Source organism: Sinorhizobium sp. GQ132 (assembly GCF_059758575.1).
The window spans coordinates 168979-226649 of record NZ_JCAXDX010000006.1; the positions used below are offsets into that span (position 1 = coordinate 168979).

Here is a 57671-nt window from a genome sequence, read left to right on the forward strand (position 1 = left end):
GCCAGCAAGGCGTTGCCGACGATGCGGTTGTCCTGGGTGTAGCTGTCGGCGGCCTGCAGAGCCGTTTCGACATAGGCGTCGACTTCCGTACGAATTGCCTCCACCGCCTCGGGCGCGTGCTTTGCGAGGCCCGCCAACTGTTCCTGCAACCGTTCGCGGGCCTCGTCGGCGTTGCGCTGGGAGTTCATCAGCAGACTGACGGAGAGATCGGTCAGCCAATATCTGAGATCGCCGAATGCCACATGGGCCGATGCGGCCGATGCCGCCCGATCGAAGAGCTCCCTGGTTTCGGCCATGCGCTCGGCACTGCGATAAAGCGCCTGCGTGAGAAACAGGGACGAAAGGACAAGGCTGATCAGGCCGGCCGCGGTGAGCGCGGCCACGCGGGCAGAGATCGGCAGATCGGTGATCCGGCTGTCGAGCCTTTTCGCGGGCCGGGCGGCCTGTGTCGACCCGAGCTCATGCCCAAGCGCACTCATTTGAACAAGACGATGCTGATGGCACCGCCCAGATCGCCGGCCTTGCCGCCTTCCTTCGGATAGCCGGTGACGTCGATTTCACCCTTCGGCGAACCGTGACAGGAAAGACAGGACTCCGTGTAATATTCCGGCAGCAGCATCCGGAACGCCGGGCGGCCGTTCACCTGCGTCACTTCCGTATAGAGTTCACCCTTCGGCCTCTGCGGATCCGAGAAGACCTCGTTGATGACCCGGGCCTCCCAAGCATCGGGAAGCGACTTGCGGTTGCGCACCAGAACCTCCGGCGCCGTGACCCGGACCAGCGCCTCATTGCCCGCCTTGACGGCAAATTTCTCGTTCATCAGACGCGCGAAAATGGCCGGGACGAAACCCTTGAACCCGATCCCGGGGCGGTTTATGTCGTCCTGCTCTTCATTCACGACTTCCCGCATCGCCTCGATCTGCGCCTGGAGAAGCTTGCGGTCGCGATCGCCGAGATCATTCGAGATCAACGGATGGCCGGTGCGCTCGCCATAAAGGGCGATCGCTTCGGCCGTGAACCGCTCGCCGTCGAGTTTCTTGTCTCCGATTGCCGGGTCATTGATGAGCGACTGGTAATTCGAAAGGACGTTTCGGGCGGCTCGCAATAACTCGGCAAGCCGCGTCCCGGTCGCGACGTCATCGGCCTCCTCGGCAGCAAGCGAAGGTGCGAAGAGCGCGCAACCGCACAATAACGTGACGATGCAGTTTCGCGCCAGGGCTGCAAGAGCTTCCATTTTCTTACCCCCCAGGAGGAAGCGCAAGCCGAGAGGATACCACAGGAGGGCGCGTGGAAGGAGTCACCAGTAGTCGTCGCTCTCGCGCTTTCGCGCTCAAGCCTTCATCAGACCGACGTGAATCACTGCATATCGATGCGGGCAGCCGCATAAGCGGGCAGGTCGAGGATGTCGCTTTGGTGCGCTTTCGCCTCCAGTTCCTCCGCGCCATCGCGCAACCAGGTCTCGTCGAGGAGCGTAAGGCTACGCGCGCCGGCCTCGGGAAGCATCACCCGTTGCAGATCGGGTGTGAGATTGGCAAGCAACAAGGTACTCGTTCCATTCAACGCCGCACCAAGGCCGGCAACGCATTCGGGCGCGGATGTTTCGACCGCGATCCGCATGCCGTCCGACAGCTGCGCGAGCCAGGTCAGGACATGAGACAGCGGTCTCGTCCGACCGGCTTCGACGGGCTCCCCGGCGCTGGCGATCAGCCCGAATGGTCCCGTAAGCGTCGAAAGCGTCAATAGCTCGGGCTCCGCATCGGCAACCGTCGCGGCATAGGCAAGCGTCCAGGCAGCGCCGAAGAGCGCGTTATGTCGGGGGTCCCGCGCCGCCATGGCGATCCGCTTGCCGAACGGATTGTCCTTCGTCGCGCTGCCATAGGGGTTCTGGCGCATGGCAATCGTGGAGGGACCTATGCGATAGGGCTTCGCGCCATAGATCGCGCGGACGGACCGGGTTACGTCCCGCAACGCCTCGAAGGTCTGCATCACGCTCGTGTCGTCGGCCGCATGGACGATCGGGCTGGTGCAGTGGGTGACGTAGGAAAGTCCTTCGGCGGGCACCCGCTTACGGTTGAGCTCGGTGAAATAGCTGAACATGCCGCCGCCGAGCGGCACGCCCGGAAACGCCTTCCGAGCGGCCGCATAGATGTCTTCGAGCGGCGGGCAGTCCGGCCAGACGCTACCGGGCGGCGTCGACTGCCGGTCGACCGAGGGAGAGACGGCCAGGCTTGCGAGGTCGAGGCCGCTCTGGCGCACAAGCTGCGCGATCTCGCCGAGTTCCGCATCGAGGGGTCGCTTGCATGGAACGAAACATTCGAGTGTCACCGCACAGCCCGACGCGTCGGCCACGCTTCGGAAGTGCCGAAGGTCAGTCAGACCGTGGCCGGCATCCGGGTCGAAATGGCAGACGAGGTGCCGTGCGCCGACGCGCTTCAGAAGCCCCGCATTGTCCAGCTCTTCGGCTGCAGCGTCCGGCCGCAGGCCGATGCCGATCTCGGGCAATCTTCCCGCATCGCGCCTGAGCGAAAGGCGAATTTTGCCTTGGCTGCGCTCTTCCAGCTCGGCGGTGTCCTCAGCCGCGAGAATCGAAAGCGTCACGCCCTGGTGCACCGTCTCACCCGCCTTCAGCAGATAGGGCCAGGGCAGTTCCAGCGGGCGCACGTAGGTCTTGTAGGAGCCGTCGGTCCAGTTCCGCTGGTCCTCCATCTCGAACACGTCGCCGGCGAAGCGGCACTCGGCCTTGATGCCGGGCGAAACTTCGTGGGTAATCGCCGCGATGTCCATGAACGGCTGCCAGGGCTCGATGAGGTCCGGGAAGACCGACCGTTCGACCGTGCCGTCTCCATGCTCCACCTGGACCGGCCGCCCGGCCAGACCGACGATCGGATGCAGGACGGCGAAGCCGGCGCGCGCCGTTTCGAAATCGCGATCCGGCGTGAAGCGCGCGCCGAAGACGAGGCGGTCGGGCTTCAGGTCGATAGTGGCGCTGCAATCGAGAAGAGCCCCATCCGGCGACCGGAACCTGGCGGAGTACCGAACGACTGTCCCGGCCCGGCCCTCCTCAAATGTCAGGTCGCGGATTTCCGCCTCGCAGGTGCCCCAATCCCGGTCTCGGACGAGAAAGGAGATGGCCCTGAGTACCTCCTTGCCGGCAAAGCGGATCGTGCGCAGATTGCCGCTAACGAAATCGGCGCTCAAGCGGCCCGCCTCGATCCTGCGCGCCTCCGGCTCCTTCTCGTCGGTGCCGAAGAGGAGAAAGGCACGGGAGACCGTCATCCGAGAACCTCCGCGAGTGAAACGGTCCGCCCTTCCGCCGCGCTCAGATAGGAGGCCTCGACCAGGGCGAAGGTCTCGAGATTGTCGCGGCCGGACGTATCCGGCTCGCGTCCGGCCCGCAAGGCTTCGATCCAATGCTGCTGGATCAGCGCGACGCTCTCCTGAATGTTGTGCCAGGGAGGCGACGCCCAGGAAAGGACGGGCGGTTCCACATTCGTCAGCTTGGTAGCCCCCTTCGCGTGAACGGCAAGGTGATAGCCCTGCGTTAGCCGCAAGGTGCCCTTGCTCCCGTCCACCTCCACGAGGGTCTCGGGAAAGGGCTCGATCGGCAGCCTGGTCGCGTAGCTGCAGTCGACGATCGATGTGATCCCCCCGTCATGGTCCAGGAGCATCGTCGCGACGTCCTCGCCGGCAATCGCCGGATTGACCCGGCGCGTGCGCGCGGTCACCGCCGTCGCATCACCGAAGATGTAGCGCGCGACGTCGAGCGCATGAATGCCGAGATCCTCGATGATGAAGCGTTTGCCCGTTGCGAGATAGGGCTGGCCGGAGAACACGTCGTAACCCGATCGGAAGCTTATCCGCCCCCAGAACACCTCGCCGATCGCGCCGCTGTCGATCGCCGCCTTTACCGCCCGTATCGGCGACTGCCAGCGGAAATTCTCGTGAACCATGAACGCCACGCCTGATTTCGCGCAAGCCGAGACCATTGCCTTGGCGTCCGCCATGGTGGGCGCGATCGGCTTTTGACAGATCGTCGCGACCCCGTGTCGCGCGGCCATTTCCACCAGCGCCCGGTGACTTCCCACGGTCGTGGCGATGTCGACGAAATCGAAGCCGCCATCGGCAAAAAGGTCCTCGGCCGAGGTGTAGCGCCGCTGAATGTCGAACGCGTCGCCGACCGCCTTCAGCCTCTCGGGATCACGATCGCAGATGGCCACGATGCGCGCCCCTTCGGCGTCACGCCAGCCGTGCATCTGGTTGACTGCGAAGAACCCGCAGCCGATCAGCGCGCCTTTGAGGTCTGTCATGCCCGTCACCCCTTTTTCGCAAGCTGCATCAGCGTGACCTGTTGCTGCAGCCGGCGTTGCGCCTGATCCACCACGACGGCGACGATGATCACGATCCCCTTGATGACCATCTGCCAGAAGGACGAGATGCCCATCATCACGAGACCGTCGGAAAGAATGCCGATAACGAAGGCGCCGATGATGGTGCCGCCAATCGTCCCGCGGCCGCCGGACATCGACGTGCCTCCGAGAACCGCTGCGGCAATGGCATTGAGCTCGAAGGAATTGCCCGTCGCCGGGTGCGAGGCCATGAGTTCCGACGATATGACCAGTCCGACGATCGCCGCGCAGAAGCCGGAGAACATATAGACGAACATCTTCACCCGGTCGACCCGGATGCCGGACATGCGGGCGGCACGCTCGTTGCCGCCGACGGCGAAGATATGCCGGCCGATCGGCGTATACCTGGCCACGTACGCGGCCGCGAGCGCCACGACGATGAGGATCCAGATCGAAACCGGCAGGCCGAGAAGCCGGCCGGAACCGAGGAAGGCAAAGCCCGTCGTCGCGAGTTCCGGCTTGCCGACGAGGTTGGGGAATGTCTGGCCGCCCGATGAAAGCAGGGCAAAGCCACGCGCGACATAAAGCGTGCCGAGCGTGGCGATGAAGGGTGCGACGTTGAGCTTGGTGATCAGGAGCCCGTTGACCGCGCCGATGACGATCCCGACGGCGAGCGTGATGAGGCAGACCTCGACGACGTTGAAATAGACCGTGTAGCCGAACTGCAGATCGATGCCGTTGAGGATGAGCCCGCCGGCCACCATGCCGCAGAGCCCGACGATCGAACCGACGGAAAGATCGATGCCGCCGGTGATGATGACGAAGGTCATGCCCATGGCCAGGAAAGCGTTGAGCGCCACATGCTTCGACATCAGGATCAGATTGGCGGTCGAAAGAAAGTTCGGCGCGAACATCGAGAAGAAGGCGATAACCGCAAAGAGGGCGATGAACGTCCTGAGCTTCATCAATGTGAGCAGCACCGAGCCGCTCGTCGCGTCGGTTGCGTTGGTGGTCGTCGTTGCCGTCGTCATCAGGCGTGTTCCCTTGTCGTTTTATGACCCTCGGCCGAAGCCTTCACGATCATCTCTTCCGTGGCGTCCGCGCGGTCGATGACCGTGACCAGCCGTCCGTTGCTCATGACGGCGATGCGGTCGGAGAGCGCCATGACCTCTTCGAGGTCGGAGGTGGAAAAGAGGATGGCGAGCCCCTCGCCGGCAAGCCGGCGCATGGTGCGGAAGACGTCCGCTTTGGCGCCGACATCTATGCCGCGGCTGGGTTCGTCCATCAGCAGCACCTTCGGTTTGGTCATCAGGGCCTTGCCGATGACGACCTTCTGCTGGTTGCCGCCGGACATCGAGGTCACCTCGAAGTCCGGGTTGGGTGCCTTGATGGAAAGATCGCGGATGGCCGCAGCGATCGAGGCCCGCTCCCGCGCGCCGACAATATGGAAGCCGAAGCGCACGAAGCGGTCGAGGCTCGCAAGCGTCAGATTGCTGGCGATGGAAAGCGCCTGGACGAGACCCTCGCGCTGGCGATCTTCCGGAATGAGCGCCAATCCTGCGCCGATCCTGCCCGACGTGTCGCTGGCGTCGACCTCCGTCCCGCCGACGAAGATTCGCCCCGAGGAATGCGGGTGCTGACCCATGACGCATTCGAAAAATTCGCTGCGGCCGGCCCCCATCAGCCCGTAGATACCCAACACCTCGCCCGCACGTACCGAGATCGAGACATGGTCGACCGCGAGCCCGCCGGTCCGGCGCGGCAGACAGATCTCCTCGGCGCGGAACGCCTCCTCCCCGAGGCGGTGGTCGACCGATTTGGCGAAGTCCTTCGCGTCCGAGCCGATCATCGACCGGACGATCCATCTGGTATCGATGTCCTTGACCATGGCGTGGCCGGTGATCTGTCCATCCCTGAGCACGGTGATGTAGTCGCCGATCCGCATCAGCTCTTCGAGCCGGTGAGAAATGTAGACGATCGCCACCCCTTGCACCTTCAGCTCGCGGATTACCTTGAAAAGGACATCCACCTCCGCCGCCGAAAGGGCCGACGTCGGTTCGTCGAGAATAAGGATGCGGGTATCGAGCGAGATCGCCTTGGCGATCTCCACCAGCTGCTGCTGACCGATCGGCAGGTCTTCGACGAGCGTCTCGGCATCGATCCCGGCATCGAGCCTGTCGAGGAACCCGGTGGCCCTCTCGACCTGCGCGCGATGATCGATGCCGCGAATGCCCCGGTTCAGCTCACGGGTCGCGAAGATGTTCTCGGCAACCGAGAGGTTGCCGAACAGGTTGAGTTCCTGAAAGACCATGCCGATGCCGTGGCGCTGCGCGTCGGCGGGCGAATGGAATTCCACCGCCTGGCCGTCGAGCAGGATGCGGCCGAGCGAGGGCTTCTCGACGCCGGCGATGATCCGCATCAGGGTCGACTTGCCGGCACCGTTTTCGCCGACGAGCACGTTCACGGCGCCGCGCCGGAGCGAAAGGTTCGCATGGCGCACCGCAACGATGCCCGAATAGACCTTCGTCACGTCTTCGAGGCGCAGGACGCAATTGTCGTCGTCAGCTGGGTGCATGATCATCCGCCCACCGTCAGCTGAGCCGGAACGAACAGCGGCAACTGGCCCTTGGCGGGCAGCGGATAGGCGCCGACAGCGTCGAGCTTCTTGCCGACAAGTCCGTCGCGGGACAGCTTTTCAAGCACCAGTCCGTTGACATGCGTGTTGAAGGCCTTGCCGAACTGCGCCCACTCGATCTGGTTTTTGAATTCGTTGAAGTTGACGAAGTCGAGGCTGTCGCGGATCGCCGTGCCGCGGATCGCCGGGCCGATCTGCACGCGTGCGTCCGCCTTGCCGTCGCCGTTCGCATCGACTTCCACATAGGCCGAACGCGACTTCGTCTCGGCCTTGACGATGGTGCCGGAGAGACGCGCCGCAAAAGTCCAGGGGGCACTTCCCTGCTTTTCCTTGTGGCCGTATTTGGCACCCGCCGCCTGCGGATCGCTCTCGGCGAGAGCTGTCACTTCGACGAACGGACCGGCCTTTCTGTCGAGATAGGGAAGCACTTTGGCGTCCCAGATCTCGGCGACCATGCGATTGGGATTGAAGCCGCCGGAGGCAGCCTCGGCGGCCTCTTCGGCAGTCGGCGTCTTGATGATCTTGCAGCCCGAGAGTGCCATCACGCCCGCAACCACAAGTGCGGCCGCGACCTTAAACTTCGGCATCGAAATTCACTCCATGACAGGACAGGCGCGCAGCGTATGGGCCGCGTGCCCAGCGCATCGGCCCGAAAAGCGGAGCCGGTTTTCGGTAAGCACCGTGCGCAGATTCAAAGGCTTAGCGGGTGCGGACGGTTTTCGCCCGCTCCCGCTCCAACTCCCTGGAACCGATCAATCCGCCAGCGCGAAGGTCTCGAGCTGGTCGGCGTTTTCGCTATTGATCAGCACGCAGTCCATGAGCTGCTTTTCTTCCGCCGGCGCCTTGCCGGTGGTGATGTATTCGTGAGCCTGCTGCACCGCCATCTGCGCCTGGGCGTAGGCCGGCTGCAGGACGGTGGCCTTGATGCCGCCGGACTTGATCGAGTCGCGAACGTCGTTGGAGCCGTCGAAGCCGACGACGATCACGTCCTTGCGGCCGGCCGCCTGCAACGCGGCGATCGCGCCCATTGCCATCGTGTCGTTGCCGGAGATCACCCCCTTGATGTCGGGATTGGCCTGAAGGATCGTCTCCATCTTGCTGTAGCCCTCGGTCTGGCTCCAGTTCGCCGACTGCTGCGCCACCATCTTCATCTCCGGATATTCGTCGATGACGTCGTGGTAGCCCTTCGAACGGATGCCGGCGTTGAGATCGGCTTCGCGGCCGAGCAACTCGACATAATTGCCGGACTCGCCCATCAGCTTCACGAATTCCTCGGCACCTAGCTGCGCGCCCTGATAGTTGTTGGAGACGATCTGCGAGACGGCGACCCCGGTCGCGTTGATCTCACGATCGATCAGGAAGGACGGCACGCCCGCATCCTTCGCCTTCTGGACGGCCGCGATGGACGCTTCAGAGCCGGCATTGTCGAGAATGATCGCCTTGGCGCCGCGGCCGATCGCGGTGTCGATCAGCTGCGATTGCTTGTTCGCATCGTCGTCATGCACGAGGACCAGCGTTTCGTAGCCGAGTTCCTTCGCCTTGGCCTCGGCACCCACCGCTTCGGCCTTGAAGAAGGGGTTGTCGTGCGACGGCGTGATGATGGCGATGAGATCGGCCGCATAGGCCGGAATGGCGGAGCTCGCCGCCAATACCGCCGCGAAAGCGGCGATGGTCATTCTGCGTGTCAGTTTCATCTGCTTTTCCTCCCAGGTTGAAAAAACGTCGGAGCTGTCCTCACAGGCTCCGGTATTCCGTTCGCGCGATCAGGTGATGCGGCGGATGCTGTCGGCGATCTCCTGCGGCTCGAAGACGCGTTTCCAGTCCTCGCGCATGAGCATCGGCTTGCCGAATTCGATGGCCTTGTTGCAGGCGTCGGAGAAGACGCCGGGCGTCTCTTCGAAGATCACGGCGCCGAGCACGTTCATGTGGCCGAGCAGGAAGTCGCGCGCGGCCTCTTTCGGGACGCCACGCTTGACGCACTCCTCCATCGCCTCACGCATGACGACCAGCAGCGAGGCGCAGACCGTTTCGGAGAGGCCCGGCTCCAGCAGCGCAATCTGTTCGACCGTCACCCGGTGCGAGCGCATTACCGGCGCCCAGATGACCTTTGCTATCTCCTCGCCGAGCGCATAGGCCTCTTCCGGCCCCTGCATCAGTGCGGAGACGATGTGCTGCTTGGCGGCGACTCCGCCGAAGAAGTCGCGCTTGGCCGCCGGGTCCGTCTCGTCGTTGAAGATCGGCGGGTGGCAGGGATGGGTAACGAAATAGGTAAGATCGCCGCGCTCCGGCAGATGACCAGCATAGGGTGCGGCCGCATCGAGGACGATAACCATCGTGCCGGGCTTCAGCCTATCCACAATCGCGGAAGCAACCTTGCCGATCGCCGTATCCGGCACCGCCAGAATGACCACCTCGGCACCGTCCAGCGCCTCATCGGCAGCGACGGCCTGAAGCCCGAGCTCGTCGGCCAGCCGCGCCTTGCCCGCCTCGCTCACTTCGACATGGCGCACGTCGAAACGCGAGCCTTTGAGGTTCTTGGCCAGGCGGCAGCCCATCTTCCCGCCGGCGCCGAACAGGGCAATCGATGTCATTCGCAACTCCTCAGCTATCTCGACGATCCGAATAGCCGAACTGGTATAATGAGTCAATGAGCATATCAGCAGCCGATAGCCGCGAAGTAGTCAGCGGTTGACAAGTAACGGTGTTCGGATTATCACTGACGAAATTCGAAATTCGTCACTCATCAGCAGGAGACAGGATGAGCGATCTCGCAGACAACGCCGCCGACGCAGCCCGCCAGGAAAACGTGACGCGTATTCTTGAAGCCGCGGAGCGGCTGTTCCGCCATTACGGCTATGCCAAGACAAACGTCGCCGATATCGCGCGCGAGCTCGATATGTCGCCGGCCAACATCTACCGTTTCTTCGCGTCGAAGACGGAAATTCATCAGGCGCTTTGCTCGCGCATGCTCGGGGCAAGCTACCAGCAGGCGCTGGAAATCGCGCGTCTGCCGCTCAGCGCTTCCGAGCGGCTGAGGCGCTACGGGCTGGGGCAGCACAAGCTCACCGTCGAGACAATGCTCGACGAACAGAAAGTCCATGAAATGGTCGTCGTGGCGATCGAGCGCGACTGGCACGTGATCGAGAAACATATCGGCCGTCTGGACGAGCTCCTCGCGGCTATTATCCGCGAGGGGATCGAAGCCGGAGAGTTCGCCGAACAGGACCCCGCTATCGCCGCCAGATGCTTCGGCGCCAGTCTCGTCACCCTTTGCCATCCGCAGATCGTCGCCCAGTGTCTCGCCAAGGAAAACCGCGCGACACCGGAGGAGCTCATCGAGTTCGCGATCCGGGCGCTGAAAAAATAAGGCTTGCCGCTCCAAGACGGAGCGGTTTCGGGGCGAAGCCATGCACAAAAACGCCGCGCCGCCGCAGAGCGGCCAAGGAGAGTAAGAGCGATGTTTTCAGGAAGCGCCCTCAACCGACCGTTCGCCGCCCGTCTCCTCACCGCGATTCTGCTGGGTGCCGTTCTCTCCGGCTGCTCGGAGGAGAAAGTCGAGACGAAGGAGACCATACGCCCGGTCAAGGTCGTGGAGATTGCTCCGGCCGGCGAACCGCGGGAGCTTCACTATTCCGGCTCGGTCAAAGCGCGCACGGAGATGAATCTCGGTTTCCGCGTCGGCGGCAAGATCACCGAACGGCTCGTCAATATCGGCGACCGGGTCAAGCCGGGTGACATTCTCGCCCGTATCGACGCCACCGACTATCGGCTTGCGGTCACGAGCGCAGAGGCAGACCTGCTTGCCGCCGAAAAGCAGGTGCGGACGACAGCGCTTGCGAAACTCCGGGCCGAACAGCTCTTCAGCAAATCGTTTTCCTCCCAGGCTCAACTCGATCAGGCAACCCTTCTTTACGATCAGGCGGTCTCGACGCGAGACGCCGCGGCTTCGTCGCTGAGCCAGGCGAAGAACCAGGTAAACTATACGGACCTCAAAGCCGACCAGAACGGCATCGTCACGATCGTAAACGCCGATATCGGCCAGGTCGTCGGCACCGGAACGCCCGTCGTGACCGTCGCTGTCGACGGCGAGAAGGAAGTCGAAATCGCAGTGCCGGAGACGGATATTGCCGAATTCAAGCCCGGCAAACCGGTCGGGGTGCGCTTCTGGTCGAACGACATGCTTGTGCTCGACGGCCATGTGCGCGAAGTCTCCGGCAGTGCCGATCCGCGCTCGCGCACCTTTGCCGTACGCGTCAGCCTGCCGAACGACGGGCGCGTGCTTCTCGGCATGACGGCGACGGTCGAGGCGGCTGCGGAAAGCTCGGCGCCGCTCGTTTCCATCCCCCTGAGCGCGCTGTCGAAGAAGGACGGCCAGAATATCGTCTGGATCGTTGACCGTGACTTCTCGACCGTTCATGCGCGCCCGATCAAGCTCGCCGATTTCGCTGACAACGGTGTGCGGGTCGCCGAAGGCCTCGGCGCCGGCGACCTCGTCGTTGCCGCAGGCACACAGTTCATGGCCGAGGATCTGAAGGTGAGACTGCAGGCGGGCGAACAGCAATCGGCCGAGCAGCAGTCCGCCCGGGCCGAAACGCCCGAAATTCTCCGTTAGAGCTCGCAGCAAAGTAGCGCTCTGACCCTTTGAACTATGCACTTCCCACGGAAAACCGGTTTCCACTTTTCCAGGAAGTGCTTCAACCTCCACCGGTAGAACGGGACGACGGCCATGCACGCCTCCACCGAGGACAAGAAACCGTTCAATTTTTCGCGCTGGGCAATCGGGCATCCGAGCATCGCGCGCTTCCTGCTGGCGCTGATCATCATCACCGGCGGGCTTGGGCTCCTGCGCATGGGGCAACGCGAGGATCCGGAATTCACGTTCCGGGTCATGGTGGTACAAGCCGTATGGCCGGGAGCTTCCATCCAGGAAATGGAAGACCAGGTGGTCAACAAGATCGAGCGCAAGCTGCAGGAAACGCCGCATCTCGATTTCGTCCGTTCCTATACGCGCGCCGGCAGCGCCATCATCACGGTCCAGATCGAGGGCGATACCGACGCAGACGAGGTCGCCGACGCCTTCTACCAGGTGCGCAAGAAGGTGGGCGACATCGCCAACGAGCTGCCCGAGGGCGTGCTCGGCCCCTATTTCAACGATGAGTTCGGCGACACCTTTATCACCCTGCATTCGATCAGCGGCGACGGCTTCAGCTATCCCGAACTGAAGCGCTTCGCGATTGAGGGGCGCGACATGCTGCTGACGACGCCAGGCGTCGAGAAGGTCGTGATCCTCGGGGACCAGCCCGAGAAAATCTATATAGACCTTTCCTCCAAGGTTCTCGCAGAGCGCGGCCTGACGTTCAACGACCTGCGCAATGCGATCGCCGGTCAGAACAATGTCGATCATGCCGGCTCTGTCGACACCGGTACGCGCTCGGTGCGCATCTCGGTCGAAGGAGACGTCACCAAGGTCGAGGACATCCGTGAACTGCGGCTGAGGGCGGGAAACCGGACCATCCGGCTCGGCGACATCGCGGCCGTGACCTCCGGGCTGGAAGATCCCTATGCACGGAAATTCCGATTCAACGGCCACGACAGCGTCCAGATTGGCGTCGTCATGGCAAAGGGCTTCAACGTCACGGACGTAGGCAAGGCAGTGGAAGCGACCTACGATCGCTTTGAGTCCGCCCTGCCCTATGGCGTATCGGTCGATCAGGTCTCCAATCAGCCGGAAGTCGTCACCGAAGCGATATCCGAGTTCAGCCACGCGCTCATCGAAGCGCTGATCATCGTCCTCGTCGTCTCTTTCCTGTCGATCGGCTGGCGCTCCGGTCTCGTGATCGCGATTGCCATTCCGCTCGTACTCGCGGCCACCTTTGCGATCATGTACGAGCTGGGCATCGACCTCCAGCGCATCTCGCTCGGGGCGCTGATCATCGCTCTCGGCCTGCTTGTCGACGACGCGATGATCGTGGTCGAGATGATGGAGCGAAAACTCGAAGAGGGGCTGGAAAAGATCGACGCGGCGAGCTTCGCCTATTCCTCGACCGCTTTTCCCATGCTGACCGGCACTCTGATCACCACCGCCGGCTTTATCCCCGTCGGCTTCGCGGAATCGACCGCCGGCGAATATGTGCGCTCGCTCTTCTACGTCGTCGGCATCGCGCTGGTGGTCTCCTGGTTCGTGGCTGTCTATTTCACGCCCTGGCTCGGCTACATGATCCTGAAGCAGCGCCACCACGCCGGCACCCATCACGACGTCTTCGATACGCGCTTCTATCGCCGCCTGAGGGCGACCGTCGGCTGGGCAGTGCGCCATCGCGTCCTCGTGCTCCTGACGACGCTTGCCATCTTCGTGACGAGCCTTTGGGCATTTCAGTTCATTCCGAAGAATTTCTTCCCGCAGTCCTCGCGCCCGGAAATACTGGTCGATCTCTGGCTGCCGGAGGGAACGAGCATCAAGGAGGTCGAAAGGCAGGCGAAGGCGCTCGAGGAGCGGATGATGGAGGATGAGGACAAGCGCTTCATCGCCACCTACATCGGCGAAGGCGCGCCGCGCTTCTTCCTGCCGCTCGACCAGCAGCTTCGCAATCCGAACTTCGCGCAACTCCTCGTCATGGCAAAGGACGAGGCGGCCCGCGAGCGGCTGATCGTCAAGCTGCGCACGATACTCGCCGAGGATTTCCCCTCCATCCGCACCAAGGTCGACCGGTTGTTCCTGGGACCACCGACCGGATGGCCGGTGCAGATGCGGGTGATAGGCCCCGACCGCGAGGAAGTGCGTCGCATCGCCGACCAGGTGAAGACGAAATTTCAGGAAAACCCGCTGCTCGGCGCCATTCATGACGACTGGCTCGAACCTGTGCCGGCGATGAAGCTGGTGATCGACCAGGACCGCGCCCGCGCCCTCGGCATCACGTCGCAGCGCATCCGCCAGATGTTGCAGGCGGCAATGTCCGGCGTCCCGCTCGACAGCTTCCGCGACGGCGAGGAAACGGTCTCCATCGTGGCGCGGGAACCCGGCGGCAATCGCCACCTGCTCTCTGCGGTCCAGTCGGTCTATGTACCCACCGATTTCGGCGGCTTCGTCCCGGTCTCGCAGATTGCCAAGGTCGTTCCCGTCATGGAACAGGGTATCGAGTGGCGGCGCGACCGGCTGCCCACGATCACCGTGCGCGGAACGCTGCCTGACGGCGTGCAGCCGAACGACGTGGCGATGCAGCTCTTCGACGAGCTCAAGGGACTGAGGGAGGGTCTTGCGCCCGGCTACAAGGTGGAGATCCAGGGCGGCGCCGAAGACAGCGCCGAGAGCCAGGCCTCGATCGCCGCCAAGGCGCCGATCATGCTGGTGGTGATCGTCATCCTCCTGATGGTGCAGCTCCAGCATTTCGGCAAGGCGATGCTGGTGCTCGCAACCGGTCCGCTCGGCATCATCGGTGCGGCGACGGCCCTGCTCATCAGCGGAGCACCCTTCGGCTTCGTCGCCATCCTGGGGGTCATCGCGCTGCTCGGCATCATCATCCGCAACTCAATCATTCTGGTGGACCAGATCGACCAGGACATAGCGGCCGGGATGGAACGTTCCGAGGCGATCGTCGGCGCGGCGGTGCGCCGCTTCCGACCGATCATGCTGACGGCGCTCACCGCGGTGCTGGCATTGATCCCGATCTCCCGCGGCGTCTTCTGGGGACCGCTGGCTTATGCGATGATGGGCGGGATACTGGTTGCCACCGTTCTGACGATCCTGGTTCTGCCGGCCGGTTATGCGCTCTTCTTCGGCAAGGAGCCGAAATCGCGCAAAACGGACCCGGAGCCTGCGGACGCGCAGGACGTTTCGGACGAACAGGAGCGCTACCCGGCGCCGCTTGCGGCAGAGTAAGTGGAGATCGGCCACTCTTGCCCAATTCTGTCGAAATCGGAATAATGTGATAATGTCAGCGGGGTTTCGATCCCCATGATCGGACACAGGATCAGAGGCAGGAGCAGGAATGAGCACGATCATGTTCCCGCAAAGGGACTTGCGCGAAGAGACCGCAGCCCTTCGCGCGCAGATCCTCGACAGGCTGTCGAAACTGCCCTGGGACGGGCTTTCCTTCGCGCATCCCGTTCCGGGCCTCTCGCTCTATCGCATCGTCGAGCCGGCGGGCCCCTTTTCGAGCGTTTACGAGCCAAGCCTCTCTTTCATCATCAAGGGAAGCAAGAATGTCCGCGTCGGCAACGAGACGCTCGTCTACGATGAAGGCTGCTTCTTCCTGACCGCCATCGGCCTTCCCGTAACTGCACAGATCTGCGCGGCAAGCGAAGGGGAGCCCTATGTCGCAGCGGCCTTGCGTCTGGACATGGAAAAAGTGCGGCGCATCATTGCCGATCACGACATACACCCGACGGACATTCCCGAACGCGACCTTGGTGTGGCTGTCGGCACCGCAACGCGCGAGCTCTTCGATGCCCTGTTCCGGCTGATTTCGCTTGCGGGCTCACCGGCCGACATTCCGTTCCTGGCCGGCCATATCCAGAACGAGATCCTCTATCGGCTTCTCACCGGCGAGCAGGGCGCACGGCTCCGGCGCTTCGCGCTCGCGGGCACGAACAGCAACCGCGTCGCCAAGGCGGTCCTATGGTTGAAGGAAAACTACACCAAACCGCTTCGCGTGGAAGAACTGGCCGAGATCGCCAATATGGGCGTCTCCACGCTGCACCACCACTTCCGTGCCATGACCGCAATGAGCCCGCTGCAGTTCCAGAAGCATCTGCGACTCCATCACGCACGGGAACTGATGCTTTCCAAGTCGCTCGATGCGGCGACGGCGGCGCTGCAGGTCGGCTACGAGAGCCCGACCCAGTTCAATCGGGAGTATCGCCGGGCGTTCGGCCATCCGCCGCTGCGCGACATCAGGGCGATTCTGAATTCCAACGATTCGATCAGGCGGAACTCCGCGGGGTGATTGCTGCCCCACCCGGTGCGCTGATCACGATCCCGTCAACCTGGCAGGAATGGGCAATAATTCGGCAGGATTGAATCTACCAGCCCGGCGAATGGTCTTCTAAGCTCCAGGTCTCGTTCATGGTCTTAGGTCAGGGTGCCTGACTCGTGAGCGTGAGTAATTCCAAGAGCTTGAGCGGAATGTGGGCGGAAGACCTTTCCACATCCGCTCCAGCGGCAGTCCGGCATGTGGCAGCGGCATCCCGCTTCACGCGCCGAAACGCGAGGAGAACACCATGGTGACTGTTAAGATCAACGGCGTCGAACACAAGATCGAGGCCGAGGCGGATATGCCGCTTCTGTGGGCAATCCGGGACCTTGTCGGGTTGACTGGCACGAAATTCGGCTGCGGCATGGCGCAATGCGGCGCCTGCACGGTCTATATCGACGGCTCGCCCACTCGGTCCTGTCAAACCTTCATCGGCGACATCGAAGGAGCCGAGGTGACGACGATCGAGGGACTGAACGGAAAGGTTGCCGAGACGGTACAGGCGGTTTGGGCCGATCTCGACGTTCCGCAATGCGGCTACTGTCAGTCCGGCCAGATCATGTCCGCTACGGACCTTCTGGCCAACAATCCCAAACCGACGGATGCCGACATCGACGCCGCCATGTCCGGCAATCTCTGTCGGTGCGCCACCTACCATCGTGTCCGCGCGGGCATTCACGAAGCCGCGAAGCGTCTGGAGGCCTGACATGATACCGAAACTGATGCAATCGATCGCCCGTCCTGCCGCCCGGATGGAAACGTCGCGGCGACAATTCCTGCTCGGCGCGCTCGCAGCCGGGACCGGCATTGCCGTCGGATACAGGGTTCTCGCCGCCTCCCCGGCATTTGCGGGCGAGGCGGAAACGGAGAGCGGCTCCCACGCATTTTCTCCCTACCTGATGATCGGAGCGGACGGAAAGGTCACCGTGCTCTCGTCCCAGTTCGAAATGGGTCAGGGTTCCTATAACGGCGTCGCCACGCTGGTGGCGGAAGAACTCGACGCCGACTGGTCCACGATCGACGTCAAGGGTGCGGCCGGAAACATACCGGCCTATGGCAATATCGCCTTTGGCGGGACCATGCAGGGCACGGGCGGCTCGACCTCCATGTCCACCTCCTGGGAACGCTATCGCAAGGCAGGTGCCGCCGCCCGGGCGATGCTGGTTGCTGCAGCCGCGGCCGAGTGGGGCGTCGACGCGGCCGAGATAACCGTCGAGAACGGCACCCTTGCCCATCCTTCCGGCAAGAGCGGCGGTTTCGGCGCATTTGCGGCAAAAGCGGCCACGATCCCGGTGCCGACCGACGTAGAGCTCAAGGAACCGGGCGACTGGAAGCTCATCGGCAACGCCAAGCTGAAGCGCTTCGACAGCGCCCGGAAGGCAAACGGAACCGAGCAATACACGATCGACGTGAAGCTCCCGGGAATGCTGACCGCGGTGATGATCCATCCGCCCCTCTTCGGCGCCAAGGTCAAGTCCTTCGACGCTACGGCCGCCCGCGCCATCAAGGGTGTGGTCGACGTGGTGGAAACGCCGCGCGGCGTGGCGGTGGTTGGCGAGCATATGTGGGCCGCGATCAAGGGCCGGGAAGCGATTACCGTCGAGTGGGACGAAACGGACGCCGAAAAGCGGGGCACGCCCGAGCTCATGTCCACCTATCGCGACCTTGCCGGCAAGACACCGGCCGCATTCGCGCGCAAGGACGGGGATGCCGACGCTGCATTCGCATCGGCCGCAAAGGTCATCGAAGCCACGTTCGAGTTCCCCTATCTCGCGCATGCCGCCCTGGAACCCCTGAATGCGGTCGCACGCAGGAACGAAGACGGCACGATCGAGGTATGGGGCGGGCATCAGCTCCCCGACGTCTACCAGAAACTCGCCAGCGAGATTGCCGGCGTACCGGTCGAAAAGGTCCGGCTCAACGTCATGAAGACCGGCGGCAGCTTCGGCCGGCGTGCGGTATTCGACGGCGACGTCGTGGCCGAAGCCGTCCATGTGGCGAAGGCTCTCGGTTTTCGTGCACCGGTCAAGGTGCAATGGACCCGCGAAGACGATACGCGCGCCGGGCGGTATCGGCCGGCCTATGTGCATCGACTGAAGGCCGGCATCGACGCAAGCGGGAAACTCGTTGCCTGGAGCGATCACATTGTCGGTCAGTCGATCATGGCGAAAACGGCCTGGGACGGGATGGTCCAGAACGGGGTCGACCCGACATCCGTCGAAGGAGCAAACAATCTGCCCTATGCCATCCAGAACCAGACCGTCGGGCTCACGACCACCGACGTTCGCGTTCCGGTCCTCTGGTGGCGCTCCGTCGGCTCGACGCACACGGCATTCGCAGCCGAAGCTTTCCTGGACGAGGTCGCCGAGGCTGCCGGGCAGGATCCCCTGGAGTTCCGCCTGTCAATGCTGGAGCCCGGCTCGCGCCACGCGACCGTTCTCAAGCTGGCGGCGGAAAAGGCCGAATGGCAGAAACCTCTGCCCGAAGGCCGCTTCCGCGGGGTCGCGGTCGCCGAGAGCTTCGGTTCGGTGGTGGCTCAGATTGCCGAAGTTTCCATTGATGGCGAGGGCATCAAGGTCGAGCGCGTCGTTGCGGCCGTCGACTGCGGCCTGGCGATCAATCCGGATCAGGTCCGCGCTCAGGTCGAGGGCGGGATCGGCTTCGGGCTGAGCGCCATCCTGGGCGAGGAAATCACGCTCACGGAAGGTCAGGTCGATCAGGGCAATTACGATATGTACACACCGCTCAGGATCGATGCGATGCCGAAGGTCGAGGTCCATATCCTCGCCTCTGCCAACCCGCCGTCGGGGATCGGCGAACCGGGCGTTCCGCCGATCGGGCCTGCGGTTGCCAACGCAGCCTTCAAGGCGCTCGGCAAGCGGATCCGCGTCCTGCCCTTTGCAAAGTCGCTCAACGCCTGAGCGCTCATGCCGGCCGCCAGCGCGGCCGGCATCTTCCCGCCTAATCCGCGCCGCCCAAGCTACGCCGAAGAATTTGCGGAAAGCATCATTTTCTCGGAACCATCCGCACCGTAGGCTGTTAGGCGCCGTCGCTTCCTCGAGGCGACACGTTCAGAAGAGCGGTCGGCTCTCGTTCCTCCGCCGGAGCCGACCCGGGCGGCGTCCCTCCCCCTCTCCCCCTCCCCGGGGGCGCCGCCGAGCGCTGCGGAACGTGCCTCCTCCGCAGCGCCGCCGCCTAAAAGTCACCGCCGATGCTCATTGCGCGATCGCGATCGAAGAAATCGCCACGCAGGATGCGGCTCCTGTGGGAAGAGCATCGCATGGCCCTGACCGTTACCGAGCTGGTAGGTCTGGATACCTGAAAGCGTGTCGACTGCCGTGCTGCCCTTGGGCGGCACCCAGCGCAAGCAGCAGGCGGGAACTCGGCCGGCTCGAACCTTGAAAGATGGCGACGAAACGTACCTTATAGGGAAATAAGGGTTGCGCATCAGGACGCAACGACACGCATAGGATGATGTGTTTTACTCGCCGTTATGCTGTAAGCGATTTGATAATCGGCGATTTTCCGCTCCGGCGCATTACGCCCGCTCCGAGTGGTGCCGCAAACGGCGCAGGCTCCTCTTCGAGGCGTTGCGAGGCGTCGGGTGATTCGTGAATCGGACCGGACCCCGCTTCCAGGCGCGCAGGGCTAACCGAAGAACAGGGACGCGATCATGATGGCGGAAACCAATCCGAGGGCGGCGATGAACACGATCAGGTCGATCATGGGGTGATGGCGCAGACCGCGTCGCATGGCGAACTCCTCCACCCGTTGCGGGTCAAGCAGAACGTCCATGCGGCGGATTTGTTCATCCTGCGGTCATTCGATCACGCGCAGCCGGATGCTTCCCGATCAATGTCCGCCCTTACGGCGAGCATCGTGGCTGTGATGGCGGTCGTGCTCGCCTCCGCCTCCGGAAACCTTGCTGCGCGTCCGGCGCTCGGAATCGGCCGGCGGCTTCTCTATTTCGAGCGGGGCCTTCGCATTTTCGTGGGAGGCGCCCGGACCGCCCTGGCGGATACTTGCGGGTGTCTTCTTGGAAGTGGACATGCGCTCTGCCTCATCTGTCCTGCTGATAGCCCTGATGGGTCGTGTTGACCTTGGTGTTGCCCTGCTGCCCCTTCTTCTCCGGATTTTCTGCGAGGTCGGGCTTCTTCGCCCCGGCGGATACGTTTCCAGACTCTCCGGCTCCCTTGTGGCTGCGGTTGTCCGACGGGACGGGTGGTGGTCGGCTGCTCATTCGAGACCTCCTCACTGTGCCGTGGCGTCTTTAGCGCCAGCGTCTTGCGGGTATGCGGCCCTAACCTGTCAGGACGGGCGTTGTTCCTGGTCGTCGAAAGGCAGGACCGTGCCGGCAGTTGCGGCATGCAGGTATGTTCCGAGGACAAGGCCGAGACCCATGGCGACATAGGCCATCATCAGGTCCGACTTCGGCAAAGCGAGTTCCCAGCCGGGCGTGAGGCGCTTGGGGACGAGGCCGTAATCGACGAGGGCTGCAAGGGCGGTGGTGCCAGCCGCGGCGGCAACGACCCGAGAGGGCGAAGGCCGCGCGCTGCGCCCGATCATTGCCGAGAACGGGAGCGCCCACCAGAAAGAGGCGAGCATGTGCGTTGTAAAGCCGGTGCCGGTGTGGGCGAGATCGGGACGCGATACCGACCCCGAGCGCGGGCCGTGTATCCAGTGGCTCGTCGCGTTGATCGGCCGCCACGGGCTCCTGTTCCGGCGCTCGGCCGCAACCGCCAGCGCCGCAAGGGAGGCGAGGCCCGCGCATAATCCGCTGGCGGCTATGAGTGATACTCGTGCCATCCGTCTCTCCCGAAATCGTGACAGGCCGACGGATGAACCGGCGGCCCGCCTCTTTGTTCCGGCAAGAAGGCGGTGTTCTACTCTGCCGGCTGCGGAACCGCTGCGGGGAGCGCTCCGCCGCCCGCAAGGCTACGCTGGCCGGCCGCTATCGTCACCACGGTCGCCACCCCGGCGGCCACTGACACCCAGAAACCGTTCTGCGCGCCGAAATTGTCGACTACCCAGCCGGAGACGAACGCGCCCAAGGCCATGCCTATGCCGATGCCGGTCATCACCCAGGTAACGCCCTCCGTCAGCATCGACTCGGGTACGCGCCGCTCGATCAGGCCGAATGCCGTGATGAAGGTGGGCGAAATCGCGATGCCGCTGGCGAAAACCGCCAAGGCGAGGAGCGGCACGGTGTCTGCAAAGAGAAGAGGCACCGACGTTATGGCGATGACGCTCACGGCGAACAGAAGCTGCCTGTGCAGGGGCATGGCGGGGTTCAGGGCACCGAGCGCCAGGCCCACCAGGAAGGAACCGACCGCATAGACGCCGATGACGAGGCTGGCAGCCTGCGGCTCTCCGAGTTCCTTGGTGATCGCGACGGCACTGACTTCCGCCGTGGCGAAAATCGAACCGACGAAAATCAGGGCAAGCGTGATGATCTGCACGGGACGCTGACGGATTGCCGAGACCTGCGAGACGCCGGCCTCCAATTGGCGCACCTTCGGCTCGGTCGAGCGCTGCAGAATGAAAGCCGCCGTCCCGAGCGCGAGGAATATCGTGCTCGTCAGCATGCCGGCTTCCGGAAACAGAGCGACGGCGAGGCCGACCGACAGCGAGGCGCCGGAGATATAGACAAGCTCGTCTGCCGACGATTCGAAGGCGAAGGCTGTGTTCAGCTCGGGTTGATTGCGGAAGATCTCGGTCCAGCGGGCGCGGACCAAGGCGGGTATGCTGGGCATCATGGCGGCGAAGAAGGCAGATGCGAACAAAGTCCATGCGGGCCAGTCCCGGTTGGCCGCAATGATCAGCGCCAGGAATGTGGCTACCGACACGATCGTCGTCGGGACGACTACGGCGGTCTGGCCGAGGCGGTCGACCAGCCGCGATATCTGGGGCGCGACGAGCGCATTGGTGAGGGCGAAGGTAGCCGAAACCGCGCCTGCCAGCCAGTATTCGCCATGGGTCTGCGACAGCATTGCGACGATCCCGATCGGTGCCATCGCAATCGGCAGTCGTGCGAAGAAGCCTGCTGCCGAAAAGCCCTTGGCTCCCGGCGCCCTGAAAATTTTCCCGTAGGGATTGGACATGAGACGCTCCAGTGAAGGATGGTGCTAGGTGACATACGCCGCGTATGTCATCTAGTTAGTTGCATACGCGTCGTATGTCAAATAAAATACGAGGCGTATGCGAAACGGGAGACGATATGAACAGACCGCGAAAGGAAATGATCGCCGAGACCCGCGCAAAACTGATCGCGGCCGCCAGGCATTCCTTCGGCACCATCGGCTATGCGGACTCGTCGATGGACGATTTCACCGCCGAGGCCGGCTTGACCCGCGGTGCGCTCTACCATCATTTCGGTGACAAAAAGGGGCTGCTGCAGGCGGTGATCCGGGAGATTGACGCCGAGATGACGGCGCGCCTGAACAAGGTCTCTTCGGAAGCACCGACGCTCTGGCAGGGATTCGTGGACGAGTGCGTCGCCTATATCCGCATGGCTCTCGAACCGGAAATTCAGCGCATCATGTTCCGTGACGGACCAGCGGTGCTTGGCGATCTATCGCAATGGCCCATGAACGAAGGCTGCATAGCGGCGCTGGCGGGCAGCCTGGCTCGCCTCAAGGCCGAAGGGGCGGTCATCGACGTCGACACGCAAGCTGCAGCCCGTCTTATCAACGGAGCGAGCAGCCACGCGGCGCTATGGATCGCCAATTCCGACGACCCGCAGGAAACGTCGAAAAAGGCTGTCGAAGGCTTTAGGGCGCTGCTCGAAGGCCTGAGGACCGAAAAAGGGCTGACTGCCGCGTATCAGTGTTCCAGCAAAACGCCGGAATGCTTCTAGAGCATTTGATCCAACGCACTTCCGGACGGAAAACCGTTACACACTTTTCCTGTATGTGCTCTAAAAGCGCACCACGAGCCCGAGGATCGGCCCCTGCTCGACGACGTCGAAGACGAATCCGTCATTGCTGTAGTCGACACCCAGCGCGCGGTAACCGGCAAGCGCCGAAACGGTATCGCTGAAGCGGTAACCGATAGCCGCGGCGACATCCCAGTCCAGATCCGCGCCACCGGCGCCGACAAGGCCCCAACCGGTCATGTAGATCTCGGGCGTAAACGAATAAGTCCCGCGAAAGCCGGCGATTCCGTCCACCCAGGTCGCATCGTCGGTTCTCGACACACCATCGAGAACGCCCCCTTGGAAGGAGAGCTCGCTCTTGACGGACCAAACACGCAAGCCTCCGACGATATCGAGCCGTGCAGCGCTGTCCTCATAGATCGCGTAGCCAGCGCCGAGTGTGCCGGCGAAGGTCTCCGTCGAAAGCTCGACATCGTCGGCGAGAACGCCCCTGGGCGTGCCGCCCTGGCCGGAAAGCTTGATGTACATCGCGTCCCCGAAGATGCTGTAGGGTCCGTTGCGCGCTTCGGCGATCGCCATCGCAGCGAAATCCAGGTGGTCGAAGACATCACTGAAACTCGCGTCGACGTCGACCGCAGGCAAGCCGAACTGCTCGATATCCCCCGAAAGCCCCGCCGCCCAGAAGTAGGGCGCGAAGGAAAACGTCCAGCCGCTCTCCGTGGTGACCTGCTGGGTTTGCGGTGCCACCGGAGAATAGATGTCCGCCGCCGTGGCACCGCCGGCAAGCAGGCAGGCTCCGATGGAAGCCAGAGTCGCTATGAAACGAGATGTCATCACATCCTCCGATATTGCCCGCCGGCACGATCGGCCGCGGCTCGACAAAGTCTTTCAATCCTTAAGCGATTCAGTGAAATATCAAACGCCCCAACTCACTGAAACCAGGCAGTTCCGCACGAAAAATCTTCCCGTAATTCGCCGGGAACCTTTCTAAGTCACTGGGTCGGGTCTTCGCTTTTCTCGGCGCTTGTCAGCGTCTCCTCGAGGTTGACCTTCTTGCGGCGCGTCCCGCTCTGTTCGATGATATTGACCGGCGCGGAAATCGTGGCGGCCGCGACGTTCCCGACATTTTTGGCAGTGCCGGCGACTACGGCGGTGATTCCGTCGCCCAGCGTGATTTCGGAATCGGTAAGCGTCTGGCCCTTGATGATCCGCTGCCCGATCAACTGCACGATTTCAGGACTTTCGGCGAACTTGCCGTGATGCAGGCCGTCCTCCGTCTCGACCTTGGTCAGGTCGATTGCGGTGATTCCGGCACGTTCCAGTTGGGTACGGTAGGGTTCGGCAGTCGGATCGATCGCGCCGAGCCGCGACACGTCGCCGGAGATCAGCCGCGAGACCGCCAGCGCGCGGTCGTCCTGTGAAACGAAGACCGTGAACTTCGGCCGCGCCTTGCCCATGTCGACCCATTGCTTGGCGAAGACGTCGAGGTCGATATCGGGCGAAGCAAGGATCACGTTCTCGATCTTCGGCGCGATCTTTCCGTCACGAATTCCCATCTGGCGCAGCGATTCCATCGTCAGCCACGTTCCCATGGAATGAGCGAGGATGGTGACGTCCTTGACATGCGGAGAATTCGCAAGCGTGCGCAGCGTATCTTCGAGCGCTGTGCGGGAGTAGTTGGTGCTCTCCCTGTCGTAATTATAGTCGAACACGCGCGCCCGTGACGGCCAGGTAAACAGGATCGGCGTCGCCTGCGCACCGGAATCGTGCACGATCTGCGCCAGCCGGAAGACCGCATCTTCGTAGCGATTGTTGAAGCCGTGAACGAAGAGAAGCACGTGGCCGCCCTCATTGTGCATCTGGAACCAGCTGCGCGCCTCGTCATCCGATGCCAGCTCGCGCACCCGCGTCACGGCGAAATCCGTCTCCGGGTTGGGCGGCAGCTTGCGCGGCCACTGCACCGTGCCCGGCTTGCGGCGCGAGTCCGGCGGGATCGAGACCGCAACGTCCGTCATCGAAAGCGTCGCACTGCGCTCACCCGAAAACAGGGTCGCCGGGTCTCCCGAGGGCTCGCGGGTCGTGGCCACCAGCATGTCGACCTGAGACGTCGTAGATGGCTGCGCCAGAGCCACCGGAGTCATCACGCCTTTCGGGTGACCTCCGCAGCCGGCCAGAAGGGCGAGCGCGACAAACCCCGACAGAGCCGCGCCCCAGGCTTTCGCAACGCGGAGCCGCCCTCCGCACGAACCTATACTCAGCAAAACAACGCCTCACACTCCAGGCGCCGTCGCGCCGCCCCTCACATTCGACCTGCAACTTAGACCCTTACACGGCAAGATTGAAGTCCGTGTAACGATCCCATTCTTCAAACTGCGTATCCCCGGCCGGACGCCCAGCCCCGCGTCTCAGCGGACGCGCCTGACACAACGGAAACCAACATGGCTCGTCGTCGTATCCGTCTCCTGAGCGTGGCGGGCTGCGGGACGGTACCGCCGGCAATAGTTGGGCGCGCAGAGATGCGATCCCCCCTTGAGGACGCGGCGCGGAACCTTCACTCTTGCCGCGGGATCGATACTGGCTTCCATATCCCCGTTGCGCGGATTGCTCGGAATGCAGCACGGTTTCGCAGCCGCCTCCGGGTGGCGCACGGACCAGTAATCCGTGGTCCACTCCCAGACATTGCCGATCATGTCGTAGAGCCCGCAGCCGTTCGCCGGGTAGTGTCTCACCGGCGACGTCCGCGCGAAGCCGTCCTCCAGCGAATTCTCGATCGGGAAGCTGCCCTGCCAGGTATTGGCCATGTGATTCCCGCCCGGGGCGAATTCGTCCCCCCAGGCAAACTCGGCCTGATCGAGACCGCCGCGCGCCGCGAGTTCCCATTCGGCCTCGGTGGGCAACTCCTTGCCGGCCCATGCGGCATAGGCCTTTGCATCCTCATAGGAGACATGGACGACGGGGTGATCCAGAATCGCTCCGATGCTGCTCTTGCGCCCGAGCGGGTGCCGCCAGTTGGCGCCGAGGGTGAATATCCACCATTGCGATATGTCGCTTCCCCTCAGCGGGTGTTTCGGCGGCGTGAAGACGAGCGAGCCTGCTCTCAGATTGGACGGCGGCGCGCCGGGATAATCTTCCGCACGCGGCCGCTTTTCTGCGAAGGTCACATGTCCGGTCGCGTTTACGAACTCCAGGAACTGACGGTTCGTGACCGGCGTCTCGTCCATCCAGAACCCGTCGACCGCCACCGGGTGCACGGGCGCTTCCTCGGGATAATGGTCGTTCGACCCCATCATGAAGGTCGCACCGGAAATCCAGACCATTTCCGCCGCGGGTTGAAGTTCGGCCGCGGTGTGCAAAGACGACTTCATTGGCATTCTCACTGAAACCGGTTCCCAGATCTACCGCCGACGGCTAGCTGCCCAATTCATGCAGGGCATCTTGGACCAAGCCCGCGATCTTGTCCGCATTCGCCTTCCGACAGAATGGCTGCAGGCGGCATAATATTTCCCTGCTGTTGCCGACGCATCGCACCCTTTCGCATCACACGGCTGCCGCTGCGGCGCCGTTCCGGCAAGCCCGGCGCACCGGGTTCGCGCCCTCAGTCCTCGGCGATCGCCCAAGCATCGCTCGGATTGAATGTGCGGATGTCGGCGGCAGTTTTCTCAGTTTCTTCCCCGAGATCCGCTTCGTAGACGATGCCGTTGCGGTTGACCACGAAAGTCTTCACCCCCGAGACACCGTATCTCACCGGCCAGGCCACCAGGCCGAAGCCGGCAATCATGTTGCCGTTGATGATATAGTCGAACTTGCCGCCCGTGATGTTGTCGCCCTGACTGGTCAGGATACGGTAGCGATAACCTTGATAGCCCCGGCCGGCCTTCGCCCGTTCCACGGCATCGCCCTCTGCAAGAGCCGCGGCCGCAGGGCTCTCCTCGCCTTCGAACTTCTCTGCAGGCCAATAGAGCCCGTTCTGCGTACCCTCGTCGCTGATCAGTTTCTGCGCGTATTCCAGGACGCCGTCGCCGTCGTGGTCGCCGAGCGCATACTCCTCCTGCGCTCCGACATAGGCGCGCATGGTGGCTAACGTCGCCAGTTCGTTGTCACCGACCCGCCGGTTGGCGATCTCCTCCAGTCCGACAAAGGTGTCGAAGGCCCATTTGCCGTCGTCCCCCTTCGAGATCGGGAAGGGAAACGGCCACAGCTCGTCGCCGATCTCGAGGACCTTGCGGCCCTCCACTTCCTCGACGACGACCTTCTTCTTCACGCCTTCCTGTATGTCGGCATAGGTCTCCATCACCCCTTCGCTCGACCTTGTCTTGGCCGGGTCCAGCCCGACCAGCACTGCGAGCTTGTCGAAATCGCCGCCGGTGACGGTCGTCTCGAAAGCCTCGACCGCCAGTTCCGGCGTGTCGAAAACGGGCGGATCTTCTGCCGCCGCATAGTCTGCAAGCGGCGTATCCTCACCGGCTTCCTGGGCCAGGACTGCCGGAGCGAGCGCCGTGCCGCCGAGGAGGATCATCCCGAAGAGCGAGAGAGCGATCCCGTCACGAATGGATTTGGTCATCCTAGCCTCCCGATCTGATTACCGCCGGCGTCCGCCGCCACGCTTCACCATCTTGTGCCCACCGCCGCCACGATGACCGCCGCCCATGGAATGGTGGCCGCGGCTGGACGACATATGGGTTTGCCGCTTGTTGCCGACCTCGCCGAGCGCCGAGTGCTTGCCGCCGGACGAATGTCGCACGTTGTGTGCACCCGGTTTCGGTGCATGCGCCTTGCGGTGGACGTTCGACCGTGCGCCTGCGGCCTTGCCTGTGCTTGCACGGGCGCGGTTCGCCGCAGCCCCGCCATCGCGACGCGGTGCGTCCACACGACGCTGGGCATTGCCCGCCCGCTCCCGTTCGGCCCGAACGCGGTTCGCATCGACCTTGCTCTTGCGGATGTCGTCGACGGAAACCTTGCTCGGTCTGCGGGCGATTTCGTCTCGGTCGCGGCGCACGTCCTTCGCCCGATTGGCGATGTTGTTGTCGCGGTTTGCCTTGAAGTCGTTCGTAAACTTGTCGCGATCGATATTGGCAAACTGATTCTTGTCGAACTTGATCTTGGACCGGTCGACATTCTTCCAGTCGACATCGTTCATCTTGAATTTGTCGCGGTCGATATCGATGTCGTTGAAGCAATTGTCGCAGTCGATGTCGACGTCGCCGTTCCAATGCCCGCCCCAGACGCCCCAGTCGTCCCAGTCGACGGCCGCCGCCCATATCGCAGCCCCGGTGATCGCGGCGGCGAAATAGGGGGCGGTCGGGTAGTAATAGCTCGGATAGGGATCGGGATAATAGGCGATTGGCGCCGGCGCGTAGCCCGGCTCGTAGAGCATTTCCGGCTCGTATCTCGGCACGTAGATCTTTTCCGGATCCGCCGCCTGGATGACGATGTTGCCGCCTTCGTTTACGACCTTCACCTTGTCGTCGGTCTTGATGACGCCGTCCGCCACCGCCTTGTCGCGCAGAGTCTGGACCGCTATCAGAACGTCTTTCTGCTGGTAGGCGAGCGCGCTGCCGAGCGCCTGCGTCCAGTCTAGATCGTCGCTCATCATCTTGACGATCTCGGGATAGTTGAGAAGCGATATCACGCTGTCGTCCCAGCTCTCCTTCGGCTGCAGCTCCTTGTTCGTCTTCTTCTCTTCGAGGAACCGCGCCGCCTCCACGATCTGCAGCGGAAAGAGCGAAGCGGAGCTGACCAGCGCGACGAGCTCGTCCGGATAGAGCGCGATGCGCGCGACCATGGTTTCGAGCTCTCCCTCGGTCAGGAGAGCGGGTTGATCATCGCCCGCCTCGCCCGCCTGAGCCTGCGCGGCCTGCTGAGCAAGACCTCGGGGAACCAGGGCCGGACCCGCAGCCATCAAAATTGCGAGCCCCGCGACACCGATCGGACGGGCGATCAGTCTGAGCAACTCAGTCGGCATAGCCTCACTCCCTGCGTTTGCACTTCACGTTACGGTCTTGAGCGTCAGCTCGATCTCTTTCTCTCATGCTTTGCGTGACGGCGCCCGCCATGGCGCGGCTGCAAAGCAGTTGGAACTCGTTGCGAAGCGCTCCGAAGGCTCTTCGCGGGCGCACCTCACTTCGGGAAAAGGAAGGTGACGGCAAGGCGTGCGCCCCAACCCTGCGGCCCGTTGTCCGGTGCGGCCGCCCAGTAACGGGCGCCCGCAGTAATGCTCACCGGCTGCTCGCCGAACTTGACCAGCTTGGACACCTGGAAGTTGACCGGGACGGACCACTGGTCGCTTTCCCAGTCATAGGTGCTTTCGGTGTTGAGCGCGAATGTCCAGGCGTCCGGTGTCGTGTAGGAGACGAAGGGCTGCAGGAAGGTCGAGTTGACATCGGCCCTGTCGTCATTGCCTGCGAGGGACCAGATGTGATTTGCCAGAGCGCCATAGGTCCAGGGGCCGTCCTGCTTCAAGACGACGGCCGTCGGTCCGATGCCCCATTTCTCGCTGCCGAGCAGATCGTCCGTGCCTGTCGGGATGAGAAAGACTGGACCGACACCCCAGATGATCCCGCCCGCCGTCGGCTCCTTGGGCGAGAAGAAGAAACTCTGCACGGTATCGCCTAGCCCGAACTGATCGCCGGAAGGCCCGGCAATGTCGTCCTGAGAGATGATCGGAAAGATCGTTCGCGAAATGAGGTTCCAGTCTTCATTGAGGCTGATCGGTATCACCGGCTGCACGTTCAAGGTGACCCGGTGCCCGTCAACCGGTCCGAAACCACGGTCGTAGTTCAGCTGGAACGGCACGCTGATGAGCGAGGCGATTGGGTTCGACAGCTGCTTGGCGAGATCGGCGCCGGAGGAATCCTGTGCCTGGGCAACGCCGCAACCCGCGGCGACCGCAATGGCAAGCACCGCAGCATGCGGGAAGGTCGGCGCCGATGTTCCTGCGCTACGCACCCGACCTGCTCCTTCGGATCGTATTCTGGCGAGCGTCATCCAAGATGTCTCCCTACCTGCACGTCTGTCCGATTGCAAGAATAACTACCGGACTTCCCTTGGTAGAACGCTAACGTGGAAAGTAGTTGCACCACTGGCATTACTTGCGGATACGTGGCGAATTGAACAGCGGCAAGTTGGCCTTTGGTCCAACTATCGCTGCCCCGCAAACGGCCGAATGATATTGTCGGCGTGCGTCTGCGAAAGAATGCCTTTTGCCACCGCTTTCGAACCGCGGCCGACATGCCGGCGCGCGTACATCGGAAGCCCGACGTCGGCGTCGTCCAGGCGTTCGATCATCGTCAAAGTCAGTTCAGGAAGACAGATAATGTTCGAGATCAGCCGCCGGTCGGCCTTGAAAATCGTCGCTTTTACAGCCGCGAGCGCCTCGGTACCTCATGCGCTGGCCGAAAGCTCCGAGACCTTGCCCTCATGGGCCGAGGGCGACGCAAAGGCGCGTATCCTGGAGTTCGTGGCGGCGACGACGACGAAAGGCAGCCCCGATTTCGTCGAGCCTGCGGCCCGCATTGCAGTGTTCGACAATGACGGGACGCTCTGGGGCGAACAGCCCATGTATGTGCAGCTTGCTTTCGTGCTCGACCGCGTCAGGCAGCTGGCGCCGCAGCACCCGGAATGGCAGACGACGGAACCGTTCAAATCGGTGCTCTCCGGGGACATGGCCGGAGTCGCGGCGAGCGGCGAGCGTGGACTGCTGGAACTCGTCGCTGCAACCCACGCCGGCATGTCCGCCGAGGAATTCGAGAAGATCGTCTCCGATTGGATCGAAGGCTCTCGGCATCCGACATCGGGCAAACTCTATACCGCACACATCTTTCAGCCGATGGTCGAACTGATCGACTATCTGAAGGCAAACCAGTTCGCAGTCTTCATCGTCTCGGGCGGCGGGGTGGAGTTCATGCGCCCGTGGACTGAACGCGTATACGGGATCCCCCCGGAAAACGTCGCCGGCTCCAGCATCAAGACCAAGTACGAACTGCGGGACGGCCATCCGGCGATCACGCGTCTGCCCGAAATCGACTTCATTGACGACGGTCCGGGCAAGCCCGTCGGCATCCACAAGTTCATCGGTCGACGGCCGATCGCCGCTTTCGGAAATTCGGACGGCGACTTCGAGATGCTGGAATGGACAACCACCGGCCCCGGACGCCGCTTTGGCCTGATCGTTCACCACGACGACGCACAGCGGGAAAACGCCTATGACCGCGAGTCCCATTTCGGCCGCCTCGCACGGGGCCTCGACGAGGCGTCTGCACGCGGCTGGACGATCGTCAGCATCAAGAATGACTGGAAGGTCGTTTACCCGGAGTGAGTGAGCGATAACCCGGAAGGCGGAGCGTCTCTCATGGAAAATGCACTTCCGGAGGGAAAACACTCATTCCGTCCATCGGGTCTATCTGGAGCGCGGCGCCGATATCGGGCGCCGATCGTCTCGCAGGCCATCGATGGCCGCTGACAGCGAGGCGCGGGAGAGCGGCTTGTTGAGGAAACCCGCAGCGCCCGCGCGCATGCAGCTCTCACGCACCCCCTCTTCATCCGCGCCGCTTATGACGATTACGGCAGGCCTTGGCTGCCTTCCCCTGAGCTCGTGCAATATGTCGAGCCCGTTCATGTTCGGCATGTGAAAATCAAGGAGTACGCAGGACGGCTTGGCCTCTTCGAGTTCTTCGAGGAACATTTCGCCCGAGGCGAACGCCACCGGCTTGAAGGACAGCGACAGCACGAGTCGACAAAGCGCGCGACGAACCAGCTCGTCGTCATCGACAATGGCAATGATACGCTGACCCTCGCTCATCCATCATTCATATATCAAGGCCCTGGCTGATCGTAGTTGGACTTGGGACCAATGCCCCCGGCAGGAGGGTCTGCAACAGCGACCAGGCGAACAAGGTCCGCGACCGTTCGTACGCCCAGTTTCGCCATCATGCGGCCCCGGTGAACCTTGATGGTCTTTTCGACCGTCCCGAGATCGGCCGCTATCTGCTTGTTGAGAAGGCCGGCCACGACAAGATGCATGACCTGCGTTTCCCGGGCCGTCAGGCTTTCGAGCCGCCTCACCACGCTCGCCTTCTTCTCTTCCGTCTCACGCCAGGAGCGTGCGCGCTGGCGCGCCACGTTTACGGCAGCCAGCAGCGTCTCCGCCTCGACGGGCTTCGTCAGGAAGTCGACGGCACCCGCCTTCATCGCACGCACACTTGCCGGGATATCGCCCCTGCCCGTCAGGAAAACGATGGACTGGCTTCCGCCAGCCGCTGCGAGTGCCTCCTGCACGCGAAAACCGTCGGAGTCCGGCAGACCTAGATCCAGTATGACGCAATCGGCCGTGTTGAGATCCTCGGATGCCAGGAACGCGCGGGCATCCCGGTACACCGTCACCAGGTAACCCGAAGCCGAAAGCAGCCTCCTCAGAGACCGCAGCACGGATTCGTCGTCGTCCAGCAGCAGTACTTTTCCGGCGTTTTCCCCCATGAGACACCTCTAGGCTGACGGCAGAATAACCACGGCCCGCGCTCCCCGCTTCACGGCATCGTCGAAGAACAACTTCCCGCCCTGCGCCTCGACGATGCTCCGGCAGATGGCGAGGCCGAGACCGAGACCGCCCTTCTTCGAGCTCACAAACGGCTTGAACACCTCGCTGCGCATCTCAGCGGGAATGCCGGGTCCCATGTCCTCGACGGACAATTCACAATACCCATTCTTGCCGTTCGCAACCGCTATTTCAACCCGCCGTTGCTTTGGCGGGATGTCGGCCATCGCATCCGCGGCATTCACGAGCAGGTTCAGGATCACCTGCTGAAGCTGAACGAGGTTGGCCTTGACGCGCACGCTCGCCCATTCATCCTGGACCTCCACCTCGGTGCGGCGTGCCACCATCTCTGCGCGCGCCAGAGCGACGGTCTGGCGTACCGCCTCATTGAGGTCGAGGATTTCCTGTGAGGCCTCGCCCTTCAGCATCATGCTGCGCAACTGCGAAATCACCGAGGAGGCCCGTCTGTCGTCTGCGACGATGTCATCGAAGATCGCACGGATTTCTTCCATGTCCGGGGCCTGCTCGCTGGCGATCTTCTGTCCTGCCTCGGCGTTGGCGAGAATGGAGGTCAGCGGTTGCGTCAGTTCATGCGCGAAGGCGCCGGAGAGCTCTCCGAGCTGCGACCGTCTGGAAAGGTGTGCAAGCTCGATACGTTCGGAGGCGAGCGTCGCTTCGAGCCTCCGGCCCCGCTGGTTCTGATAGACGAGCGCGGCGATCGTCAGCATTTGAGCCGCCATCACCAGGAGTGCCGCGCTAATGGGGATGCGGTAACGCTCCCAGGCACTTGGCTCGAAGCCCACGATTTCTGCGCCGTCGGGTATCAGAATATCGTCGATCCCCCAATGCTGGACTGCGCCCCAATCGACGACCGCCGCCTCCCGTGCGGGGGTGGTCTGGGGCGCCGAATGATCACCGCGTACGATGTCGAGCGAAAGCGCCGCCATCTGCGCTCCGGTGGACTGAAACGTGCCCACGTGACCGCCCACGACTTTCGGGCCGAAATAGGAACCATAGACCGAGTAGACGGGCGCATTCGATGCTTCCGTTATAGCGGCTGCCGCGTCGCGAGGGACGAATTTCGTGCCCTCGGCATCCTGAAAGACGGTGAGTATGACGAGGGCCGTGTCGGAGGAAAGGCCGGCGGCCGTGCTCCGGAAGCCGTCGAGCGAGAGACCGGAGACATATTCGACGTCGAGGCCGGCGTAACGCTTCCCCAGCACGGCGAACGCGGTGTCGCCCCATCGCCGGTCGAACGGCGCCGAGCCGTACATTACCGTCAGTTTACGCGCCTGCGGCTGAAGACGACTGGCCAGCTGAACGGTTTTGGCCAGATCGAATCGGCTGATCACGCCCTTGACGTCGGCGGGAAGGCTCCCGGCGGCCGCGGAACTCTCCGTGACCGCACCGAAGACGACGGGGACGTTCCTGGCGAAACGCTCACGAGTCTCCACAACGAACCGTAGCGCTCCGGGGCCTGCGGCCACCACGACATCCAGTTTCAACGGACGGTATTTAGCCTCCAGGAAACCTGCAAGCCGGGCTCGGTGCTCCGCCGTCGAAAAGCGAAGGGTGTCGAGATATTCCGTATAGTATTCGATGTGTTCCGGCGCGTTCGCTTCCATATACTCGTGGAAACCCGAGGCGATTTGCTCGGCGGCAAGGAGCGTACTTTCGCTTTCATAGACCAGGAGCACGCGCTTGGGATGATCGGCACGGCCACCAAAAGCCATCGCCAACAGCACGAACAAACTAAGAATGACCGCTCGCGGTCGAAGTCGCAGCACTGTGCCCCCCGGCCGTACTCCATGCATCCGCCAACCGGCCGATAGAATAAATCCAAACAATCATGTCAAGCTGATGACTATTTACCGTTGTGCGGTGCTTGACTCAATTGCAAGCCATGAAGTTCTAGGGGTATTCGAGCCACCGCCGGCAGCCGGAAAAACCGGCGGACCGGAGTTGGCCCTTGGTCCATCTATCACTCATCCCGAAAATCGCTGATGGATAAATTACGGGCTCGTCGGCATATGCGAGTGCCGGCCCCGTTTTTGAGCGATGAACTATGGTGGTCATGAGCGTGAACGGTGCTGCACATCCGTCGGCGAATAATGACGCGGTAGGGAACTCCCCATCGGCCAGCCTCGCCAATTTTCGCGCGTCGCATGGCGGACCCTTTTTCGAGTTGCAGGCGCAACTGAGGCTGCTGCGGGAAAACACGCTTCGGGCGGGAACTAGAGCCGTTCTCTTCGTTGCACTGGCCTGGGGCGTGCCATTCCTGCTCGGCATTCCGCGCAGCTTCTCCCTTGACCACAGCCACAACGCCTATCTCGCCGATCCCGGAGTATGGGCGAAGTTCTTCATCGGCATCGGCGCCTTCGTTCTGGCAGAGCAGCAGGTCGAACGGGGTCTCAGGGCTCGCCTGGCGCAGTTCGTGCGTGCCCCGATAATCGCGCCGACCGCGATGGCCCAGGCCACGCGCGAACTGTCGGAGGCGCTGCGTCAACGTGACTCGCGACGGGTGGAACTCGTATGTCTCGTGGTCGCAATCTTCGCCGCAGCCCTTTCCTACCTCAACTTCCATACGGTCGACGTTTCCTCCTGGGCGGTCGAGCACCGGCCCGAAGGCAACAGGATTTCTGCGGCCGGCTGGTGGTCGATCTGCGTCAGCCTTCCCCTCTTCGTCTTTCTCTTTCTCAGGGGCATGTGGCGGCACCTCGTCTGGGCGCACCTTTTGCGCCGTATCGCCGGGCTCGACCTTCGGCTCGTCGCGACCCATCCGGACGGAAAGGGCGGATTGGCCTTCATCGCCCAATACCCGAACGCTTACGTCTTCTTCGTCTTCGGGATGAGTTCGGCAATTGCGGCCGCAATCGCAAAGAACCTCCTCCAGGAGGGTCTCTCCATGACGACGTTCAGCATGGTCATGACCGGCTGGCTCGCAATCGTGATCGCCTTTTTCGCCTATCCGCTTTCCGCCTTCACACCTCCGCTCTCCCGCCTGAAGCAGGACGGCCTGGCATTGCTCGGCGCCCAGGCGACACGCTACCACCGGGCCGCCGAACGCAAGGCGGTGGGCCGCAATATCTTCGAGGACCCCACGCCAGAGCCGGCAGACGAGATTGCAGATCCGAGCAAGCTGTTCGATGCGACGCAGAAGCTTAAGACGGTGCTGGTCAGCCGCGCGGCGGTGGTGCCGGTGGCCGCAGCGGCGCTCATTCCCTTTGCCGTCGCCGGCGCGACGAAACTGCCCTACAAGGAGGTTTTCTCAGTGATGAAGAAGCTGCTCCTCCTTTAAAGGAGGCGGAGTGGTCTCAAGGTCCCGGGCGCCGAGCCGAGCCAATCCCGGCAGTTTTGAGTGTGGTCATCTTACGACGCGTTGCCGACCATTCGTTGCACGCACATTCTATTTTTACCGTTTCCGATGGGAGCATCAGTGACATTCATCCAGTCCCTTCTGCATCAGTCTCCCGAAAATAGCGTTTTTTCTGGCGCTGGCGGGCGGATACTGGATTGGCAAGTTCCAGTTCGGGAATCTCGAACGTATTGCTGCCGCTCATTGGGCCTGTGGTGGTCGCCCTGGCCGCGATGCTGGCAAGTCAACGCGTACCAAGGGAAGCTTGGCGCTTATTGATGCAACCTTCACGTGCACGTGCCGTGCATCGAAACCGACTGCTCGAATGGGTAAAATGCGTACGCGAATGGACAGAGGGGAACGCGATGGGAAACCGGGAAGACATTCAAGCACTCGGCAAAAGGATCGGGCAATCGATCATCGGCCAGGAAGCTATGATCGAGCGTCTTCTGCTCGGCCTGCTCGGCAACGGCCACCTTCTTGTCGAGGGCCTGCCCGGGCTTGCCAAGACCAGGGCGATCAAGAGCCTCGCCAAGAACCTCGAGGCCAGCCTGTCGCGCATCCAGTTCACCCCCGACCTGCTGCCCTCCGACATTACCGGCTCCGAAGTGTATTTCAGCGAAGGCGGCAAGGGCGAGTTCAAATTCCAGCAGGGGCCGGTCTTCGCCAATCTGATCCGCGCCGACGAGATCAACCGCGCGCCGGCAAAGGTGCAGTCGGCGCTACTGGAGGCGATGGAGGAACGGCAGGTCACGGTCGGCGGCAAGAGCCACCCGCTGCCGGCCCTCTTCCTGGTCATGGCAACGCAGAACCCGATCGAGCAGGAGGGTACCTATCCCCTGCCCGAGGCTCAGCTCGACCGGTTCCTGATGCATGTCCGCGTCGACTATCCGGATGCGAATTCGGAAGTCGCAATCATGGAGCTCGTCCGTTCCGAGGAAAAAGCGCCGCACGCAAAGAGCACAGAGGTGCAGAAGCTCGCCGCCGAGGTGGTGCTCGCCGCGCGAAGCGAGATATCGGAGGTTGCCGTCTCCAAGGCGGTCGAGGACTATATCGTCGCGCTCGTCATGGCGACGCGCTATCCTGACAAGATCGATCCGGAACTCGCCAAATGGATCCAGGTCGGCGCCAGTCCGCGAGGCGTGATCGGGCTCGACAAGGTCTCGCGTGCTCACGCCTGGTTGAAGGGTCGGGATTTCGTGACGCCGGACGACGTCCAGGCGATCGTCCACGACGTATTCCGCCACAGGCTCGTGCTCTCCTACGAGGCCCATGCCGGCGGGATCACCGCGGATCAGGCCGTCGACCGGATCGTGGAGAAAGTGGCAACCGCCTGATCGGGAGGACTTGCGATGGCAATTTCTCTGCCCGCATTCGGAAGAACGAAGGAGATCGTATGCCGGGCCGCAGGCGATACGGATGGCGCCTACGTTTCCGTCGACAATCTCGTGGCGCTGGAATCGATCGCCACCGACCTGACGTTCCTGCGCAAGGCCCCCGTTCGCCGCTTCCTCGCCGGGCGCCATGAATCGCGCATGCGCGGTCGTGGCCTGAGCTTCGAGGAACTTCGAACCTATATGCCGGGGGACGATGTCCGAACGATCGACTGGCGCGTCACTGCCCGCACCGGGCAGCCATTCGTGCGCGTCTATAACGAAGAGAAGGACCGCCCCGCCCTCATCGTCGTCGACGAGCGCACCAACATGTTCTTCGGAAGCCGCCGGTCGATGAAATCGGTAGCCGCGGCCGAGGTTGCGGCGCTATGCGCCTGGCGCGTGATGACGCTCGGCGATCGCGTCGGCGGCGTGGTCTTCAACGACGTGAAGCAGGAAGGCATCCGGCCGCACCGGAGCCGCGGGGCCGTCATCCGTTTCGCCGAAACGATTTCGATCCAGAACAATGCGCTCAGCGCAGATTCCGACATCGAGAGGTCGCCCGGTCAACTGAATGCCGTTCTCGGCAGCGTCGCAGCCCTCGCCCGGCACGACCATCTGATCATTGTCGTCAGTGATTTCGACGGGCATGGGCCGGAGACACGCGATCTTCTCTTGCGAATGTCCGTCGCAAACGACGTCATTGCCGTCCTCGTCTACGATCCTTTCCTCCTCGACCTGCCGCGCCAGGGCGAAATGGTCGTGAGCGGCGGCGCGCTTCAGGCCGAGTTGCAGTTCGGCCGCGGCAATGTTCGCGATGCGGTAGACAGTTTTGCGCGCAACAGGGGCCGCGAACTGCTTTCGTGGCAGGAGGAGATGGGGCTGCCCATGCTGCCTGTCTCCGCGGCCGAAGAAGTGGCACCGCAATTGCGCACGCTCCTCGGCCAACTTGCCTGGCGGCAAAGGAGGCGGTAGATGGACCCGACCCCCGCGCCCGATCCGATGCTCGACGCCACCTTGCGGCAGATGGCCGATATCGCCTTGCCGCCGCACGTATCGATGATGCCGGCCACCTGGGGCTGGGCAGCACTCATCACGGCGGTGGCGCTCGTCCTCGCCGCGCTCCTTTGGCGTTGGCTGCGCCGACGCGCACGGAACCGTTATCGCCGGGAAGCGCTCGCGGAACTCTCCTATCTGGAGAAGGCCATCGACACGCCGGCCGGGCGCAGACACGCCTTGCAGAGCCTGCCCGCGCTTCTCAAGCGCACTGCGCTCGCGGCCTGGCAGAGGGAAACGGTCGCCTCCCTCAGCGGTGAAGGCTGGTCCGATTTCCTCCGCGCACATGCCGGCACGGCGAGGCTGGATGACGAAGCCTGTCGTTTCTTCGCCGAGAGCGAATACCGCCCGTCGGCGCTAGCCTCGACGGACGAGGCTACGACGCGTCGGAGCCTCGCGGCGGCATGCCAATGGATCGAGGCCCACGATGTACGTCCTTGACCATCCCTGGCTCCTCGTGCTCCTGCCCGCGCCCCTTCTCGTCTGGTGGCTGCTGCCGCCATACCGGGAGCAGACGCCGGCGGTGCGCATTCCCTTCTTCGAGGATATCACCAGGGCCGCAGGCATCGGCCCGACGGAAGGCTCGGTCGTGCCGCGTGCCAACCTGCTCCAAAAGATCCTCGCACCGATCTGCTGGCTTCTGGTACTGACGGCGCTCGCCCGCCCGCAATTCGTCGAGCCGCCGATCGAGAAGACCGAGCCGCAGCGCGATCTCATGCTCGCCCTCGACCTTTCCCAATCGATGGACACGCGCGACTTCAGCGATCCGCAGGGTAATCTCGAGGCGCGGGTCGATGCGGTAAAGGCCGTGGTCGCCGACTTCGTCGAGCGCCGCCCGCATGATCGGCTCGGCTTGATCGCCTTCGGCGACGCTCCCTACCCGCTCGTTCCCTTCACCATGGATCATACGACCGTCCGATCCATGCTGACGGGCGGCTTGCCCGGAATGGCCGGCCCGCGAACCGCGCTGGGCGACGCGATCGGGCTGTCGATCAAGCTGTTCAAGGAGAGCCGGGCGCCCGACAAAGTGCTGGTGGTCCTGACCGACGGCAACGACACCGCAAGCAAGATGCCGCCCGACAAGGCAGCCGAGATCGCGGGTCAGAACAACATCCGCATCCATGCGATCGGCATCGGCGATCCAAATGCCGAAGGAGAGGAGAAGCTCGACACGGCAGTTCTGCAGAAGATCGCCTCTGCGACCGGAGGGCGATATTTCTTCGGCCAGGACCAGCAGGCGCTTGCAGATATCTACGCTGTGCTCGACAGCATCACGCCGGCGAACCAGAAGACGCTGAGCTGGCGGCCACGCATCGAGCTGTTCCACTACCCGCTGGGTGCCGCCGTTCTCCTCGTGCTCGGCTATCACGGCTTGATGTGGCTGTTGTCGATCCGCGCCGCCCGCAGGCGTAACAGCGAGGCAGAAGCATGATCGCCGATTTCCACTTCCTTCGCCCGTGGTGGCTGCTTGCGGTCCTGGCGGCGGGACTGCTCGTATGGCTCATGCGCCGGCAATCGGATATGCGCTCCCGCTGGAAGCACCTGATCGCGCCCAATCTGCTCGATCACCTCCTCGTCGACCGCGGCCAGGCGCGCACGTTCCGGCCCATCTATCTGGTGGCCGGCCTGATTGCCCTCTCGGGCCTTGCCGCGGCGGGTCCGACATGGGAACGCGAGCGTCCCCCCTTCGTCGAAGACACGGCGCCGCTCGCGATCGCGGTCGACTTGGGCCGGACGATGAATGCGACCGACATCTCGCCGACGCGGCTCGAGCGCGCCATGCTCAAGGTGCGCGACATCATGGCCAGACGGAAAGGCGCCCGGACGGCATTGTTCGCCTATGCCGGCACGGCCCACATGGTGCTGCCCCTGACCGAGGACGCGTCGCTTATCGCCACCTATCTCGCGGCCCTGTCGCCAGCCCTCATGCCCGTCGAAGGCAAGGACACCGCCACGGCGCTCGAAGCCGCCGAGGCGGCCCTGGCCGCCGAGCCGGCGCCGGGCACGATCCTGTTTCTGACCGATGGCGTCGAGCAGGGCGCATTTGCCGCTTTCTCGCAATATCAGGGCCGCAACGACCTGATGGTGCTGGGCATCGGCACCGAAGAAGGCGGCCCGGTGAAAATCGGCAGCGGAGAATATCTGACGGACGGCAGCGGCGCCCGCGTTCAGGCACGGCTCGATGTCGACGCCTTGAAGGAACTCCAGTCGGCCTCCTCTGCGCAGGTGGCGACGGTCACCCTGGATGATGGCGACGTCGACTGGATCGTCCGGCGCATACAGACGTCCTTCGCACAAAGAACGGAGGAGGGTCTTACCCGTTGGCGCGATATGGGCTGGTACCTGACCATCGCGGTCGCGATCCTGGTCGCGTTCACCTTCCGCCGGGGTCAGAGCGTCCGTTGGCTCGGGGCCGTCGTGTTGCTCCTGTCGTTCGCCATGTCCGGGCGGGGGGAGGCGGCAGATTTCGTGGACATGTGGCTGACGCCCGACCAGCAGGGACAGCGCGCTTTCTCCCGCGGCGACTATGCCGCCGCGGCAGAACACTTCGCCGAGCCGCAATGGCGCGGTGTTTCGCTCTATCGCGCCGGCCGTTATCAGGACGCGATCGACGCCTTTGCCCAATCCACGGCACCGGAGAGCTATTTCAATCAAGGCAACGCCCTGATGCATCTGGACAAACCCGACGAAGCGATCGCCGCCTACCAGCAGGCTCTCAAGCAGCGCGCCGATTGGACCGAGGCAAAGACCAATCTGGCGCTTGCGCAACGGCGCAAGAAGGAGAAGGACAAGCAGGAAGAGGAAAAGCAGCAGGAGGCCGCCGGACTGGACCCGGACGAAGTACAGTTCGACGACAAGGCCAAGCACGGCAAGGAGGGTAAGGTCCAGGCCGGCGCGCAGACGGCGGAGATGTGGATGCGCAACATCCAGGTTTCGCCGGTCGCCCTTCTCGCACGCAAGTTCGCGATCGAGGCATCGGAAGGGGAGCGACAATGATGACACCAGCGTCCCGTTTGTGTCAACTCGTTGCAGCGCTGTTCTGCTGGATCGCTGCCGCCGGTCCGGCGCTATCCGCCGATCCGCTCGCCCGGGCCGCATTGCAGTCGGAGGGAACGCTCTATGCCGGTCAGCAAATTCTCATAGACGTCGACGTGCTTGTCCCGAATTACTTCCTCCAGCCACCGCAGTTCCCCGCGATCGACCTTCCGGGCGCGATCGTGACGCTTGACGACGGGCGGGCGCTCAACCTCAACGAAACGATCGACGGGACCGCTTACTCCGGCATTCGCCGCACCTATATCGTCACGGCTCAATCGTCGGGCGATTTCACCTTGCCTCCTGCCGTGATCACTTTCGGCTATGCGGCAGTACCCCCTCAGGCCACCCGCGGCGAAGTTACGCTTCCACCGCTTCGCTTCACCGTTCGGGAAGCACCCGCGGATGCCGGAGAACGTCCCGGTGTGGTCGCCGCAAAGGTCAGCATCAGCCAGGAACTCGACCGGGATCCGGCAGCTCTGAAGGCGGGGGACACTCTGGTCCGGACGATCGCCGTGCGCGCCGTAGGCCTTCGCGCCATGATGATCCCCGAGCCGGATTTTTCAGCCCCGGACGGGGTACGCCTCTACCGGCAGGATCCCGCACTTTCGGAAGAAACGGACCGCAACGGCCAGTCAATTGCGGGTATCCGCAAGGATGTTGCAAGCTATCTCTTCCGGGAGCCCGGCACCTATGTCCTGCCCGCGGTGGCCCTGAGCTGGTTCGACCCGGCCTCCGCGGCGACGCAATCGGCAAGCGCACCCGCCGTAAACGTGACCGTTGCAGCCGCGGCCTCCCACTCCCCGGCCATCGCGCCTCCGGCGGCCGAGCCGCAACGCCCGCCCTTCGACTGGCTGCGGCTGACTGTGATCGGCGGTGGCGTGTTGCTCACTGCCCTCGTCCTTTGGGCTGCGGCCAACGGACTGAGTCGGCTGGAAGCATGGTGGCAGGAACGCCGCTCGAAAGAGCGGCAATCGGAACCGGCATTTTTCCGTCAGGTGGAGCAGGCCTGCAGGAGCGGCTCGGACGAGGCCATCGCGCGCGCGCTCGACGCCTGGTCGCGCAAGGCGGCAGTGATGCCGCTCGAATTCTGGCTCGAACGATTTGCCGACGCCGAAACGCAGCAGGTCTACCGGGCCCGGCAAGGAAGGCTTTACGGCCTTGCGAAGGCATCTTCCGCGCCGGTGCGCGGAGACCTGCTCCTTCCGGGGCTGAAAAAGGCACGGAAGATCTGGCTGGCTCAAGGAGAGAAGGCGCCCCGACGACGCGAGCCCGCCTTGCACCCACTCAACCCGACCATGCCCTGATGCGACGAATACGAAACCGGGTCGTCTCATCGATGCGTCGGTGCGATGGGCAGGCGTGCTACTATGCCGGAAGGGATTCGAGGGAGATCACACGTGCTTTTCCTCGTCCGCTCGTGGGCGCAGAATCTGTGGGGAGGTGGCATTAAGTGCAGTATCTCAAAGTGAATATGCCGGTGTTCGTGGGTTCGGTAGGCGTCATCGCTCTGTTCGTCGGGATAGGTGTGGTTGCGCCTAAGAGAGCTGAAGCGATTTTCAGCGGAATGCAATCTGCGATCCTGTCCGGTTTCGGTTGGCTCTACCTGCTCGCGGTCGCGATCTTTCTGTTTTCGATGCTCTTTCTGGCGTTCAGCCGCTACGGCGAGCTGAAGCTCGGGCCGGACGATTCAGAACCCGAATTCAGGTACCTGTCCTGGATCGCCATGTTGTTCGCCGCCGGCATGGGCATTGGCCTCATGTATTTTGCCGTCGGCGAGCCGATGACGCATTTTGCTTCGCCGCCGGAAGCCGAACCGCTGACGATCGCAGCCCAGCGCGAGGCAATGAGCGTAACCTTCTTCCATTGGGGGGTGCACGCCTGGGCGATATACTCGGTCGTCGGGCTGTCACTCGCCTATTTCGGATACCGGTACAACTTACCCCTGACCGTCCGATCCGGCCTCTACCCGCTCCTCAAGGAGGGTATTCACGGGCCGATCGGACATGTCGTGGATATTTTCGCGATCTGCGGGACAATGTTCGGGCTCGCAACCTCGCTCGGATTCGGAGTCCTTCAGATAAACTCCGGACTGAATTATTTGTTGGGTGTCCCCCAGTCGATCTACGTCCAGCTCCTGCTCGTGACCGTGGTCACGGCAATAGCGACGGTCTCGGTGGTCAGCGGCGTCGAAAAGGGTGTCCGCATTCTCAGCGAGACCAATCTGTTCCTGGCAGTAATGCTGATGCTCTTCGTGCTCGTGGTCGGACCGACGGGCACGCTCATGCGCGACTTCGTCCAGAACATCGGTCTCTACCTCGATAGCCTGGTTTTGCGAACCTTCAACATCTATGCCTACGAGCCGCGTCCGTGGATCGACAGCTGGACCCTGTTCTATTGGGCATGGTGGATTTCCTGGTCACCCTTCGTCGGCATGTTCATCGCGCGCATTTCCCGTGGGCGTACCGTGAGAGAGTTCGTCACCGCCGTCCTCTTCGTACCCGCCCTGTTCACTTTCCTCTGGATGACGGTCTTTGGAAACACGGCGATCTACGTGGACACGACGATCGCCAACGGCGAGCTGGCGCGCGACGTGAAGGCGGACCTTTCGGTCGCCCTTTTCCAGTTCTTCGAATATCTGCCGTGGCCCGCGGTAACCTCGACGCTCGCGGTTCTGCTCGTCAGCATATTCTTCGTGACGTCCAGCGACTCCGGCTCGCTGGTGATCGACACGATTGCGTCCGGCGGAGAAACGGCAACACCTGCTCTTCAGCGGATTTTCTGGTGTTCGCTCAGCGGTATCGTGGCGGCCGTTCTGCTCTCCACCGGCGGGCTGACGGCACTCCAATCCGCCACGATCTCCACGGCACTGCCGTTCAGCTTCGTGATGCTCATTCTGGTTTGGTCGCTGTTCGTCGGGATGCGGGCCGATCTCGCCCGCACACAATCACCCGGATCGGTCGGTCCAAGAGCCTATCCCGCGTCCGGCGTGCCCTGGCAGCGGCGCCTGGCGATGACCTTGAGCACGCCGGACAAACGGGCGGTGGAGAAATTCCTGCAAGCCTCCGTGCTTCCGGCCCTGGAGGCAGTGGCCAAGGAACTGACGCGCCGGTCCCGGCCGGCTTCGGTCAATCGGGATGCCGAAACCGGAGCACTGACCCTCACAGTTCCGGCCGAAGGCCATCGCGATTTCGTCTACGGCGTGCAAATGTCGGAACACAAACTTCCGGCCTTCACCGCGCATGACGCAACCGTGGCAGATGTCCGCTACGAGGCGCGCACCTTCTTTTCGGACGGTAGCCGCGGCTATGACATCATGGGAATGGCGGACAACCAGATCATCAACGATGTTCTGTTTCAGTTCGAGCGATACACGGGCTTCGTACGGTCCCCGGCGTCCTCGCTGCTGGCGACCTCGCCCGAAGAGCAATAGAGCACTTCCAGGAAAAGTGTGTGACGGTTTTCCGTCCGGAAGTGCGTGGACTAAAAGGTTAGAACATTGCCAGGATATCCGAAAAGGAAAGGCGGAGGCTTACCCCGCCTTTCCCGAAGATCGCAATAGGGCTGGAATATGCGATCCTCGTTACTCGTCTGAATTGCTCACCCTACTGGAGATAGCGGCGGGCTCCGAAGACGTGCATCAACGCGGCGCCAGGCTTTCCAGCTCCTTGAGCCGTTTCAGCGCCGCCTGCTGCTGCAGCAGGCCGTAATTTATGCCGCTTGCGTTCAGCGTGCTGCCGGTCTGGAACGGGAACTGCTCGAAGTCCGCGAACAGCTCCTTTATCTTTCCTTGTATCGGCACCAGCAGCCACATGTTGCGCGCCAGGAACTCGACCGCACCACCACCGTCCTCCATCGCCCTCTCATAGGGATCCATCCGGAGATTGGCGATCAGGGCCCAACTGGATACCTCGCGGGTCGCGGTTGCGATGTTGCCGTGGCTGGCCGTGGCAAAGCTCAGTTTCCAGTCGTTCCAGCGTATTGCGTTCAGATTACCGCCCTGATCGAAATAGTAGACCGTCTCGCGCGGAGGTTCCTTGGCCTCGCCCTTCAGCAGCTCGGTGAGATCATAGCCGTCGAGGTGAACTTTGAACGTCTTCCCTGCGGATTGGAAGCCGTTTTTCATCTGCTCCTTCAGGTCCGGGATGCCGGCTGCCGTCGCGAATGTCGGCATCCAGTCCATAAGGGTCACCGGCTCGTTTATCTGCGTGCCCGGCTTCACCACACCCGGCCACCGGACCATCATCGGGATGCGGAAACCACCTTCCCAAGTCGTGCCCTTCTCTCCGTGGAACATCGTCTGAGCGCCGTCCGGCCACAAAGCGAGCTCCGCGCCGTTGTCGGTGGTGTAGAGCACAATCGTGTTTTCGGTGATGCCGAGGTCGTCGAGCTGCTGCAGAAGCTGACCCACATGGCCGTCGTGCTCGACCATCCCGTCGGCATGGATGCCCTTGCCGGTCTTGCCCAAAGACTCCGGCTTCAAGTGGGTGAACACATGCATGCGCGTCGAGTTGAACCAGCAGAAGAACGGCTTGTCGGCCTTCGCCTGACGATCGATGAAATCCTTTGCCGCAGCCAGAAATTCCTCGTCAACGGTCTCCATGCGCTTCGTGTTGAGCGGCCCCGTATCCTCGATCTTTCCATCGGCGCTCGCCTTGATGACTCCGCGCGGCCCAAACTCCTTCCGGAATTCCGGATCCTTGGGATAGAAATAACCTTCCGGCTCCTCTTCGGCATTCAGGTGGTAGAGGTTGCCGAAGAACTCGTCGAAGCCGTGGTTCGTCGGCAGGTGCTCGTCGCGGTCGCCCAGGTGGTTCTTGCCGAACTGGCCCGTGGCGTAACCCTTGGACTTCATGACGTCGGCAATGGTGGGCATCCAATCCTGAATCCCGTGCGGGTCGCCGGGCATGCCGATCGTCAGCAGTCCCGTGCGGAACGGTTCCTGGCCGAGAATGAAGGAGGCGCGGCCTGCGGTGCAGCTCTGCTGTCCATAGGAGTCGGTAAAGATCGCGCCTTCGGCCGCGATACGATCGATGTTCGGCGTGCGATACCCCATCAGACCCATGGTGTAAGCGCTGATTTGCGGAATACCGATGTCGTCGCCGAAAATGACGAGGATGTTCGGCTGTTTGCCATTGGCCGGCGCCGGCTGCTCCTGAGCCTTCGCCTCGCCGACGGCTGCAGCACCGTTTGCGGCGGCTGCAGCCGCAAGGATCGTCCCGCCCAGAAGAAGGCTTCGGCGATCTATCGAGAAGGAATTTGTCGCGTCTTTTCGCTTTTCAGCATCTGGAAGGCCCATGCTTCACTCCTTGATTAAACTTGTGCGTTCGAAGCCATGCGGGATCCGCGCACTCTGGAGCCCGCATGATTATCGGCCGAAGCATCTGGCAAGAGAAGTTGGACCAAGGGGCAACGCGACGGACGTTGCGCCGCCGTTTTGATTTTCTACAATATCCGAAAGGACGCACGAAGGCGCAGCAGGCGGTCACTGCCGTTTCCATGAGCTGGTCATGCTCTATGGAAGGCCTAGCGGGCGTCAAAACTCCGCGTCTTAATGGATTCCTTGAAACACCCGCGGTTTGCGAGTAAAATTACGGCAGCAATTCAAAGCGTTACAGAACCGTGCGATCGGAGGCGAACGGAGTTGCAACGTAAGCTGCACGCGAGTGGTGACGCTTTGCCAAACTTCATATGTGGAGGTTGTCATGCCCAACACTCTGATGGCAGGAAGAAGAAGCCAGGATTGGGCAAATCTGGTCTTGGCAGCGTGCCTGTTCCTCTCTCCCTGGGTCATCGGCTTTGCGGCTGAAGCCGCGCCGACGTGGAACGCCTGGATCGCCGGCATCGTGCTCGGCGCCCTTGCGATCGCAACCCTTTCGGCCTTCGCCGAATGGGAGGAATGGGCCAATATGGTAATCGGCCTGTGGTTGATCGTTTCTCCCTGGCTGCTCGGCTTCATGGGAAATGTGAACGCGATGTGGACCCACGTCATTCTCGGCGTGCTCGTCGCCGCAATCGCAGCCTGGGCGGTCTGGGACTATCGTCACCATTCACACGCCTAGATGACGATGACTCCAGGGTCGGATCGACCAGGGTCATGAACGTTTCAAGTGGATTTAAAGCGCGCCGCATCGGTTGAACGCGGCGCGCAGGGTCCAGCGGTCCTGCCGCTTATCACCCCACAGCGCGTTCCTGCACCACCGCGTCGATGTCCGGCACGCCGAGTTCGCGGCGTGAGCGCTCCGTCTCGATGGCGAGATCGAGCACTCTCTGCAGGTCCGCGGCATGGCGGAAACCCGGTTCGACGGTTCGGCCGGCCTTCACCGCCTCGACGAAGCGCTGGTAGTTGGTGGGCACGGTGCCGGCGTCGACGGTCCGCCAAACGGCCTTTTCGACATCGGGCCCCATGCAGCCGCGCAGGCTCGAACCATCAGGCGTATGGATTACTTCCAAGGCTCCCCTGTCGCCGTGCAGCCTGAGCCTCAACTCGTTGAGATGGCCCGTCGCCCAGCGGCTGGCATGAATCACAGCCATCGCGCCGTTTTCGAACTCCGCCGTCATGGCGAAGCTGTCATTGGCGTCGAGGTCGTACTCGCCGATACGGTTATCCGGCGCCTTGTCGAAGGCTTTCAGGCGCGCGAATACCCGCTCGACCGAGCTGTTGGCACCGTAGCCGGCGAAGTCGAGAATGTGGATGCCGACATCGCCAAGCACGCCATTCGATCCGTGTTTCGTCGACAGCCGCCATAGCCACTTCGACTCGCTTGCCCAATCGCCCCAGGCCCGAGACACGAGCCAGCTCTGGAGATAGGAAGCCTCCAGATGCCGCACCCGGCCGATTTCGCCGGCAACCACGAGTTCACGCGCCTTCTGCAGCGGAGCGACGTTGCGATAGGTCAGATTAACCATCGTGACGAGGCCGGCCCGCTCGGCTGCGGCCGCCATCTCGGCGGCCTTCTCATAGTTTTCTGCCAACGGTTTTTCGCACAGCACATGCTTGCCGGCGGCAATGAGCGCCAGGGTCGTCGGGTGATGCGCCTTGTCGGGCGTCACGTTGGTGGCCGCGTCGAACTCTCCCCAGGCGATCGCCTCGTCGAGAGAGGTGAAGGTGTTTTCGATGCCGTGCGTGACGGCAAAGGCCTTGGCACGGGACGGGTCCACGTCGACGGCGCCGACCATTTCGACGCCTTCGATCTCAGCAAAGGCTTTCGCATGGCTGTTGGCCATGCCGCCGGTTCCGAGAATTAGCAAACGCATGGGGGTCCCCTTCATCGATAGCCGGCTTCGCCGGCCCGGTGCAGTCTCGGGCCGCGCTCGACGATCGGCTCCAGAGCCTTCTCTACCGGGACGTTCGGCGCATCATGGATGGCCTTATAGGTGCCCTGCGGGTTATACGCCCATCTCACCGCGTTCCGCAGTACCTTGTGGACGGTCGCGTCGTGATAGGTCGGGTAAGTCTCGTGCCCGGGGCGGAAATAAAAGATATTGCCCGCGCCGCGCCGCCAGGTGAGGCCCGAACGGAAGACCTCGCCGCCGGCAAACCAGGAGATGAACACCGTTTCCAGCGGCTCCGGCACCGAGAATTGCTCGCCATACATCTCCTCGTTCTCGATGACGAAGTTCTCGCCGAGCCCTTCGGCGATCGGGTGGCGCGGATTGACGACCCAGACGCGTTCGCGCTCTCCAGCCTCGCGCCATTTGAGCGCGCAGGGCGTGCCCATCAGCCGCTTGAACACCTTGGAGAAGTGGCCGGAATGGAGAACGATCAGACCCATGCCTTCCCAAACGCGTTTGGCGACGCGCTCTACGATGGCGTCGTCGACGGCGCCATGATCCTTGTGGCCCCACCACAGGAGCACGTCGGCGGCGGCGAGCCGCGTCTCGCTGAGCCCGTGTTCCGGCTCCTGCAGCGTCGCCGTCGTCGCATCGATCCCCGGGTCAAAATTGAGTGCGGCTGCGATCGTGTTGTGCATGCCGTCCGGGTAAATCTCCCGAACCACCGCATTCGTCTGCTCGTGGATGTTTTCACCCCACACGATGGCATTGATAGACAAGGTCATTCTCCTCGTGATTTGGGGCACCCGCTGCGGGATGCCGACCGTCCGTGACTTGAAGTGTGGGCACGGAGCCGGGCCGGGAAAACCACACAGGTCCCCGCCCTTTTCTGCCCTAACGTTTGAGGCTTTGGAATGATCCGAAATCCTTCGGATCAGCCTTGGTTTCGAGACTTTCCGAGCGAAATCGGGTGGCTGCGTTCTAGGCCGCACCCCGCATTTCCGTCCGTCCGAGGGCACGGCCGCCCGCATCGAAGCGGTGAACCTGACCGGCGGCCGGCGAGATCCTGATCGTCTGCCCGGGCTGATGCTTGGCGATGCCGCTTTCGCGGACGATCACCGGCTCGCCGGTCCCGATGTCGAGATAAATATAGCTGTCGGAACCGAGCATCTCCGAATGGATGACGGTCCCACTCCACTCACCTCCCTGTTCCTCGATCTCCAGGTGTTCCGCGCGGATGCCTATCGTGTCCGCCTTGTATGGCTCTGCGAAGGCGCCGGAAAGAAAATTCATCTTCGGCGAACCGATGAAGCCGGCGACGAACACCGAATTCGGCGTCTCGTAAAGCTCCAGCGGCGTGCCGATCTGTTCGACGAGACCGTCCCTCAGGACACACATCCTGTCGGCGAGCGTCATCGCCTCGACCTGATCATGTGTCACATAGATCATCGTCGTCTTGTGCATGCTGCGGTGAAGCTTGGCGATTTCGAGCCGGGTGGCCACACGCAACGCCGCGTCGAGGTTCGAAAGCGGCTCGTCGAACAGAAAGACCTTGGGATCGCGAACGATCGCACGGCCGATCGCGACGCGCTGGCGCTGCCCGCCCGAAAGCTGGCGTGGCAGGCGTTCGAGATAGGGCGTGAGCTGCAGCATTTCCGCCGCCGCCTCGACCCGCTTGCGGCACTGCTGCTTGTCCTTGCCTGCAAGCTGCATGCCGAAAGCCATGTTTTCGTAGACCGTCATATGCGGATAGAGCGCATAGGACTGAAAGACCATGGCGATGCCGCGGCGCGAAGGCGTCAGCCGATTGACGACCTGGCCGTCGAAGGCAAGGGTTCCGGAGGTGATTTCCTCAAGCCCGGCGATCAGTCTCAGGAGGGTCGACTTACCGCATCCGGAAGGACCGACGAAGACCATGAACTCGCCCGACCTGATTTCCATGCTGACGCCCTTGATCACATCGAAGGCGCCGAAGGATTTGCGGATATCGCGCAATTGAAGCTCTGCCATCTTGTTCTCCTATCCTTTGACGCCACCGGCCGTCAGGCCGGAAATGATCCGCCGCTGGAAGATCAGCACGAGGACCACGAGAGGCACGGTGACGATCACGGATGCCGCCATGATGTTGCCCCAGGGAATCTCGAACTGGCTGCCGCCCGAAAGCAGGGCGATCGCGACCGGCACGGTACGCTGCGTGTTCGACGACGTGAATGTCAGCGCGAAGAGGAACTCGTTCCATGCCGCAATGAAGGCCAGCAGCCCGGTCGTCACCAGCGCCGGCCACATCAGGGGCATGAAGACGCGGGTGATCACCACCCAGGGCGAAGCGCCGTCGACGATCGCCGCCTCTTCGATCTCGATCGGCAGGTCTCGCATGAAGGTGGTCAGCACCCAGACCGTAAACGGCAGCGTGAAGATCATGTAGGAAAAGATGAGCGCGAGCGGCGTGTTGAAGATCCCGACGAAGCGGATGAGCTCGAAGAGACCTGCAAGAACGGCGATCTGCGGGAACATCGAGACCGACAGGATCGTCAGGAGAAGCAGACCGCGGCCGCGGAAGCGTACCCGGGCAAGCGCATAGGCTGCGGTCACGGCAAGAAGCAGCGATATGGCAACCACCAGCGTGGCGACGAGGAGCGAGTTGCCGAGATTGCGCACGAAGGTTCCGTGCGAAAGAATATCGGCGTAATTGGCGAGCGAAATATCCGTCGGCCAGTAATCGATGCGAAACAGCGCCGTGCCGGACTTCAGGCTCGTCAGGATCGCGTAATAGAAGGGAAAGACTGCGACGAGGATGATGACGGCAACCAGCGCGTAGAACGCGGCCCGCTTTGCGATCGCGACGGCCATCAGCGTTCCCCTCCGCTCAAATTCAGGCGGCCGAGCCACATGTAGAGGATCGTGATCGTCGCGATGATCAGGAACAGCATGGTCGAGGCGGCCGCGCCATAGGCGAACTTGTCGAAATCGAAAAGGTTTTCGCGCGCCATGACCGACATGGTCTTGGTCTGCGCGTTGTTGGGCGTCAGCACATAGATGAGGTCGAAAATGCGCAGCGCGTCGAGCATGCGGAAGATGACCGCGACCATCAGCGCCGGCCGGATCAACGGCAGGGTGACCCGCCAGAAGATACGTACCGGATGGACTCCGTCGATTCTGGCCGCCTCATAAATATCGCCCGGCACCATTTGCAGGCCGGCGAGGATCAGGAGCGCCATGAAAGGCGTCGTCTTCCACACGTCCACGATCAGTACGGCGATCATGGCTGTGTCGGGGCTGGCGGTCCAGGCGATCTTCTCGCCGATCAAACCGAGGCCGAGCAGCATGTCGTTGAGGATGCCGAACTGGTCGTTGAGCATCCAGGCCCACATTTTTGCGGAGACGATAGTCGGGATCGCCCAGGGGATCAGGATCGCGGCACGGACAAGCCCGCGACCGGGAAACTGCGCGTTGAGCACCAAAGCGACGACAAGGCCCAGCGCCGTTTCGATACTGACCGAAAGAAACGTGAATTTGAGCGTGTTCCAGACCGCATTCCACCAGGCGGGGTCCGCAAGCAGGCCCCTGTAAATCGTCCGCCCGCTCTTCAGGGTGACCCATGAGAGATAATTGGCGAAGCCGACGAATTCGGCGCCCGACAGATTGGTAAGCGACGCGTTGGTGAAACTGAAATAGATGGTTCTGATGAGCGGCCAGCCGGCGACGAGCGCCAGGACGAGGAAGGTTGGCGCGAGAAAGAGCCAGGCCGAACGGACCCGTTGCGCCTGCAGGTCCGAGCCTATCCTGCCGCCATGCGCAAGCGCAGCCGGCCGATCCGCGAGGGAAAGATCAGTCATGAGGTAAGCCTACCGGTTGGCGCGGGTCCCGCCCCGTGCCGTTTGATCTTGGCCCGGACGGCATAGCTGCCGTCCAGGCCTCGCGATTTTACCAGGCGTCGCCCTTGAGTTCCGTCAGTTCGACTTCGAGAAGCTCGAGATTCTCCGCCGCCGTTCCGTTACCCGAAAGCGTGTTGTGCACGGCGCTCCAGAATTTGGATGACACTTCGTTGTACTTCACCTTTGCCACGGCCGAGGGGCGCGGCACGGCGCTCTGGAAGATCGGCTTCCAATGCGGCATGAACGGCTGGGCGGACGCGACTTCCGGATCGTCGTAAAGCGCCGCGATCGTGGGCAGGTTCGAAAGCTCGATGGCACGCACCTTCTGGGTTTCGGCCGAGCCCAGGAACTTGACGAAGGCGATCGCCGCCTCCTGCTCGTCGGAGTATTTCGAGACCGCGAGGTTCCATCCGCCGAGTGTCGAGGACGGCTGATCGCCGTCGGTGGCGGCCGGAAGCGGGGCCACCTCGAATTTGCCTTTTACGGCGCTGTCGTCACCGTTGCCAAGCGCATAGGCATAGGGCCAGTTACGCATGAAGACTGCGTTGCCGGTCTGCCAGACGCCGCGTGATTCCTCTTCCTGATAGGCAAGCACGCCCTTGGGCGCGATCGTGCCGATCCATTCCTTGACTTTCTCGACGGCCGCCGCCGCCTTTTCGTTGTTGACGGAGATCGTGCCGTCGGGCTCGACGATCTGACCGCCGCCGGACGACTTGATCCACTCGAGCGCATTGCAGGTGAGCCCCTCATAGGCATTGCCCTGAAAGACGAAGCCCCAGATATCGGCACTGCCGGCGGCACGCTCCTTGTCCTGAATCTCCTTCGCCGTCGCTGCCAGTTCGTCCCAGGTCTTGGGTGGCGTCTTGCCGTATTTGTCGAGCAGGTCCTTGCGGTAATAAAGCGCCGGCGCGTCGGTATAGAAGGGCAGAGCGACGAGCTTGCCGTTGACCGTCTGCGACTGGATGATCGAGGGGAAGTGCTCGCCGATCACATCCTTCGTCGCCTCCGTCAGGTCGACGAACTGCTCGGCGAGCTGCGGAGCCCAGATGACGTCCGTCTGGTAGACGTCGACATCCTTGTTGCCGGCCGCAAGCCAGAGTCGATACTGGCTGAATTGCTCGCTGCTCGAAGCCGGCATGGTCACCAGGTTGACCTTGTGACCGGTTTCCTTCTCGAACTTGGCGATCTGGTCCCGCAGAAAGCTCAGATTCTTGCCGGTCGAATTGGCCGCCATAGACAGTTCGGCGGCCGCAGCCAGGTCGATTGCGCCCACGATCGCTGCGCAGGAAATCAGCGTCCTTACAAATGGCTTCACGTTCATTGGTCCCTCCAAAACTCCCCCCGGTTCCGCAGGCTCCTCAGCAATTCGAAAACGGTTTGGGTGCGCAGAAGCTGTCAGAAGGGAAATCGGCTGTCAAGCCGAGGTCGAAACGGAAGTAAATGCCATGGTTATTTTGAATTTTTTGGCTTATAATCAGAATGTTAATCGAAAACACATCGGGGCATCGCCACGATCCGGCTCGGCGTTCAACCCGTTTACACGAATACTTCATCCACAGGAATTTAAAACGATTTGGATCGTGCCCGACAGCCTTCTCGATCAAGCCCGGGCAGTGTTCGCGACGCAAAGGCACCGATTGTGACTGCCGGCAAACCGGGTATAGTCCGGCGCGAATGTCTGCAGGGCCGCGCATCGAAGCGATGCGCAAAAACGAGCGAACGCAGCTTCTCGATTTGCGGCGTGACTTGCTTCGGAAGCGATCCCCGGACAATACGCAGAAGGGGCGCAGGGAAGAACAGTGAAGCTTAAGGAATTCGCCCAACAGTTGGGGCTCTCTCCCACGACGGTAAGCCGTGCTCTGAGCGGCTATCCGGAAGTCAGCGAGAAGACCCGCAAGCGCGTTGCCGAGGAGGCCGTGCGCCTCGGTTACCGGCCGAACATCAACGCCGTGCGCCTCGTCACGGGCCGCGCAGGCGCGATCGGCGTCGTTATGGGCCGCAACGAATTCCAGTTTTCCGAATTCATGAGCGGCATGGCCGAACGCCTGGACAGCGAGGATATAGACATTCTCGTGAGCCCGGTTGCCGACCATGATATGAAAGCCGAGCTCCAGCTCTATAGCCGGCTGGCGACGAGCGGACGGGTCGACGCCGTGATCATCCATTCACCGAGGCCGAACGACGAGCGCATTCTGCTGCTCCACAAGCTCGGTATTCCCTTTCTGGTCCATGGCCGCTCCGAGACCGACGTGCCGCACGCCTGGCTCGATATCGACAACGAAGGCGCGATCCGCCGCGCCACCTCGCACCTCCTGGACCTCGGCCATAGACGGATCGCACTCATCAACGGCCGCGACGGTCTCACGTTCACGCACCACCGCGACAAGGGCTATCGCGAGGCGCTTGAACAGCGCGGGCTGCCCTTCGATCCACGCCTCGTCACGCATGGCCAGTTCACCGACGAGATCGGTTTTCGCTCGGCCCGTTCCTTCCTCGAGCAGTCCCCCCGCCCGACGGCCTTCGTCGCCGGCTCGATGATGACGGCGCTCGGCGTCTATCGCGCCGTGCGTTCGGTCGGCCTTGTGGTCGGGCAGCACATCTCCGTCATCGCCCATGACGATGTCTTCCCCTATCTCACGGCCGACAACATGGTCCCGTCCCTTTCGACGAGCCGGTCGTCCCTGCGCGCCGCCGGCGCGCGCTCGGCAGACCTCACCCTGCAGCTGCTCACCGGCCGGCCCGCCACGGAGATTCATGAGCTCTGGCCGGTCGAGCTGATCCTGCGCGAGTCGACCGGTCGGGCGCCGGAGGCTTGACCATCCTTCTCTGGCGGGGGCTCTACTCGCGTCCCTTCAACCGGAACAGCAGGTCCTCATGCACGGCCTTGAGGTGGAAGATCAGGAAGCCGGCCGCCTCCTCGAAAGCGCCCGCACGGCAGAGGCGGATCAGCTCGGCATGCTCTTCCATCGCTCGGGTCATCGCTGCGACGCTTGAGAGCTGGACGCGCGTGTAGCGGTCGCTCGTCTGCAGCAGGGACGCGACGATCTGCTGTGTCCGGGGCATCTCGGCGCGCCGGTAGAGGGCCAGGTGCAGTTCGGCATTGAGCTGGCCATAGGAGTCGATTTCTCCTGCGGCCGTCGCCCTGAGGAATCGGCTTTGAACCTCCTCCACCCGTGCGAAATCGTCGCCATCGAGAAGCGGCGCCGATTTGCGGAAGAGCCGCGGTTCCAGAAGCGCCCGCAGCTCGAAGACGTCGTTGATCTCGGCGAGCGACAGTTCGGAGACGATCGCCCCCTTCTGCGGCACGATCCTGACCAGCCCTTCGGCTTCGAGCTGGAACAGGACCTCGCGCACCGGAATGCGGCTGACGCCGTAGGTTTCGGCCAACGCATCCTGGCGCAGCTGACTGCCGGCCGGATAGCGCCCGGAGAGAATCGCCTGCCGGATTTCCTCGATTAATGCCCCGGAGAGGGTGCGATGTTTGAGATGTGACACCATGGACGCTCGCTACAGGATTACCGCCAAAAATGATATTGACTCGAAGAATGTATAAAATCTACTTTATACGGAAACTAGGGAACAGTCATGAACCAGTCAGTCGCGCCGCCGCTTTATGCGCGCGCCATCGTCTCTCTCTCCGAAGCCATGCTCGCCCTCGAAAAGCGCGCTGTTGCCGGATTGATGTGCGTGCTTCTCGCGCTCATCCTTCTGAACGTCGTCACCCGCTACAGCGGACATCCGCTCTATTGGGTCGATGAATCGGCCGTATACGCCATGGTCTGGCTCGCCTTCCTCGGAGGCTCGGCGCTGACCCGTCTTCGACTCGATTTCGCCGTGACGCTGCTGACGGATTACCTGCCGCCCGCGGCGGCGCGCCGGATGCGCGCGGCCTCGACACTGCTCGTCCTCCTGTTCGCCCTTGCGCTTGCGGCATTCTGCTGGATGTGGATGGACCCCGTCGGCATCATCCGCGCCGGCTTCGACGCTAAGGCCTTCGCGGCCGAGAGCTTCAACTTTCTCTATACCGAGCGCAGCCAGACGCTGAATTGGCCGATCTGGGCGATCAGCCTCGTCATTCCGCTCTTCGCCGTCACCATGACCGTCCATTGCGCCGCCAATCTCGTCGAAGACCTGGGTCTGTCGCCCCAGCGTGAGCGGCGCGAACTTTCCAGCGCCGAGGGAGTGAACTGATGGTCACCACCGCCGCCTTCCTCCTCTTCATGCTCGTCGGCGTTCCGATCGGCGTCTGTCTCTGCCTCGGCAGCATCGTCTATATCTTCGCCTCCGGAAATCCCCTGCTCTTCCAGAGCTTTCCGACGCAGCTCTTCGGCGGCGTCGACAATTACGGGCTGATCTCCATTCCGCTCTTCGTGCTGATCGGCGAGATCATGAACGGCGGCGGCATCACCCGGCGCATCATCGACATGACGATGGCTTTCGTCGGCGCGATGCGCGGTGGGCTTGCCTATGTCAACCTGCTCGCCAACATGTTCGTCGCCTCGATACTCGGATCGGCCACGGCGCAGGTTGCCGTCATGGCGCAGATGATGGTGCCGGAGATGGAGAAGAAGGGCTATGACAAGACCTTCGCCGCCGGGCTCACCGCCTATTCGGGCATGCTCGGTCCCATCATCCCCCCGTCGATCATGTTCGTCGTCTACAGCGTGCTCGCGCAGGTTCCGGTAAGCGATATGCTGGCCGCAGGAATTGTGCCCGGAATTCTGCTGACCGTAGCCTTCTGCCTCGTCATCGCAGCGATGGGTTTCGTCTACAACTATCCGCGCGGCGAGCGCATGAAGCTCAAGGAGCGCATCCGTATCGTCCTGGATGCGCTGCCTACGCTTCTCATCCCCTTCGTTATCGTCGGCTCGATCCTCTCCGGCCTCGCCAACGCGACGGAGGCCGCAGCCGTCGGCGCCGTTGCAGCGGTGCTCGTCGGCCGCTTCTGGATCGGCGAGCTCAAATTCTCCGAGCTTCCTCGAATGATGCTGCGCGCCGGGATCTATTCGGCCGTGGTCCTCTTCCTCGTCGCGGCCGCCGCGGTCTTCTCCTGGGTACTTGTCTACGGCATGGTGCCGCAGCAGGTCGCCGGCTGGGTCCAGACGGTCGCCTCGGATCCGGTCACCTTCATGTTGCTCGTCAACGTCATCCTGCTCGTCATCGGCACGGTGATCGACGGCGCCCCCGGGCTCATCATGACCGTGCCCATCCTCCTGCCGATCGCGACCGAGGTCTACGGCATCGACCCGATCCATTTCGGCGTCGTCGTGGTCCTCAACCTCGTGCTCGGCTTCCTCTCGCCGCCCGTCGGGCTCTGCTTCTTCGTTGCGGCCGCGGTGACCGGCGCA

General features: G+C 62.7%; 51 protein-coding genes (2 of these 51 only partly in view). 20 read left to right on the top strand and 31 right to left on the bottom strand.

Annotation, left to right across the window (positions count from 1 at the left end; all coding sequences use genetic code 11):
* The 9 genes from AC6CIG_RS17365 to AC6CIG_RS17405 all read right to left on the bottom strand — a co-directional run.
* Positions 1-479, bottom strand: the start of a protein-coding gene (locus AC6CIG_RS17365) for a response regulator (RefSeq protein WP_498323140.1). 2275 nt of this gene lie to the left of the window's left edge; 479 of the gene's 2754 nt are visible here — the first part of the coding sequence; its start codon is at positions 477-479; its stop codon lies beyond the left edge, outside the window.
* Positions 476-1234: a Tll0287-like domain-containing protein gene (locus AC6CIG_RS17370; protein ID WP_018097894.1), complete on the bottom strand. Its 759-nt coding sequence runs from the start codon at positions 1232-1234 to the stop codon at positions 476-478. Before AC6CIG_RS17370 ends, AC6CIG_RS17365 begins: the two co-directional genes overlap by 4 nt.
* Positions 1235-1356: 122 nt before the next feature.
* Positions 1357-3276: a D-apionate lactonase gene (apnL, locus tag AC6CIG_RS17375; RefSeq protein WP_498323141.1), complete on the bottom strand. Its 1920-nt coding sequence runs from the start codon at positions 3274-3276 to the stop codon at positions 1357-1359.
* Complete coding sequence (locus AC6CIG_RS17380) at positions 3273-4307, bottom strand: Gfo/Idh/MocA family protein (protein WP_033047669.1); 1035 nt, start codon at positions 4305-4307, stop codon at positions 3273-3275. The genes apnL and AC6CIG_RS17380 overlap by 4 nt, the downstream gene beginning before the upstream one ends.
* Before the next feature lie 5 nt (positions 4308-4312).
* Positions 4313-5377 (bottom strand): ABC transporter permease, encoded by a 1065-nt coding sequence (locus tag AC6CIG_RS17385; protein WP_018097897.1) that lies wholly within the window; start codon positions 5375-5377, stop codon positions 4313-4315.
* Complete coding sequence (locus AC6CIG_RS17390) at positions 5377-6927, bottom strand: sugar ABC transporter ATP-binding protein (RefSeq protein ID WP_498323144.1); 1551 nt, start codon at positions 6925-6927, stop codon at positions 5377-5379. Before AC6CIG_RS17390 ends, AC6CIG_RS17385 begins: the two co-directional genes overlap by 1 nt.
* The gene (locus tag AC6CIG_RS17395) at positions 6924-7568 is read right to left on the bottom strand and encodes a DUF2291 family protein (protein ID WP_498323146.1); all 645 of its coding nucleotides are present in this window, start codon (positions 7566-7568) and stop codon (positions 6924-6926) included. Before AC6CIG_RS17395 ends, AC6CIG_RS17390 begins: the two co-directional genes overlap by 4 nt.
* 165 nt (positions 7569-7733) lie before the next feature.
* Complete coding sequence (locus AC6CIG_RS17400) at positions 7734-8675, bottom strand: D-ribose ABC transporter substrate-binding protein (protein WP_014527519.1); 942 nt, start codon at positions 8673-8675, stop codon at positions 7734-7736.
* Positions 8676-8744: 69 nt separating this feature from the next.
* Positions 8745-9572 (bottom strand): phosphogluconate dehydrogenase C-terminal domain-containing protein, encoded by an 828-nt coding sequence (locus AC6CIG_RS17405; RefSeq protein ID WP_324764204.1) that lies wholly within the window; start codon positions 9570-9572, stop codon positions 8745-8747.
* A 167-nt stretch (positions 9573-9739) separates the two neighbouring features.
* Between AC6CIG_RS17405 and AC6CIG_RS17410 the strand changes: the two genes are divergently transcribed.
* The 6 genes from AC6CIG_RS17410 to AC6CIG_RS17435 all read left to right on the top strand — a co-directional run bounded on the left by AC6CIG_RS17410 (position 9740) and on the right by AC6CIG_RS17435 (position 18871).
* Positions 9740-10348: a TetR/AcrR family transcriptional regulator gene (locus AC6CIG_RS17410; RefSeq protein WP_102764061.1), complete on the top strand. Its 609-nt coding sequence runs from the start codon at positions 9740-9742 to the stop codon at positions 10346-10348.
* A 90-nt stretch (positions 10349-10438) separates the two neighbouring features.
* Positions 10439-11593, top strand: coding sequence for an efflux RND transporter periplasmic adaptor subunit (locus AC6CIG_RS17415; RefSeq protein WP_437408194.1), 1155 nt, complete (start codon positions 10439-10441; stop codon positions 11591-11593).
* Positions 11594-11707: 114 nt separating this feature from the next.
* Positions 11708-14857 (top strand): efflux RND transporter permease subunit, encoded by a 3150-nt coding sequence (locus tag AC6CIG_RS17420; RefSeq protein WP_498323148.1) that lies wholly within the window; start codon positions 11708-11710, stop codon positions 14855-14857.
* A gap of 109 nt (positions 14858-14966) precedes the next feature.
* Complete coding sequence (locus tag AC6CIG_RS17425) at positions 14967-15923, top strand: AraC family transcriptional regulator (RefSeq protein WP_498323150.1); 957 nt, start codon at positions 14967-14969, stop codon at positions 15921-15923.
* Positions 15924-16197: 274 nt separating this feature from the next.
* Positions 16198-16656 (top strand): (2Fe-2S)-binding protein, encoded by a 459-nt coding sequence (locus AC6CIG_RS17430; protein ID WP_498323152.1) that lies wholly within the window; start codon positions 16198-16200, stop codon positions 16654-16656.
* A 1-nt stretch (position 16657) separates the two neighbouring features.
* The gene (locus AC6CIG_RS17435; RefSeq protein WP_440853535.1) at positions 16658-18871 is read left to right on the top strand and encodes a xanthine dehydrogenase family protein molybdopterin-binding subunit; all 2214 of its coding nucleotides are present in this window, start codon (positions 16658-16660) and stop codon (positions 18869-18871) included.
* Between the two features lie 727 nt (positions 18872-19598).
* Here AC6CIG_RS17435 and AC6CIG_RS17440 read toward each other — a convergent pair.
* The 5 genes from AC6CIG_RS17440 to AC6CIG_RS17460 all read right to left on the bottom strand — a co-directional run bounded on the left by AC6CIG_RS17440 (position 19599) and on the right by AC6CIG_RS17460 (position 22051).
* Entirely contained in the window at positions 19599-19745 is a 147-nt protein-coding gene (locus tag AC6CIG_RS17440; protein WP_018097908.1) for a hypothetical protein, read from the bottom strand.
* Positions 19746-19802: 57 nt separating this feature from the next.
* Positions 19803-20000, bottom strand: a complete 198-nt coding sequence (locus AC6CIG_RS17445; protein WP_018097909.1) for a hypothetical protein — start codon at positions 19998-20000, stop codon at positions 19803-19805.
* A gap of 10 nt (positions 20001-20010) precedes the next feature.
* The gene (locus AC6CIG_RS17450) at positions 20011-20190 is read right to left on the bottom strand and encodes a hypothetical protein (RefSeq protein WP_018097910.1); all 180 of its coding nucleotides are present in this window, start codon (positions 20188-20190) and stop codon (positions 20011-20013) included.
* Positions 20191-20258: 68 nt separating this feature from the next.
* The gene (locus AC6CIG_RS17455) at positions 20259-20756 is read right to left on the bottom strand and encodes a hypothetical protein (RefSeq protein WP_411922296.1); all 498 of its coding nucleotides are present in this window, start codon (positions 20754-20756) and stop codon (positions 20259-20261) included.
* Positions 20757-20833: 77 nt separating this feature from the next.
* Positions 20834-22051: an MFS transporter gene (locus tag AC6CIG_RS17460; protein ID WP_411922295.1), complete on the bottom strand. Its 1218-nt coding sequence runs from the start codon at positions 22049-22051 to the stop codon at positions 20834-20836.
* A gap of 116 nt (positions 22052-22167) precedes the next feature.
* On the opposite strand from AC6CIG_RS17460, the gene AC6CIG_RS17465 reads away from it, so the two are divergent.
* Complete coding sequence (locus tag AC6CIG_RS17465; RefSeq protein ID WP_411922294.1) at positions 22168-22806, top strand: TetR/AcrR family transcriptional regulator; 639 nt, start codon at positions 22168-22170, stop codon at positions 22804-22806.
* Positions 22807-22866: 60 nt separating this feature from the next.
* Here AC6CIG_RS17465 and AC6CIG_RS17470 read toward each other — a convergent pair whose 3' ends face one another.
* From AC6CIG_RS17470 to AC6CIG_RS17495, 6 genes are all read right to left on the bottom strand, one after another.
* Positions 22867-23658, bottom strand: coding sequence for a hypothetical protein (locus AC6CIG_RS17470; protein ID WP_411922293.1), 792 nt, complete (start codon positions 23656-23658; stop codon positions 22867-22869).
* 158 nt (positions 23659-23816) lie between these two features.
* Positions 23817-25085, bottom strand: coding sequence for an alpha/beta hydrolase (locus AC6CIG_RS17475; protein ID WP_498323154.1), 1269 nt, complete (start codon positions 25083-25085; stop codon positions 23817-23819).
* Between the two features lie 144 nt (positions 25086-25229).
* Positions 25230-26189, bottom strand: coding sequence for a formylglycine-generating enzyme family protein (locus AC6CIG_RS17480; RefSeq protein ID WP_018097916.1), 960 nt, complete (start codon positions 26187-26189; stop codon positions 25230-25232).
* Between the two features lie 230 nt (positions 26190-26419).
* The gene (locus tag AC6CIG_RS17485) at positions 26420-27385 is read right to left on the bottom strand and encodes a DUF2950 family protein (RefSeq protein ID WP_018097917.1); all 966 of its coding nucleotides are present in this window, start codon (positions 27383-27385) and stop codon (positions 26420-26422) included.
* Between the two features lie 18 nt (positions 27386-27403).
* The gene (locus AC6CIG_RS17490; RefSeq protein ID WP_018097918.1) at positions 27404-28786 is read right to left on the bottom strand and encodes a DUF3300 domain-containing protein; all 1383 of its coding nucleotides are present in this window, start codon (positions 28784-28786) and stop codon (positions 27404-27406) included.
* Positions 28787-28941: 155 nt separating this feature from the next.
* Complete coding sequence (locus AC6CIG_RS17495) at positions 28942-29769, bottom strand: hypothetical protein (RefSeq protein ID WP_018097919.1); 828 nt, start codon at positions 29767-29769, stop codon at positions 28942-28944.
* Positions 29770-30136: 367 nt separating this feature from the next.
* Here AC6CIG_RS17495 and AC6CIG_RS17500 point away from each other — a divergent pair, with 367 nt between their 5' ends.
* Positions 30137-31138 (top strand): HAD family hydrolase, encoded by a 1002-nt coding sequence (locus AC6CIG_RS17500; protein ID WP_018097921.1) that lies wholly within the window; start codon positions 30137-30139, stop codon positions 31136-31138.
* Positions 31139-31219: 81 nt separating this feature from the next.
* Here AC6CIG_RS17500 and AC6CIG_RS17505 read toward each other — a convergent pair whose 3' ends face one another.
* Genes AC6CIG_RS17505 through AC6CIG_RS17515 form a run of 3 tightly spaced genes read right to left on the bottom strand, consistent with a single transcriptional unit; the run spans position 31220 to position 34140 of the window.
* Positions 31220-31621: a response regulator transcription factor gene (locus AC6CIG_RS17505; protein ID WP_018097922.1), complete on the bottom strand. Its 402-nt coding sequence runs from the start codon at positions 31619-31621 to the stop codon at positions 31220-31222.
* Between the two features lie 14 nt (positions 31622-31635).
* Positions 31636-32295: a response regulator transcription factor gene (locus tag AC6CIG_RS17510; RefSeq protein ID WP_018097923.1), complete on the bottom strand. Its 660-nt coding sequence runs from the start codon at positions 32293-32295 to the stop codon at positions 31636-31638.
* A gap of 9 nt (positions 32296-32304) precedes the next feature.
* The gene (locus AC6CIG_RS17515; RefSeq protein ID WP_411922290.1) at positions 32305-34140 is read right to left on the bottom strand and encodes a sensor histidine kinase; all 1836 of its coding nucleotides are present in this window, start codon (positions 34138-34140) and stop codon (positions 32305-32307) included.
* A 287-nt stretch (positions 34141-34427) separates the two neighbouring features.
* Between AC6CIG_RS17515 and AC6CIG_RS17520 the strand changes: the two genes are divergently transcribed.
* From AC6CIG_RS17520 to AC6CIG_RS17555, 8 genes are all read left to right on the top strand, one after another.
* Positions 34428-35651: a hypothetical protein gene (locus AC6CIG_RS17520; RefSeq protein ID WP_498323157.1), complete on the top strand. Its 1224-nt coding sequence runs from the start codon at positions 34428-34430 to the stop codon at positions 35649-35651.
* Positions 35652-36073: 422 nt separating this feature from the next.
* Complete coding sequence (locus tag AC6CIG_RS17525; protein ID WP_498323158.1) at positions 36074-37045, top strand: AAA family ATPase; 972 nt, start codon at positions 36074-36076, stop codon at positions 37043-37045.
* 15 nt (positions 37046-37060) lie between these two features.
* Positions 37061-38056: a DUF58 domain-containing protein gene (locus AC6CIG_RS17530; protein ID WP_498323160.1), complete on the top strand. Its 996-nt coding sequence runs from the start codon at positions 37061-37063 to the stop codon at positions 38054-38056.
* Positions 38057-38578, top strand: a complete 522-nt coding sequence (locus AC6CIG_RS17535) for a DUF4381 domain-containing protein (RefSeq protein ID WP_498323161.1) — start codon at positions 38057-38059, stop codon at positions 38576-38578. It abuts the gene before it with no gap.
* Positions 38565-39569, top strand: coding sequence for a vWA domain-containing protein (locus AC6CIG_RS17540; protein WP_102762848.1), 1005 nt, complete (start codon positions 38565-38567; stop codon positions 39567-39569). Before AC6CIG_RS17535 ends, AC6CIG_RS17540 begins: the two co-directional genes overlap by 14 nt.
* Entirely contained in the window at positions 39566-41134 is a 1569-nt protein-coding gene (locus AC6CIG_RS17545) for a vWA domain-containing protein (RefSeq protein WP_498323163.1), read from the top strand. The genes AC6CIG_RS17540 and AC6CIG_RS17545 overlap by 4 nt, the downstream gene beginning before the upstream one ends.
* Complete coding sequence (locus tag AC6CIG_RS17550) at positions 41134-42480, top strand: BatD family protein (RefSeq protein ID WP_234704961.1); 1347 nt, start codon at positions 41134-41136, stop codon at positions 42478-42480. The genes AC6CIG_RS17545 and AC6CIG_RS17550 overlap by 1 nt, the downstream gene beginning before the upstream one ends.
* Positions 42481-42626: 146 nt before the next feature.
* Positions 42627-44606 (top strand): BCCT family transporter, encoded by a 1980-nt coding sequence (locus tag AC6CIG_RS17555; protein ID WP_026168911.1) that lies wholly within the window; start codon positions 42627-42629, stop codon positions 44604-44606.
* Between the two features lie 207 nt (positions 44607-44813).
* On the opposite strand, the gene AC6CIG_RS17560 is transcribed toward AC6CIG_RS17555, so the two are convergent.
* Positions 44814-46472 carry an arylsulfatase gene (locus AC6CIG_RS17560; protein ID WP_018097933.1) on the bottom strand — a complete coding sequence of 553 codons (1659 nt, stop codon included), beginning with the start codon at positions 46470-46472 and terminating at the stop codon, positions 44814-44816.
* Between the two features lie 406 nt (positions 46473-46878).
* Here AC6CIG_RS17560 and AC6CIG_RS17565 point away from each other — a divergent pair, with 406 nt between their 5' ends.
* Positions 46879-47235, top strand: a complete 357-nt coding sequence (locus AC6CIG_RS17565) for an SPW repeat protein (RefSeq protein WP_018097934.1) — start codon at positions 46879-46881, stop codon at positions 47233-47235.
* Between the two features lie 112 nt (positions 47236-47347).
* Here AC6CIG_RS17565 and AC6CIG_RS17570 read toward each other — a convergent pair whose 3' ends face one another.
* The 6 genes from AC6CIG_RS17570 to AC6CIG_RS17595 all read right to left on the bottom strand — a co-directional run bounded on the left by AC6CIG_RS17570 (position 47348) and on the right by AC6CIG_RS17595 (position 53644).
* Positions 47348-48430: a Gfo/Idh/MocA family protein gene (locus AC6CIG_RS17570; RefSeq protein ID WP_014530777.1), complete on the bottom strand. Its 1083-nt coding sequence runs from the start codon at positions 48428-48430 to the stop codon at positions 47348-47350.
* Between the two features lie 11 nt (positions 48431-48441).
* Positions 48442-49227, bottom strand: coding sequence for a ThuA domain-containing protein (locus tag AC6CIG_RS17575; protein WP_411933042.1), 786 nt, complete (start codon positions 49225-49227; stop codon positions 48442-48444).
* 202 nt (positions 49228-49429) lie between these two features.
* Entirely contained in the window at positions 49430-50458 is a 1029-nt protein-coding gene (locus AC6CIG_RS17580; RefSeq protein WP_498323166.1) for an ABC transporter ATP-binding protein, read from the bottom strand.
* A gap of 9 nt (positions 50459-50467) precedes the next feature.
* Entirely contained in the window at positions 50468-51298 is an 831-nt protein-coding gene (locus AC6CIG_RS17585) for a carbohydrate ABC transporter permease (RefSeq protein ID WP_018097937.1), read from the bottom strand.
* Positions 51298-52284, bottom strand: a complete 987-nt coding sequence (locus AC6CIG_RS17590; RefSeq protein WP_018097938.1) for a carbohydrate ABC transporter permease — start codon at positions 52282-52284, stop codon at positions 51298-51300. Before AC6CIG_RS17590 ends, AC6CIG_RS17585 begins: the two co-directional genes overlap by 1 nt.
* An 88-nt stretch (positions 52285-52372) precedes the next feature.
* Positions 52373-53644: an ABC transporter substrate-binding protein gene (locus AC6CIG_RS17595; protein WP_102764092.1), complete on the bottom strand. Its 1272-nt coding sequence runs from the start codon at positions 53642-53644 to the stop codon at positions 52373-52375.
* 478 nt (positions 53645-54122) lie between these two features.
* On the opposite strand from AC6CIG_RS17595, the gene AC6CIG_RS17600 reads away from it, so the two are divergent.
* Entirely contained in the window at positions 54123-55139 is a 1017-nt protein-coding gene (locus tag AC6CIG_RS17600) for a substrate-binding domain-containing protein (protein ID WP_018097941.1), read from the top strand.
* 22 nt (positions 55140-55161) lie between these two features.
* On the opposite strand, the gene AC6CIG_RS17605 is transcribed toward AC6CIG_RS17600, so the two are convergent.
* The gene (locus tag AC6CIG_RS17605; protein WP_018097942.1) at positions 55162-55821 is read right to left on the bottom strand and encodes a GntR family transcriptional regulator; all 660 of its coding nucleotides are present in this window, start codon (positions 55819-55821) and stop codon (positions 55162-55164) included.
* Between the two features lie 87 nt (positions 55822-55908).
* Between AC6CIG_RS17605 and AC6CIG_RS17610 the strand changes: the two genes are divergently transcribed.
* Positions 55909-56514, top strand: a complete 606-nt coding sequence (locus tag AC6CIG_RS17610; RefSeq protein WP_018097943.1) for a TRAP transporter small permease — start codon at positions 55909-55911, stop codon at positions 56512-56514.
* Positions 56514-57671, top strand: partial view of a TRAP transporter large permease gene (locus AC6CIG_RS17615; RefSeq protein ID WP_018097944.1) — the 5' portion only. Its footprint extends 108 nt past the window's final position; 1158 of the gene's 1266 nt are visible here — the first part of the coding sequence; the start codon lies at positions 56514-56516; its stop codon lies beyond the right edge, outside the window. Before AC6CIG_RS17610 ends, AC6CIG_RS17615 begins: the two co-directional genes overlap by 1 nt.

Coding starts and splice junctions, on each gene's coding strand:
- AC6CIG_RS17435 (WP_440853535.1), top strand. CDS start 16,658: ATGATACCGAAACTGATGCAATCGATCGCCCGTCCTGCCGCCCGGATG.
- apnL (WP_498323141.1), bottom strand. CDS start 3,276: ATGACGGTCTCCCGTGCCTTTCTCCTCTTCGGCACCGACGAGAAGGAG.
- AC6CIG_RS17385 (WP_018097897.1), bottom strand. CDS start 5,377: ATGACGACGGCAACGACGACCACCAACGCAACCGACGCGACGAGCGGC.
- AC6CIG_RS17610 (WP_018097943.1), top strand. CDS start 55,909: ATGAACCAGTCAGTCGCGCCGCCGCTTTATGCGCGCGCCATCGTCTCT.
- AC6CIG_RS17530 (WP_498323160.1), top strand. CDS start 37,061: ATGGCAATTTCTCTGCCCGCATTCGGAAGAACGAAGGAGATCGTATGC.
- AC6CIG_RS17525 (WP_498323158.1), top strand. CDS start 36,074: ATGGGAAACCGGGAAGACATTCAAGCACTCGGCAAAAGGATCGGGCAA.
- AC6CIG_RS17470 (WP_411922293.1), bottom strand. CDS start 23,658: ATGACATCTCGTTTCATAGCGACTCTGGCTTCCATCGGAGCCTGCCTG.
- AC6CIG_RS17490 (WP_018097918.1), bottom strand. CDS start 28,786: ATGCCGACTGAGTTGCTCAGACTGATCGCCCGTCCGATCGGTGTCGCG.
- AC6CIG_RS17570 (WP_014530777.1), bottom strand. CDS start 48,430: ATGCGTTTGCTAATTCTCGGAACCGGCGGCATGGCCAACAGCCATGCG.
- AC6CIG_RS17395 (WP_498323146.1), bottom strand. CDS start 7,568: ATGCCGAAGTTTAAGGTCGCGGCCGCACTTGTGGTTGCGGGCGTGATG.
- AC6CIG_RS17565 (WP_018097934.1), top strand. CDS start 46,879: ATGCCCAACACTCTGATGGCAGGAAGAAGAAGCCAGGATTGGGCAAAT.
- AC6CIG_RS17420 (WP_498323148.1), top strand. CDS start 11,708: ATGCACGCCTCCACCGAGGACAAGAAACCGTTCAATTTTTCGCGCTGG.
- AC6CIG_RS17545 (WP_498323163.1), top strand. CDS start 39,566: ATGATCGCCGATTTCCACTTCCTTCGCCCGTGGTGGCTGCTTGCGGTC.
- AC6CIG_RS17425 (WP_498323150.1), top strand. CDS start 14,967: ATGAGCACGATCATGTTCCCGCAAAGGGACTTGCGCGAAGAGACCGCA.
- AC6CIG_RS17540 (WP_102762848.1), top strand. CDS start 38,565: ATGTACGTCCTTGACCATCCCTGGCTCCTCGTGCTCCTGCCCGCGCCC.
- AC6CIG_RS17455 (WP_411922296.1), bottom strand. CDS start 20,756: ATGGCACGAGTATCACTCATAGCCGCCAGCGGATTATGCGCGGGCCTC.
- AC6CIG_RS17390 (WP_498323144.1), bottom strand. CDS start 6,927: ATGATCATGCACCCAGCTGACGACGACAATTGCGTCCTGCGCCTCGAA.
- AC6CIG_RS17535 (WP_498323161.1), top strand. CDS start 38,057: ATGGACCCGACCCCCGCGCCCGATCCGATGCTCGACGCCACCTTGCGG.
- AC6CIG_RS17595 (WP_102764092.1), bottom strand. CDS start 53,644: ATGAACGTGAAGCCATTTGTAAGGACGCTGATTTCCTGCGCAGCGATC.
- AC6CIG_RS17520 (WP_498323157.1), top strand. CDS start 34,428: ATGAGCGTGAACGGTGCTGCACATCCGTCGGCGAATAATGACGCGGTA.
- AC6CIG_RS17510 (WP_018097923.1), bottom strand. CDS start 32,295: ATGGGGGAAAACGCCGGAAAAGTACTGCTGCTGGACGACGACGAATCC.
- AC6CIG_RS17405 (WP_324764204.1), bottom strand. CDS start 9,572: ATGACATCGATTGCCCTGTTCGGCGCCGGCGGGAAGATGGGCTGCCGC.
- AC6CIG_RS17465 (WP_411922294.1), top strand. CDS start 22,168: ATGAACAGACCGCGAAAGGAAATGATCGCCGAGACCCGCGCAAAACTG.
- AC6CIG_RS17550 (WP_234704961.1), top strand. CDS start 41,134: ATGACACCAGCGTCCCGTTTGTGTCAACTCGTTGCAGCGCTGTTCTGC.
- AC6CIG_RS17370 (WP_018097894.1), bottom strand. CDS start 1,234: ATGGAAGCTCTTGCAGCCCTGGCGCGAAACTGCATCGTCACGTTATTG.
- AC6CIG_RS17590 (WP_018097938.1), bottom strand. CDS start 52,284: ATGACTGATCTTTCCCTCGCGGATCGGCCGGCTGCGCTTGCGCATGGC.
- AC6CIG_RS17485 (WP_018097917.1), bottom strand. CDS start 27,385: ATGACCAAATCCATTCGTGACGGGATCGCTCTCTCGCTCTTCGGGATG.
- AC6CIG_RS17440 (WP_018097908.1), bottom strand. CDS start 19,745: ATGGACGTTCTGCTTGACCCGCAACGGGTGGAGGAGTTCGCCATGCGA.
- AC6CIG_RS17580 (WP_498323166.1), bottom strand. CDS start 50,458: ATGGCAGAGCTTCAATTGCGCGATATCCGCAAATCCTTCGGCGCCTTC.
- AC6CIG_RS17445 (WP_018097909.1), bottom strand. CDS start 20,000: ATGTCCACTTCCAAGAAGACACCCGCAAGTATCCGCCAGGGCGGTCCG.
- AC6CIG_RS17450 (WP_018097910.1), bottom strand. CDS start 20,190: ATGAGCAGCCGACCACCACCCGTCCCGTCGGACAACCGCAGCCACAAG.
- AC6CIG_RS17605 (WP_018097942.1), bottom strand. CDS start 55,821: ATGGTGTCACATCTCAAACATCGCACCCTCTCCGGGGCATTAATCGAG.
- AC6CIG_RS17380 (WP_033047669.1), bottom strand. CDS start 4,307: ATGACAGACCTCAAAGGCGCGCTGATCGGCTGCGGGTTCTTCGCAGTC.
- AC6CIG_RS17410 (WP_102764061.1), top strand. CDS start 9,740: ATGAGCGATCTCGCAGACAACGCCGCCGACGCAGCCCGCCAGGAAAAC.
- AC6CIG_RS17480 (WP_018097916.1), bottom strand. CDS start 26,189: ATGAAGTCGTCTTTGCACACCGCGGCCGAACTTCAACCCGCGGCGGAA.
- AC6CIG_RS17505 (WP_018097922.1), bottom strand. CDS start 31,621: ATGAGCGAGGGTCAGCGTATCATTGCCATTGTCGATGACGACGAGCTG.
- AC6CIG_RS17415 (WP_437408194.1), top strand. CDS start 10,439: ATGTTTTCAGGAAGCGCCCTCAACCGACCGTTCGCCGCCCGTCTCCTC.
- AC6CIG_RS17585 (WP_018097937.1), bottom strand. CDS start 51,298: ATGGCCGTCGCGATCGCAAAGCGGGCCGCGTTCTACGCGCTGGTTGCC.
- AC6CIG_RS17400 (WP_014527519.1), bottom strand. CDS start 8,675: ATGAAACTGACACGCAGAATGACCATCGCCGCTTTCGCGGCGGTATTG.
- AC6CIG_RS17500 (WP_018097921.1), top strand. CDS start 30,137: ATGTTCGAGATCAGCCGCCGGTCGGCCTTGAAAATCGTCGCTTTTACA.
- AC6CIG_RS17460 (WP_411922295.1), bottom strand. CDS start 22,051: ATGTCCAATCCCTACGGGAAAATTTTCAGGGCGCCGGGAGCCAAGGGC.
- AC6CIG_RS17560 (WP_018097933.1), bottom strand. CDS start 46,472: ATGGGCCTTCCAGATGCTGAAAAGCGAAAAGACGCGACAAATTCCTTC.
- AC6CIG_RS17430 (WP_498323152.1), top strand. CDS start 16,198: ATGGTGACTGTTAAGATCAACGGCGTCGAACACAAGATCGAGGCCGAG.